This is a genomic window from Chitinophaga sp. 01L420 (assembly GCF_056399985.1).
The window spans coordinates 1-57,671 of sequence record NZ_JBFTSK010000023.1; the positions used below are offsets into that span (position 1 = coordinate 1).

The 57,671-nt window shown below is 45.5% G+C and carries 57 protein-coding genes (1 of these 57 running past the window's edge); 21 read left to right on the forward strand and 36 right to left on the reverse strand.

Annotated elements, in window-relative coordinates:
• From ribH to pdhA, 3 genes are all read right to left on the reverse strand, one after another.
• Positions 1 to 413, reverse strand: a 413-nt coding sequence (gene ribH, locus AC1DP6_RS20810) for a 6,7-dimethyl-8-ribityllumazine synthase (protein WP_477056533.1), incomplete at its 3' end; no start/stop codon positions are given.
• A 127-nt stretch (positions 414 to 540) separates the two neighbouring features.
• Positions 541 to 1,242: a tetratricopeptide repeat protein gene (locus tag AC1DP6_RS20815; protein ID WP_477056534.1), complete on the reverse strand. Its 702-nt coding sequence runs from the start codon at positions 1,240 to 1,242 to the stop codon at positions 541 to 543.
• 150 nt (positions 1,243 to 1,392) lie between these two features.
• The gene (pdhA, locus tag AC1DP6_RS20820; protein ID WP_477056535.1) at positions 1,393 to 2,403 is read right to left on the reverse strand and encodes a pyruvate dehydrogenase (acetyl-transferring) E1 component subunit alpha; all 1,011 of its coding nucleotides are present in this window, start codon (positions 2,401 to 2,403) and stop codon (positions 1,393 to 1,395) included.
• Positions 2,404 to 2,613: 210 nt separating this feature from the next.
• On the opposite strand from pdhA, the gene recF reads away from it, so the two are divergent.
• A complete protein-coding gene (gene recF / locus AC1DP6_RS20825) occupies positions 2,614 to 3,693 on the forward strand; it encodes a DNA replication/repair protein RecF (protein ID WP_477056536.1) in 1,080 nt (359 codons plus the stop codon).
• A gap of 19 nt (positions 3,694 to 3,712) precedes the next feature.
• Complete coding sequence (locus AC1DP6_RS20830; RefSeq protein WP_441575107.1) at positions 3,713 to 4,000, forward strand: DciA family protein; 288 nt, start codon at positions 3,713 to 3,715, stop codon at positions 3,998 to 4,000.
• A 7-nt stretch (positions 4,001 to 4,007) separates the two neighbouring features.
• Here AC1DP6_RS20830 and AC1DP6_RS20835 read toward each other — a convergent pair whose 3' ends face one another.
• The 6 genes from AC1DP6_RS20835 to AC1DP6_RS20860 all read right to left on the reverse strand — a co-directional run bounded on the left by AC1DP6_RS20835 (position 4,008) and on the right by AC1DP6_RS20860 (position 8,443).
• On the reverse strand, positions 4,008 to 4,517 hold the full coding sequence (locus AC1DP6_RS20835) for a DUF4252 domain-containing protein (protein WP_477056537.1): 510 nt from the start codon (positions 4,515 to 4,517) through the stop codon (positions 4,008 to 4,010).
• 16 nt (positions 4,518 to 4,533) lie between these two features.
• Positions 4,534 to 5,055: a DUF4252 domain-containing protein gene (locus AC1DP6_RS20840; protein WP_477024556.1), complete on the reverse strand. Its 522-nt coding sequence runs from the start codon at positions 5,053 to 5,055 to the stop codon at positions 4,534 to 4,536.
• A 35-nt stretch (positions 5,056 to 5,090) separates the two neighbouring features.
• The gene (locus AC1DP6_RS20845; protein WP_477056538.1) at positions 5,091 to 5,561 is read right to left on the reverse strand and encodes a hypothetical protein; all 471 of its coding nucleotides are present in this window, start codon (positions 5,559 to 5,561) and stop codon (positions 5,091 to 5,093) included.
• Entirely contained in the window at positions 5,551 to 6,066 is a 516-nt protein-coding gene (locus tag AC1DP6_RS20850; RefSeq protein WP_477024554.1) for an RNA polymerase sigma factor, read from the reverse strand. Before AC1DP6_RS20850 ends, AC1DP6_RS20845 begins: the two co-directional genes overlap by 11 nt.
• A 93-nt stretch (positions 6,067 to 6,159) precedes the next feature.
• Positions 6,160 to 7,215: an ABC transporter permease gene (locus AC1DP6_RS20855; RefSeq protein WP_477056539.1), complete on the reverse strand. Its 1,056-nt coding sequence runs from the start codon at positions 7,213 to 7,215 to the stop codon at positions 6,160 to 6,162.
• 148 nt (positions 7,216 to 7,363) lie between these two features.
• A complete protein-coding gene (locus AC1DP6_RS20860) occupies positions 7,364 to 8,443 on the reverse strand; it encodes a BT_3928 family protein (RefSeq protein ID WP_477056540.1) in 1,080 nt (359 codons plus the stop codon).
• Between the two features lie 259 nt (positions 8,444 to 8,702).
• Here AC1DP6_RS20860 and folP point away from each other — a divergent pair, with 259 nt between their 5' ends.
• Positions 8,703 to 9,563 (forward strand): dihydropteroate synthase, encoded by an 861-nt coding sequence (folP, locus tag AC1DP6_RS20865; RefSeq protein WP_477056541.1) that lies wholly within the window; start codon positions 8,703 to 8,705, stop codon positions 9,561 to 9,563.
• A gap of 24 nt (positions 9,564 to 9,587) precedes the next feature.
• Positions 9,588 to 10,400: a diadenylate cyclase gene (locus AC1DP6_RS20870; protein WP_133809738.1), complete on the forward strand. Its 813-nt coding sequence runs from the start codon at positions 9,588 to 9,590 to the stop codon at positions 10,398 to 10,400.
• A 176-nt stretch (positions 10,401 to 10,576) separates the two neighbouring features.
• Here AC1DP6_RS20870 and AC1DP6_RS20875 read toward each other — a convergent pair whose 3' ends face one another.
• Both AC1DP6_RS20875 and AC1DP6_RS20880 read right to left on the reverse strand, forming a co-directional pair.
• The gene (locus tag AC1DP6_RS20875; RefSeq protein WP_477056542.1) at positions 10,577 to 11,464 is read right to left on the reverse strand and encodes an FKBP-type peptidyl-prolyl cis-trans isomerase; all 888 of its coding nucleotides are present in this window, start codon (positions 11,462 to 11,464) and stop codon (positions 10,577 to 10,579) included.
• A 36-nt stretch (positions 11,465 to 11,500) separates the two neighbouring features.
• On the reverse strand, positions 11,501 to 12,505 hold the full coding sequence (locus AC1DP6_RS20880; RefSeq protein WP_477056543.1) for a DHH family phosphoesterase: 1,005 nt from the start codon (positions 12,503 to 12,505) through the stop codon (positions 11,501 to 11,503).
• Positions 12,506 to 12,670: 165 nt separating this feature from the next.
• On the opposite strand from AC1DP6_RS20880, the gene AC1DP6_RS20885 reads away from it, so the two are divergent.
• Both AC1DP6_RS20885 and xerD read left to right on the forward strand, forming a co-directional pair.
• Positions 12,671 to 13,087: a nucleoside-diphosphate kinase gene (locus tag AC1DP6_RS20885; protein WP_079471943.1), complete on the forward strand. Its 417-nt coding sequence runs from the start codon at positions 12,671 to 12,673 to the stop codon at positions 13,085 to 13,087.
• A gap of 402 nt (positions 13,088 to 13,489) precedes the next feature.
• Positions 13,490 to 14,389, forward strand: a complete 900-nt coding sequence (gene xerD / locus AC1DP6_RS20890) for a site-specific tyrosine recombinase XerD (RefSeq protein ID WP_441575117.1) — start codon at positions 13,490 to 13,492, stop codon at positions 14,387 to 14,389.
• A gap of 133 nt (positions 14,390 to 14,522) precedes the next feature.
• Here the strand turns inward: xerD and AC1DP6_RS20895 are convergent, their stop codons facing one another.
• Positions 14,523 to 15,419, reverse strand: a complete 897-nt coding sequence (locus tag AC1DP6_RS20895) for a hypothetical protein (protein ID WP_477056544.1) — start codon at positions 15,417 to 15,419, stop codon at positions 14,523 to 14,525.
• 421 nt (positions 15,420 to 15,840) lie between these two features.
• Between AC1DP6_RS20895 and AC1DP6_RS20900 the strand changes: the two genes are divergently transcribed.
• Entirely contained in the window at positions 15,841 to 18,282 is a 2,442-nt protein-coding gene (locus AC1DP6_RS20900; protein ID WP_477056545.1) for an ABC transporter permease, read from the forward strand.
• 289 nt (positions 18,283 to 18,571) lie between these two features.
• On the opposite strand, the gene AC1DP6_RS20905 is transcribed toward AC1DP6_RS20900, so the two are convergent.
• A complete protein-coding gene (locus AC1DP6_RS20905; protein ID WP_477056546.1) occupies positions 18,572 to 18,787 on the reverse strand; it encodes a helix-turn-helix transcriptional regulator in 216 nt (71 codons plus the stop codon).
• A 157-nt stretch (positions 18,788 to 18,944) separates the two neighbouring features.
• Between AC1DP6_RS20905 and AC1DP6_RS20910 the strand changes: the two genes are divergently transcribed.
• The 6 genes from AC1DP6_RS20910 (at position 18,945) to AC1DP6_RS20935 (ending at position 23,113) form a co-directional block, all read left to right on the forward strand.
• The gene (locus tag AC1DP6_RS20910; RefSeq protein ID WP_477056547.1) at positions 18,945 to 19,214 is read left to right on the forward strand and encodes a hypothetical protein; all 270 of its coding nucleotides are present in this window, start codon (positions 18,945 to 18,947) and stop codon (positions 19,212 to 19,214) included.
• 349 nt (positions 19,215 to 19,563) lie between these two features.
• Positions 19,564 to 19,971: a hypothetical protein gene (locus AC1DP6_RS20915; RefSeq protein WP_477056548.1), complete on the forward strand. Its 408-nt coding sequence runs from the start codon at positions 19,564 to 19,566 to the stop codon at positions 19,969 to 19,971.
• A 51-nt stretch (positions 19,972 to 20,022) separates the two neighbouring features.
• Entirely contained in the window at positions 20,023 to 20,679 is a 657-nt protein-coding gene (locus AC1DP6_RS20920; RefSeq protein WP_477056549.1) for a hypothetical protein, read from the forward strand.
• Positions 20,666 to 21,475 carry a sensor histidine kinase gene (locus tag AC1DP6_RS20925; protein WP_477056550.1) on the forward strand — a complete coding sequence of 270 codons (810 nt, stop codon included), beginning with the start codon at positions 20,666 to 20,668 and terminating at the stop codon, positions 21,473 to 21,475. Before AC1DP6_RS20920 ends, AC1DP6_RS20925 begins: the two co-directional genes overlap by 14 nt.
• A gap of 109 nt (positions 21,476 to 21,584) precedes the next feature.
• Positions 21,585 to 22,241, forward strand: a complete 657-nt coding sequence (locus AC1DP6_RS20930) for a response regulator (protein WP_477056551.1) — start codon at positions 21,585 to 21,587, stop codon at positions 22,239 to 22,241.
• A 20-nt stretch (positions 22,242 to 22,261) separates the two neighbouring features.
• Positions 22,262 to 23,113, forward strand: a complete 852-nt coding sequence (locus AC1DP6_RS20935) for a DUF2911 domain-containing protein (protein ID WP_477056552.1) — start codon at positions 22,262 to 22,264, stop codon at positions 23,111 to 23,113.
• Between the two features lie 218 nt (positions 23,114 to 23,331).
• Here the strand turns inward: AC1DP6_RS20935 and AC1DP6_RS20940 are convergent, their stop codons facing one another.
• Positions 23,332 to 24,111, reverse strand: coding sequence for an acyl-CoA desaturase (locus tag AC1DP6_RS20940; protein ID WP_477056553.1), 780 nt, complete (start codon positions 24,109 to 24,111; stop codon positions 23,332 to 23,334).
• Positions 24,112 to 24,222: 111 nt separating this feature from the next.
• Complete coding sequence (locus AC1DP6_RS20945; protein ID WP_477056554.1) at positions 24,223 to 25,866, reverse strand: ABC transporter substrate-binding protein; 1,644 nt, start codon at positions 25,864 to 25,866, stop codon at positions 24,223 to 24,225.
• Between the two features lie 45 nt (positions 25,867 to 25,911).
• On the opposite strand from AC1DP6_RS20945, the gene AC1DP6_RS20950 reads away from it, so the two are divergent.
• Positions 25,912 to 27,546 carry a M1 family metallopeptidase gene (locus tag AC1DP6_RS20950; RefSeq protein ID WP_477056555.1) on the forward strand — a complete coding sequence of 545 codons (1,635 nt, stop codon included), beginning with the start codon at positions 25,912 to 25,914 and terminating at the stop codon, positions 27,544 to 27,546.
• Between the two features lie 131 nt (positions 27,547 to 27,677).
• Here the strand turns inward: AC1DP6_RS20950 and AC1DP6_RS20955 are convergent, their stop codons facing one another.
• A complete protein-coding gene (locus AC1DP6_RS20955; RefSeq protein WP_477056556.1) occupies positions 27,678 to 28,337 on the reverse strand; it encodes an NADPH-dependent F420 reductase in 660 nt (219 codons plus the stop codon).
• Between the two features lie 169 nt (positions 28,338 to 28,506).
• The gene (locus AC1DP6_RS20960) at positions 28,507 to 29,259 is read right to left on the reverse strand and encodes a menaquinone biosynthetic enzyme MqnA/MqnD family protein (RefSeq protein WP_477056557.1); all 753 of its coding nucleotides are present in this window, start codon (positions 29,257 to 29,259) and stop codon (positions 28,507 to 28,509) included.
• A 142-nt stretch (positions 29,260 to 29,401) separates the two neighbouring features.
• On the opposite strand from AC1DP6_RS20960, the gene purB reads away from it, so the two are divergent.
• On the forward strand, positions 29,402 to 30,739 hold the full coding sequence (purB, locus tag AC1DP6_RS20965; RefSeq protein WP_477024534.1) for an adenylosuccinate lyase: 1,338 nt from the start codon (positions 29,402 to 29,404) through the stop codon (positions 30,737 to 30,739).
• Between the two features lie 482 nt (positions 30,740 to 31,221).
• On the opposite strand, the gene AC1DP6_RS20970 is transcribed toward purB, so the two are convergent.
• Positions 31,222 to 31,572, reverse strand: a complete 351-nt coding sequence (locus AC1DP6_RS20970; protein WP_477056558.1) for a YraN family protein — start codon at positions 31,570 to 31,572, stop codon at positions 31,222 to 31,224.
• Between the two features lie 156 nt (positions 31,573 to 31,728).
• Between AC1DP6_RS20970 and manA the strand changes: the two genes are divergently transcribed.
• Positions 31,729 to 32,937, forward strand: a complete 1,209-nt coding sequence (gene manA / locus AC1DP6_RS20975) for a mannose-6-phosphate isomerase, class I (RefSeq protein ID WP_477056559.1) — start codon at positions 31,729 to 31,731, stop codon at positions 32,935 to 32,937.
• Between the two features lie 82 nt (positions 32,938 to 33,019).
• On the opposite strand, the gene AC1DP6_RS20980 is transcribed toward manA, so the two are convergent.
• Complete coding sequence (locus AC1DP6_RS20980) at positions 33,020 to 33,970, reverse strand: NADP-dependent oxidoreductase (RefSeq protein ID WP_477056560.1); 951 nt, start codon at positions 33,968 to 33,970, stop codon at positions 33,020 to 33,022.
• Positions 33,971 to 34,420: 450 nt separating this feature from the next.
• Here AC1DP6_RS20980 and AC1DP6_RS20985 point away from each other — a divergent pair, with 450 nt between their 5' ends.
• Complete coding sequence (locus AC1DP6_RS20985) at positions 34,421 to 35,221, forward strand: hypothetical protein (RefSeq protein ID WP_477056561.1); 801 nt, start codon at positions 34,421 to 34,423, stop codon at positions 35,219 to 35,221.
• Positions 35,222 to 35,384: 163 nt separating this feature from the next.
• Here the strand turns inward: AC1DP6_RS20985 and AC1DP6_RS20990 are convergent, their stop codons facing one another.
• The 4 genes from AC1DP6_RS20990 to AC1DP6_RS21005 are packed head-to-tail and all read right to left on the reverse strand — an operon-like array spanning position 35,385 to position 41,170.
• Positions 35,385 to 37,988 (reverse strand): polynucleotide kinase-phosphatase, encoded by a 2,604-nt coding sequence (locus tag AC1DP6_RS20990; protein WP_477056562.1) that lies wholly within the window; start codon positions 37,986 to 37,988, stop codon positions 35,385 to 35,387.
• Positions 37,969 to 39,048 (reverse strand): DNA polymerase beta superfamily protein, encoded by a 1,080-nt coding sequence (locus tag AC1DP6_RS20995; RefSeq protein ID WP_477056563.1) that lies wholly within the window; start codon positions 39,046 to 39,048, stop codon positions 37,969 to 37,971. The genes AC1DP6_RS20990 and AC1DP6_RS20995 overlap by 20 nt, the downstream gene beginning before the upstream one ends.
• Positions 39,038 to 39,799, reverse strand: a complete 762-nt coding sequence (locus AC1DP6_RS21000; RefSeq protein ID WP_477056564.1) for a nucleotidyltransferase domain-containing protein — start codon at positions 39,797 to 39,799, stop codon at positions 39,038 to 39,040. The genes AC1DP6_RS20995 and AC1DP6_RS21000 overlap by 11 nt, the downstream gene beginning before the upstream one ends.
• Positions 39,800 to 39,802: 3 nt before the next feature.
• Entirely contained in the window at positions 39,803 to 41,170 is a 1,368-nt protein-coding gene (locus AC1DP6_RS21005) for a 3' terminal RNA ribose 2'-O-methyltransferase Hen1 (RefSeq protein WP_477056565.1), read from the reverse strand.
• A 261-nt stretch (positions 41,171 to 41,431) separates the two neighbouring features.
• Between AC1DP6_RS21005 and AC1DP6_RS21010 the strand changes: the two genes are divergently transcribed.
• On the forward strand, positions 41,432 to 42,742 hold the full coding sequence (locus AC1DP6_RS21010; RefSeq protein WP_477056566.1) for an O-acetylhomoserine aminocarboxypropyltransferase/cysteine synthase family protein: 1,311 nt from the start codon (positions 41,432 to 41,434) through the stop codon (positions 42,740 to 42,742).
• Between the two features lie 72 nt (positions 42,743 to 42,814).
• Here the strand turns inward: AC1DP6_RS21010 and AC1DP6_RS21015 are convergent, their stop codons facing one another.
• The 11 genes from AC1DP6_RS21015 to lepA all read right to left on the reverse strand — a co-directional run bounded on the left by AC1DP6_RS21015 (position 42,815) and on the right by lepA (position 53,834).
• Positions 42,815 to 45,286, reverse strand: a complete 2,472-nt coding sequence (locus AC1DP6_RS21015; protein WP_477056567.1) for an AsmA family protein — start codon at positions 45,284 to 45,286, stop codon at positions 42,815 to 42,817.
• 44 nt (positions 45,287 to 45,330) lie between these two features.
• Entirely contained in the window at positions 45,331 to 46,035 is a 705-nt protein-coding gene (locus AC1DP6_RS21020) for a hypothetical protein (RefSeq protein ID WP_477056568.1), read from the reverse strand.
• Positions 46,036 to 46,044: 9 nt separating this feature from the next.
• Complete coding sequence (locus tag AC1DP6_RS21025) at positions 46,045 to 46,824, reverse strand: urease accessory protein UreD (RefSeq protein WP_477056569.1); 780 nt, start codon at positions 46,822 to 46,824, stop codon at positions 46,045 to 46,047.
• Positions 46,821 to 47,456 carry an urease accessory protein UreG gene (ureG, locus tag AC1DP6_RS21030; protein ID WP_441578469.1) on the reverse strand — a complete coding sequence of 212 codons (636 nt, stop codon included), beginning with the start codon at positions 47,454 to 47,456 and terminating at the stop codon, positions 46,821 to 46,823. The genes AC1DP6_RS21025 and ureG overlap by 4 nt, the downstream gene beginning before the upstream one ends.
• A gap of 47 nt (positions 47,457 to 47,503) precedes the next feature.
• Positions 47,504 to 48,184, reverse strand: coding sequence for an urease accessory protein UreF (locus tag AC1DP6_RS21035; protein ID WP_477056570.1), 681 nt, complete (start codon positions 48,182 to 48,184; stop codon positions 47,504 to 47,506).
• Positions 48,185 to 48,222: 38 nt separating this feature from the next.
• Entirely contained in the window at positions 48,223 to 48,726 is a 504-nt protein-coding gene (ureE, locus tag AC1DP6_RS21040) for an urease accessory protein UreE (protein WP_477024515.1), read from the reverse strand.
• Positions 48,727 to 48,738: 12 nt separating this feature from the next.
• Positions 48,739 to 50,460 (reverse strand): urease subunit alpha, encoded by a 1,722-nt coding sequence (gene ureC / locus AC1DP6_RS21045; RefSeq protein WP_477056571.1) that lies wholly within the window; start codon positions 50,458 to 50,460, stop codon positions 48,739 to 48,741.
• Entirely contained in the window at positions 50,457 to 50,831 is a 375-nt protein-coding gene (gene ureB / locus AC1DP6_RS21050) for an urease subunit beta (RefSeq protein WP_477056572.1), read from the reverse strand. The genes ureC and ureB overlap by 4 nt, the downstream gene beginning before the upstream one ends.
• A gap of 18 nt (positions 50,832 to 50,849) precedes the next feature.
• Positions 50,850 to 51,152, reverse strand: a complete 303-nt coding sequence (gene ureA / locus AC1DP6_RS21055; protein WP_133809771.1) for an urease subunit gamma — start codon at positions 51,150 to 51,152, stop codon at positions 50,850 to 50,852.
• 225 nt (positions 51,153 to 51,377) lie between these two features.
• Positions 51,378 to 51,935 (reverse strand): thioredoxin family protein, encoded by a 558-nt coding sequence (locus AC1DP6_RS21060; protein WP_477056573.1) that lies wholly within the window; start codon positions 51,933 to 51,935, stop codon positions 51,378 to 51,380.
• Between the two features lie 105 nt (positions 51,936 to 52,040).
• Positions 52,041 to 53,834, reverse strand: coding sequence for a translation elongation factor 4 (lepA, locus tag AC1DP6_RS21065; protein WP_477056574.1), 1,794 nt, complete (start codon positions 53,832 to 53,834; stop codon positions 52,041 to 52,043).
• A gap of 250 nt (positions 53,835 to 54,084) precedes the next feature.
• Between lepA and AC1DP6_RS21070 the strand changes: the two genes are divergently transcribed.
• From AC1DP6_RS21070 to AC1DP6_RS21080, 3 genes are all read left to right on the forward strand, one after another.
• Positions 54,085 to 54,348: an acyl-CoA-binding protein gene (locus AC1DP6_RS21070; protein WP_477056575.1), complete on the forward strand. Its 264-nt coding sequence runs from the start codon at positions 54,085 to 54,087 to the stop codon at positions 54,346 to 54,348.
• A gap of 131 nt (positions 54,349 to 54,479) precedes the next feature.
• Positions 54,480 to 55,718, forward strand: coding sequence for an ornithine--oxo-acid transaminase (gene rocD / locus AC1DP6_RS21075; protein WP_477024509.1), 1,239 nt, complete (start codon positions 54,480 to 54,482; stop codon positions 55,716 to 55,718).
• A gap of 11 nt (positions 55,719 to 55,729) precedes the next feature.
• Positions 55,730 to 56,374 carry a VIT1/CCC1 transporter family protein gene (locus tag AC1DP6_RS21080; RefSeq protein WP_477056576.1) on the forward strand — a complete coding sequence of 215 codons (645 nt, stop codon included), beginning with the start codon at positions 55,730 to 55,732 and terminating at the stop codon, positions 56,372 to 56,374.
• Between the two features lie 57 nt (positions 56,375 to 56,431).
• On the opposite strand, the gene AC1DP6_RS21085 is transcribed toward AC1DP6_RS21080, so the two are convergent.
• Together AC1DP6_RS21085 and AC1DP6_RS21090 are read right to left on the reverse strand one after the other, a co-directional pair.
• Entirely contained in the window at positions 56,432 to 56,818 is a 387-nt protein-coding gene (locus AC1DP6_RS21085; protein WP_477056577.1) for a hypothetical protein, read from the reverse strand.
• Positions 56,819 to 56,959: 141 nt separating this feature from the next.
• Positions 56,960 to 57,671, reverse strand: partial view of a S9 family peptidase gene (locus tag AC1DP6_RS21090; protein ID WP_477056578.1) — the 3' end only. The gene runs 1,451 nt beyond the window's last position; 712 of the gene's 2,163 nt are visible here — the last part of the coding sequence; the start codon falls outside the window, past its right edge — the gene reads right to left on this strand; its stop codon occupies positions 56,960 to 56,962.

Sequence of the window (57,671 nt, forward strand, 5' to 3'; positions counted from 1 at the left end):
AGCCTGTCCAACGCCTGTTGCTCGTTATCTACCGTCAATATWCCAAATATAACAGGAACAGGTAACTGAAGGTTCAGTTGAAGAATACCTTCTGTTACAGCTTTACACACATAATCAAAATGGGGTGTTTCGCCACGGATCACGCAACCGAAAGCAATAATAGCGCCAGGCTGTTTGCCGGTGCCTTTGGTAGCTTCCCAGTATTGTTTACAGGCGTAAGGTAATTCGAAAGCACCAGGTACGAGTACTTTATCTGTTTTGGTGATTCGGTACTGGTTCAGGGCTTTATCGCAACCTGCTACCAGTTCATTCACAATGGCGTCATTCCATTCGGTATACACCATAACAACACTGGCATCCTCCAGGTTGAGAATGCCAGCGTCATTTAGTAAGCTCTTATTATGCTCGGACATACAATCAGTTTAGAATTACGAATTACGAATTACGAATTACGGATTGGTGGGCAGATAGTAAACGCGATCATTATCCGCTATTATTTACCCACCAATCCGTAATTCGTAATTCGTAATTCGTAATTGATTAGTTCTTTACATCACCCAGTCTAGCCAGGTACTTGTCCATTTCACGACCTTCGTTGGTCTGTGGAAACTTCTCTTTAATTTCTTTATAGATGGTGATTGCATCCTGGGATTTACCAGCTTTTTCCAGGGCCAGACCGGCACGGAACAGGTAAACAGGAGCCGTCAGTTCGTTATCGTTGTAATGACCAGCTTTTTTGTAAGATTCAATACCGTCATCTGTTTTGTTCAGTTCCATGTAAGCGTCACCGATCAAACCGTAAGCAGTAGGCTGGAGCAACAGGTCGTTGGAGCTAAAGGATTTCAGCATGTCGATACCTTTCTGGAAATCGCCCAGGCGGATATAGCAAACACCTGCACTGTATTTAGCCAGGTTACCGGCTTGTGTGCTACCGTATTTTTCAGCTACCTGTAAAAAACCATAATTATTACCATCACCATTCAGTGCCAGTTTGAATGAATCTACTGCGAAGTAGTTTTGCGCATGGAAAACCATTTCCTGTGCTTTGTTTTCATTCGGCTGTTTAACAAAACGGTTATAGGCGAAGAAACCGCCTACCACTACTACTACTGCGATTACTGCAATAGAAATAACGTTTTTGTTTTTATAGAAGAAGTCTTCTGCCTTGTGCATGGATTTCTCCAGGTCAAAATCATTTTTTGTAGGTTGAGGCACGGTGGCTTTATCTTTAGTTTCTGCCATTGTAAGGTGTAATTGTGATTGCTTGGTTATTTAATAGGTAACGAAAAAGCTTTTAGCAGCTAGCTTTTAGCTTTTAGGAAATGCAGCGAAGATTAATATATGATGGTCTTTGCTGTATTTCCTAAAAGCTAAAAGCTAATGGCTAACTACTTAATCAACGATGAAAGGATAATCTTCCTGAACGTAAACGTCTTTCAACAATTCATCATCGTTAGGCCATGGAGATTCTTCTGCGAAAGTTACGCACTCTTCAACTTCCACTTTCACGCGTTCGTTGATGACTTCGATTTCAGCTTCAGTTGCCCATTTATTTTTCTGAATTACTTTCAGTACTTCGTTGATTGGATCTTTCTCCTTGTACTCTTCCAGTTCTTCTTTAGTACGATATTTAGCCGGATCGCTCATGGAGTGACCACGGTAACGGTAAGTTTTGATTTCCAGCAAGGTTGGACCACCTTTTTCACGGCTGCGTTTTACGGCTCTTTCGATACCATCGTGCACCGCTTCGCAACTCATACCGTCGATAGAATCGGCAGGCATTTCGTAAGCGTCAGCCAACTTATAGATATCCAATACGTTGGAGGTACGTTCTACGGAAGTACCCATGGCGTACATGTTATTTTCACAAATGAAAATTACCGGGAGTTTCCAGGTCATCGCCATGTTAAAGGTTTCATGCAGGATACCCTGACGGGCAGCGCCATCACCAAAGAAACACAACACTACGTTGTCTGTTCCTTTGTATTGCTCTGCAAGCGCCAGTCCGGCACCTGTACCTATCTGAGCTCCAACAATACCATGGCCACCGAAGAACCCATGTTCTTTGGAGAAAAAGTGCATACTGCCTCCCTTTCCTTTCGAACAACCGGTTGCTTTACCATACAGTTCTGCCATACAAGCTTTAGCGGAAATTCCTTTCGCAATTGCCAGCGCATGATCACGATAAGCAGTGATGAATTTATCCTCCGGCTTGGTAGCAGTCATCGCACCAGCAGCAATTGCTTCCTGTCCTATGTACAAATGACAAAAGCCACGGATCTTCTGCATCCCGTACAATTGGCCTGTCTTTTCTTCAAAGCGGCGCAGCAAAAGCATCAATTCATACCAGTACAGATATGTCTCTTTGGTGAATTTCGTCTTCACGTCTGTTTTAGTTTGCACTCTTTCTAAATTTGTTCGCAAATATAACAGGAAAATCCTAAAATATAAATATCAATTCTAATTCCCATTAAATTATGCAAATTCATCAATTTCAAACAGTTTTGCATTTATTTGCACGGGAATCTCAGGGAACTTCCCATTAGTGCGGTTTTTTATCACTTATACAATTGAGAATTTTCGCATATTATTAATTACGAATAACTTTTTTCTTTGCTTTATATTAATAAAATATCACTCGTTCAGTTCAAAAATTACACGCAGGAGACCTTTTCCTTCCAGCACCGGATCGTAGGGATCACCGGCAGAAACGGCGCCGGCAAGACTAACCTGCTCGACGCCATCTACTATTTGTGCTTCACCCGCAGCTATTTTACCAGCAGCGAAAGCCAGAATACCCAATACCAAACCAACGGATTTCGCCTCGAAGGCTACCTTGAAAAGAATAAACAGCCCGAAAAGATCATTTGCACGGTCAAAGACGGCAGGAAAGAGATCAGTCTGAACGATGATAAGTACGACCGCTTCTCCCGGCATATCGGCCAGTTTCCGGCCGTAATGATTGCCCCAGACGATGCCGAGATCATCCTGGGCGGCAGCGAAGAAAGACGTAAATGGCTCGATAGCCTCTTGTCCCAACTGTACCCCGAGTACCTCGACCACCTCATCATCTACCAAAAAATACTCTTACAACGGAATACCCTCCTGAAAAATATGGCGGCCACCGGACAAAACCAGGATAGCCTGCTCGATGTATTCGATCTGCAACTGGTGATGCATGGTGTACCCGTATACGAAACCAGGAAAGCTTTCCTCCAAACCTTTATCCCCAAAGTCCAGGAACTGTATGATTATATTTCCGGTACCCATGAAGTGGTGAATATACAGTACCAGTGTACCCTGCAGGAGGAAGACTACGCTGCACAACTGAATACCGCCCGCTACCGTGATATGCAGCTGCAACGCACCACCACCGGCATTCACAGAGATGACCTGCTCTTTTTACTGGATGATCATCTCATGAAAACCAGCGCCTCCCAGGGACAACGTAAAAGCTTTTTATTCGCGCTCAAGCTGGCACAGTTTGAAGTGATCCGTCAAAATAAAAAGTTCCCTCCGCTCCTGCTGCTCGATGATGTATTTGAAAAGCTTGACCAGGAGCGCGTTACCCGTTTAATTGCGTTGGTGGCCAGCGATAGTTATGGTCAGGTGTTTATTACTGATACGCACGCAGACCGCCTGCAACAAGCCTTTGCGGGAACTACCGCTGAAATACAGCTGATAAAGATCTAAATTTTAGTACCTTCGCACCATGCGCCACGGAACTACCAGTATCGGAGATGCCCTTCGGGAATTTATGAACAAAAGCAGGATGAAACCCCGTCTCATGGAGGTGCGCATCCAGGATAACTGGGAGAAGCTAATGGGTAAAACCATTGCCCGCTACACACAGAGTATCCAGCTGATCGATAATAAATTGATCGTAACTACAACAGTGGCGCCACTAAAACAGGAATTGACTTATTCTAAAGACAAGATCATCAAGTTGGTGAATGAAATGCTCGGAGAGAACATTGTAAAAGAGGTGATGATCAGGTAAACAGGGATCAGTTGGAGGCAAACTGACGAATCAGGCTGTTAACTTCGGAGATTTTCATGGTGGTTTGCAGATTTACAATCACGAAATCTGACGCGTCCTGGATCAACATCACCACATTACCCAGCTCATCATCTTTCCCTTTGTTGAGTATATGCACCAGGCTACCCTTATCTCTTACTTCCATCAGCATATCAAAATGCTCATTGCGTTCCAGGTTACTTTTTAAATCCGCAATCTCGTCTCCGCTTACCGTACTACCGTTCACGTTAGAGATGGTATATATTTTTACACGACGTACATTATTCAAAGCATGCTTCACACTTTTGGCATCGGCGTCATCATCGGCAAATGAGAGGCACCAACCCGCCAGCTTCATGCTGAAACCGCCCACAGACACGGTATGGACTTCTGCATTCGCCCGGTGTTTGTTGCGGAATTCACGCAGGCATCTGTCTTGTGCAGTAACTGCTGAAGCAGACAATAAAAAACAACCGGCAGCAATAATGAATGATTTCATGGGAGTTTTTTTTGAATTATTTCTTCTTGATGTTTTTCAGCTTATCCATTCCCTGGATGTTGACAGATCCGGCAATGAGTGAAATTTCGTTGAGGTCAATATCGCCCACCAGGCTCATGGCCATGAACTCATTGGAGCTGCCTACCAGCATAATCAGTTCGCTGATAGCGCCTTTGGCGTTTTCTTTGACCATAAATTTCAGGTCACTGTCTTTATCCCGCAGTGTCATCAGCTCTTCGAAATCGCTGCTGAGAAAGGCGGCTGCTTCCTTGTACAGGCGTGGACCTTCGCGGGTATCTTCTTTGGCAAGGATCCGCAGTCCTTTCAATTTCTGAATTACTTTCATCATGTTTTTGGCATCTGCATCGCCCGTTTCTACTTTGGCGAACATGCTGAACATTTTGGGTGTAATGCTGACCAGCGTAAAGCTCCGGTCACTTTCGTACTTCTGGAAAAACCGGTCTATGACGCTCCCCTGCTGTGCGGAGAGGTGGAAACTGGCAAAGACCGCCATCAATAATAATAGGTATCGTTTCATCTTTCTATATTTAGTATCGGTTTTTGAATGGCTGATTAATCTTTTCCTTCTACAATGGCCGTAGCCTCATTGAAATAAGAGAGCTTCTGCATTTTGGACGTCCCTTTGTTCAGGTTTTTCGCCAGCAGCTGTAATGCTTTCTTGGTTTCGGCCAGTGCGCGCTGCGGATCATTCATTTCCTGCTGTTTCAGGGCAATGATCGCTTCCTGCTGCCGGTGGCCCTGTTGCTGAAGCGCATAGCCGATGCCAACGGCTACCAGTAATACTGCTGCATACTTCATCCAATGGCGGAACGGCGACAGTTTCACTACTTTTGCCGGGGGCGCTTCCCATACTTTTGTTGCCTCCACATGAAAGTACTGGAACATAGGAGCCGCCTCCTGCAACGCTTCCGGTAAATCAGGGTGAGGAATACTGAAAAATTCACGCAACCCTGCTTCTTCTTCCAGGGAAGTTTCCCCTTCCCAATACTTTTCCAGCAATGCACTGATCCTGTTATAATCCATATACCTGCAGATTTTGTAGTTTCTCCCGAACCGTTTTGCGGGCCCGGTGCAAATTCACTTTAACATCATTCATGTCTATATCCAGTATGTCGGCGATCTCCTGGTAGGAATGCCCGTCTATGTCCCGCAGTTGCAGGATGGTACGGTACTTTTCCGGCAGGGCATTGATCGCCACATGCACTTTTTGCATCACATCGTTCTGTTCCGCAGCTGCATGCGGACTTTGCTGTTGTACAGCAGGCAGCTCTCCTGCCCTGTCCAGGTCGTCAGACATACGGTACTTCCTGGACTTGATTTTGTCCAGCGCCAGGTTGCGGGTAATACGCATGCACCAGGCTTCCATATTCTGTAACTCCACCATCTTCTCCTGCATACCCCATACTTTCATAAGGGCATCCTGGGTGATATCCTGCGCGTCTTCCTCATTACCTAACAGGCGGAATGCAAAGCGGTAAAGCTTTTGCCTGACTGGGACCACCTGTGTAAGAAATCGTTCTAATGACATGCAGAATAGTGCGTTTGAAAAGAAGACGACTGTAAAAAGCGGATGTTACAAAAAGTTGAAAAAAATTTTCAGTGTCGGGAGATGTCCCTTGCGTTAATCCAGTTTAATTCTCGGATCTATGAGCGTGTAGAGCAGATCCGCCAGCAGGTTTACGAGCACGAAGATGCCTGCGGTGAGTAAGATAGCTCCCATTACTACGGGGAAGTCGAATTTGTCGAGGGCATCTACGGTGACTTTACCGATGCCTTTCCAGCCAAAAATGTATTCTACGAAGAAGGCGCCTGCCAGCAGTTCGGCAAACCAGCCTGTGATAGCGGTGATAACAGGATTGAGGGCATTGAGCAGTGCATGGCGCCAGATGACCCTGGATTTGGAGAGCCCTTTGGCGTAGGCCGTGCGGATATAGTCCTGGTGGAGTACATCCAGCATGGCACTGCGGGTGAGCTGCACAATGATGGCCAGCGGGCGGATGCCCAGGGTAATGGCTGGCAACACCAGGTTGCGCAGGTTTAGTACCCTGCCTTTGAAAGGGTCTACATCAAACAGACTGCCACTCATATGCAACCCGGTATAATCACTGAGTACAAAGCCAAAGAGATAAGCCAGTACGATACCTGCAAAAAAGGATGGAGCGGAAATACCGGCTACGCTGGCAAATACAGCGCCGGTATCCATCCAGGTATTTTGTTTTACGGCAGAAAGCACGCCCATGGCGATGCCGGTGATGGTAGCAAACAACATGGCGGCTACCGCCAGCAGCAATGTGCCGGGCAGGGCTTCCATTAAAATATCCCATACCTGCTTTTTACCCTGGTACGAGCGTCTGAGGTAGGGTGTTTTCAGCACCAGTATTTTCTCTTTTGATATATGCGCTACCGTTATATAGTGCAAATTCTCCTTTGCCTGTTCAGGGGTATGCACCCCTATCGGCAGCAGGTCATTCAGATAATATAGAAACTGCACCCCGACCGGCTGATCGAGATGCAGTTCTTTACGTACGTTTTCCAATGAGGCAACGTCTGCCCGCTGTCCAAGGGTAAGCCTGGCCGGATCGCCGGGCAATACATTGAACAGGAAGAACACCAGCACCACTACACCGAGTAGTACCAATATACCATAACCTGTTTTACGAAGCAGAAAACGAAGCATAGAGAGCTGTTAGCTTTTAGCTGTTAGCAGTTAGCCTTTAGCGGTTAGCCTTTAGCGGTTAGCTATTAGTAAATGTAATAAAAATCAACAGATGATCTTCGCTGCATTTACTAACAGCTAACAGCTAAAAGCTAATAGCTAAAAGCTGTTACGGAATATCATTATAGTGCCATTTGCCTTTGATGGTACCTTTATCCAGCAGTATCAGGCAGGGATTACTTCTGCCGGCTGTTTTAATGGCTACACCATCCATTTGTACAAACGGAAACTCCAGGCCATGTTGTTGCTTAAATGCAGCTATTTCTTCTTTGGTGGAAGCTGTCACTCCATATATTAATATACCCTGATTTTTCCACTTGTCCTGCAGCACTTTCATTTTCACGTCCCAACCGCTACCAGCCTTTTGTACATTTTGTACGAGGAAGAGGTATACGGGTTTGGTTTCTGCTAAAATGGCCTGGGTTTGATTTACGCCATCGGCATCGGTGAGGATGAAATCCTTGATGGCTGGTTCGGCATTGCCTTTCTTCACCAGTTTATCTTTACGGTCTACAAACTTCCAGGTGCTGTCTGACCATGGGTAGTTGTCTGCCGTAAATTCTTTCTTCTGACCATCCTTTTCATAAATAAACATCATTTCGTACACGTCAGGAGTAGCGCCTGGAGGCAGTTTCATCTTCTCCGGAATATTATTACCTATTTTATAAGGCAGGCAGTCAACAAAAGGCAGGTGTTTTAAAGTATACCATTGAATACCAAAAGACAAGATCGTTGCTATCACCAGGGCAATACCTGCTCCCTTGACAGGTTGTATTTGTTTGCGGTAGAAGAAAATCACGAGGATCATCACTAACAGGGCCACATCCTTCCAGAATGTTTCTACTGCGGTAAGTTTGATACAGTCGCCGAAACAGCCGCATTCACGGATGGTGCCGCTGAACAATGCGTAACCGGTAAGGAAGGTAAAGAAGATGATGAGCAGTAACAGCAGCACAGAAAAGATACGCATGCGGTATCCTACCAGCACGGCCACCCCTGCAATGATTTCGAAAGCATTCATCAATATGGAGTATGCCAGGGAATAGGGAGAAAGAAATGTCAGATGCAACACTTCGAAAAATTCCTCCATTTTATAGCTGAGCCCCAACGGGTCATTGGCTTTAATAAGACCGGAGAAAATGAATAACACCCCAACGATTATACGCAACAGGTTAAGGATAATCTTCATAAAATAGTTTAATGGTGATTGTGATCCGTGAAGATAAGGACAATCATGATGTACCTTTCTCTAAAATTGATGAGCGCAACATTTTGTTGACACCGCTGGTAAATCTGTTGCTGAATTAAAGCACTAAATCCCTAAATTCGGAAATGATTGATTTTCCTTCTTAGATTTGCAGGCAAAATAAAGAATTTCGGGTAAAAGGCCAGAACTATATGAAAATCAGGCAACAGGCGCCTGCATGCTAACTACTTAACGCATTCAAATGAAACCAGACCATATCCAAATATTATCCTCACCAACTATTAATTGCAGGGGACAATTATTGTCACTGTCTACGCCGGCGGTGATGGGTATTATTAATGTAACCACAGATTCTTTTTATGAAGGCAACCGTATGCATGAGTTGCACCAGGTGATGGAAAAGGCGAAGCAGCACCTCGAAGAAGGCGCTACCATCCTGGATCTGGGTGCACAAAGCACACGTCCCGGTGCAGATGTGATTGGTGCAGAAGAAGAACTACATCGTTTATTACCAGCCATTCACGCTATACTCAACCGTTATCCGACTGCTATTATTTCTATAGATACCTGGTATGCCGCTGTAGCTGAAAAAGCAGTGCATGCCGGTGCAGCTATTATTAATGATGTGAGTGCGGGCGATATGGATGCCAACATGATTCCGGTTGTTGGACAGTTGCAGGTACCTTATATTGCGATGCACATGCAGGGCAAGCCTGCTACCATGCAGCAGCGTCCTCAATATGAAAATGTAGTGACTGAGGTGCTGGACTACCTGAAACAAAAGCTGGCGGAGTGCCGTGCAGCCGGCATCAAAGACTTTATTGCGGATCCCGGCTTTGGCTTCGGGAAAACCATTGAACATAATTATGCCCTGCTGAAAGAGCTGCATCTGTTCAAGGATATCCTGGGTGTTCCGGTGCTGACAGGCATTTCCCGCAAATCGATGATCTATAAGCTACTGGATATTACGCCAGTGGAGGCATTGAATGGCACAACAGTATTGAATACCATTGCCCTTCAACAGGGCACGCATATATTAAGGGTACATGACGTTAAAGCCGCTGTAGAAGCGGTAAGGATTATGGAGAAAATGAAAGGCTAATTAAATCTTGCTATTTTTACAACTATGAAGGAAGTAATACAATTTTATGGAGTTGAGTTTCGCTGGCTGAATGTTTTGGACCTGCTGATTGTTGTTTTTTTAATCATTCAATTATATCGTTTATTAAAAGGTAGTCTTGCTTTCAATATTTTCGTTGGGCTGTTGATGGTATATGCAGCGTATTTCCTGGTCAGGGCTTTACAGATGCCTATTCTGACCATTATCCTGCAGAACTTTATTAATGTGGGTATCATCGCCATCATTATTATTTTTCAGCCGGAGATCCGGAAGTTTTTGCTGGTATTGGGAAAGAAGACACCGCTGAGCAAGGATAGTTTTTTGACCAAGTTATTCCTGCCTGATAAGTTTAAGAGTTATAAGGAAGAAGAAAATATTATCAATGAACTCATTGTTGCGGTAAGCAGAATGCAGAGTACTTCTACCGGTGCGTTGATGGTAATTGCCACTACCTATCGTTTAAAATTCGATTCGGCGTCCAGCATTCCTATTGATGGTAACGTAAGTGCTAAGCTGATAGAAAGCATTTTTGAAAAGCACAGTCCCCTGCACGATGGTGCGCTGATTATAGTAGGTAATAAGATCCTGGCGGCTAAAGTGATATTGCCGGTGTCTGAAAATCCGAATCTGCCTACACGTATCGGCTTACGTCACCGTTCTGCAGTAGGTATCACCGAGCATAGTGATAATCTGGCTATTATCGTATCCGAGGAAAGGGGTACCGTTTCCTACGCCATGGACGGCGTGCTGACACAGGATGTATCGCTGGAAGATCTGAAAGTAAAGTTATATGAAGTGCTGATAGACGGATATGCGTAGAACAGCTGTTAGCTTTTAGCTGTTAGCTGTTAGCTGTTAGCAAATGCAGCGGAGATGATCAGTTATTATAAAGAGAAAGGAGATCAGGTACAATACCTGATCTCCTTTCTCTTTATACTTAAATATCTCCGCTGCATTTGCTAACAGCTAAAAGCTAATAGCTAACAGCTATTTCACTATTTACCTGGAGCTGGCGTCGGCATTACTGGAGCTGCTGTTTCAGGACCACCTGCTTTAATGTCTACCAGTTGTACGTCAAATACCAGGATAGAGTTACCAGGAATTACTGGAGGACTGCCCTGTAAGCCGTAAGCTAAACCAGAAGGAATCACCAGGGTTGCTTTGGAACCTTTTTTCAGGCCGCTTAAGCCAGCATCCCAACCTCTGATCACGAAACCACGACCGATAGGGAATTTAATTGGTTCTAAAGGCATACCTGGGCGCATAGTTGAATCCTGGCTGGAATCAAATACTTTACCGGTGGTCAGTTTACCAGTGTAGTGTACATAAACGGTATCACCTGGGTTAGGTGTAGCGCCGGTACCTTCCTGGTTAACGGCTACATATACGCCTGCAGCGTTTTTAGTAGCTTTGATTTTGTTTTTGTCGAGGTACTCAGAGATGAGTTTCTCGTCTTTTTCTCTCTGGGCAGCAGCAGAGTATATACCTTCTACAGCGAAAGTGATTTTCAGCTTGTCACCTTTTTTACCGAATGGAGGACGCTCCTGAGCTGGTAATGAATCCCAGGGAATGATAAAAGTAGCGCTATCGCCTGCGTGCAGGAGAGCAATACCTTCCATCAGGTCAAACTTGTTTGAAGGCTTCTGTAACACTACCGGAACGGCAGCTCCAACCATTTTACGGGACTCGCCCAACAGGGAATCATTGATGCGTTGGGTTACATTCAGAAGGGCAGTATCACCCAATTTCAGTTGTGCTCCGCTGCCAGATTTGTGAACGATATACTCAATACCGCTCGGTGTTTTTTTAACACCCGTTCCGCAACTGGCTATCAGAAAGCCTAAAGCTGCAGTTGCAACTAATAACTGATTGTTTTTTTTCATTTGTTTGTATTAGTAGGTTGAAATACTTTATTTAATTTATTGCAGCAGGTCCTCATTTTCCTCGACAGCCTTAATGAAACGGTCAACGGTTTTTTCTAAAGGATCTATGCTGCGGCCGCCGGAAGCGTTAAAGTGTCCACCACCATCGAAGTATTTGCGGGCGAAAGTATTCACGTCGAAATCTCCTTTGGAGCGGAATGACAATTTAACTTCTGAGTTTCTGTCAATGATCAGTGCGGCCATTTTAATACCCTGTATGGATAACAGGAAATTTACCAGGCCTTCCGTATCCCCTGTTTGCAGGTCAAACCTTTTCAGGTCGGAATAAGGAATGGCCAGCATGGCGGTATTGTATTCATAGAATACTTCCATACGGTTCAGCAGACTATGTCCGAGGAAGCGCAGTCGGTTTTCCAGGAAATTGTCGTAGATCGCCTGATGTATTACCTCGTGGCGCAGGCCTCTGTCCATCAGATCGGCCACCATGCGGTGCACGGCAGCAGAAGTAGATGCAAAGCGGAAAGAACCTGTATCGGTAACAGTACCGGCATAGATGCACTGTGCAATTTCGAGGTTAATATACTGCTCATCTCCCAATTTATATATAGTTTCATAAACTAATTGGGCAGTTGAGCTGGCTTTGGTATCACTAATGCCGTATTCAAAATTGGGCTGAGGCTCCAGGTGATGGTCTACAAGGATTTTGATACAATCCAGTTTTTCCAGGTGGGGCGCCAGATTTTTGGTGCGGTACAAGGCGTTGAAGTCCAGGCAAAACAGGAGTTCTATGCCTTTCAGTGCCTCGATAGCCCGGTCCATGGAAGATTCGTAGTCAATAACCAAATCAGCTCCAGGCATCCATTTCAGGAAATCCGGAAAGTTAGTGGGTGATATTACAGTTACCTGGTGTCCTTTCTGCACTAAGTAGTGGTACATTGCTAAGGAAGATCCCATGGCATCCGCATCTGGCTTCTGATGCATCGTGATGACCACTTTCTTAGGGCTTTCCAGCAAAGGTTTAATTTCCTCGATCGGCTTCATTAAAAAACTGTAATGTTAAGAGTTGATTTCCAATCACAACAAGTGGTTGAAACAGAAAACGAAGTGCGAAGATCTTTATTTGAGCCAGAATTTCAAAATTTTTTACCACTAAAGAAAATGTAATTACTTTTGCGGCCTAATCTGTAATTCGGAATTAAACATTATATGAGCAACAGAACATTTACTATGATCAAGCCTGATGCAGTAGCAAACGGGCACATTGGCGGCATTTTAAACATGATCAACGCTGCAGGTTTCCGCATCGTAGCCATGAAAATGACGCAGTTATCTACTGCTAAAGCAGGTGAGTTTTATGCAGTACATGCGGAAAGACCTTTTTACGGTGAACTGGTAGAATTCATGAGCAGCGGCCATATCGTAGCGGCTATCCTGGAGAAAGACAACGCCGTAGAAGATTTTCGTAAACTGATTGGTGCTACCAATCCTGCTAATGCAGAAGAAGGTACCATCCGTAAAAAATACGCAGAGTCTATCGGCCGTAACGCAGTTCACGGTTCCGACTCTGATGAGAACGCTGCAATTGAAGGCAACTTCTTCTTCAGCGGTCTGGAAAAATTCTAGTGCTACAACGCAAATTCATTGCAAAAAGGGCTGGCGCTTCAAAACGCCGGCCCTTTTTATTTTTACGTTATCTAATTTATTCATTTTAAATTATTTACATCCATTTACCTAAAGTAATCTACTCAACAAATACCCTTGCCTGCCAAATAGGCGTAAACACATGATTTTTAATGAAAATGTGATGCTTAAACAGGCCCCGAAAACAGGCTTTTTTCAGGCAAAATCATCAAGATTTTTATCTCTTTAGAAAATTCATTATCAGATATTTATAGCTATCCAACGAAAGCCGGACTTTAAACAAATACCCCTCTCCTCTTTTGGACCCAAAAAAACTGGTATAATATTACCATTTCGGGTAGCCGTTCACGTTGTTTCCCCTAAAACTTTTTAACTTGCCCTTCTATGTGGCAATCATTCCGGAAACTGTTTAAAGGGTATTTAAGATTAGAGCGGTCCATGTCCGACCACTCCGTTGAAGCATATGTGCGTGATGTAGAAAAGCTGGAGCAATACCTGATGTCGGTCGGCAAAGATAAACTCCGCCCCCAGGATGTGACCCTGGAAGACCTGCAAGGTTGCGTACAATGGATTGCCAAACTGGGAATGACCGCTACCTCCCAGGCCAGAACGATTTCGGGATTGAAAGCATTTTATAAATTCCTGTTGCTGGAAGACATGGCCCAGGAAGATCCTACCCAACTACTGGAAGCACCCAAAGTGTTACGTAAACTACCGGACGTACTCACCTTTGAAGAAATAGAACAAATCATTGCCCAGATATCCCTGGACACCGCCGAAGGACATCGCAACAAAGCGATCCTGGAAACAATGTACAGCTGCGGACTGCGTGTGAGTGAAGTCATCAACTTACAGATTACCCAGCTGCATATGGACGTAGGATTTATCCGCGTGATAGGTAAAGGCAATAAAGAAAGGATGGTACCCATTGGCAAAGACGCCATGCGGCAGATAGATATTTACCGGAGAAATGTTCGTATACAGTTGCCCGTTAAATATGGAGAAGAAGACACCCTCTTTCTGAACCGCCGGGGCGGCGCCCTGAGCCGGGTCATGATTTTCCTGGTGATTAAGGAGCTGACGAAGAAAGCGGGTATCCATAAAAACGTGTCGCCACATACCTTCCGGCACTCTTTTGCTACCCACCTGGTGGAAGGCGGTGCCGACCTGCGCGCCGTACAGGAAATGCTGGGGCACGAAAGCATTACCACAACAGAAATTTACACGCACCTGGACCGGGAGTATCTAAGGGATACGCTCCTGCGTTTTCATCCAAGGTTCTAAGGGCTATAAAAAGAAACAGCTACCTGGGGAAAGGTAGCTGCTCTTTTGCCATTAAGATGGGTCAACATTCGGGGAACGTCGTATTGATGACGGAGTTGACTAACAGATGGAAGACTTCGAACTTTCTTTTCTTTTACAATAAGCTGTAGTGGGTTAGCAAACGATCTTTATCACTCTTATTTTTTCGTGGGGCCGTTAGCGTAATCATATCGCTTAACCAGCTACCAATCTGACTGGACGCCCTTTTGACTCTCGAACGCTTATAAATTATATTCAGGTTGCTGCAGGGGGCTATGTCCCGGCGGTCTCTGGATTGAGACACTCTCTCATCTTCTGCCCACAGCAGTTGTTCATTTTTGTAAATTTTAAAATATACATCTGGTCCCAGGTTTTTCCGGTCTGGTATAATCGACTTCATCAACCCTGACCGTACATGTTGCCGGGAGAAATGAAGGAAGTAGCGGCCCACCTCATCTGTCTTCGCGTGTCCGATTACCTGACCGGTTTGCGCGTTATATGCTTCTACTTTCAAATGAGGCTGTCCTGCCGCGCCCAGATGCGGCTTTACCACCCCCGTAATTACCCAGGCCCCTGCATTAGCATAAATGTTATGCCAGATGGTGGCAGGTATTACGTAAGCATAGGCGCCTACATAACCATTGCTATTCCGTTTCCAGTGCAACACAATACTGCTCAGATGAAAGTTGCGCGACTGCTGGCTACCATTTTTACCGGGTAACTGATCCAGACAAAGGTCCAGTTCCAGTGGTTCGGTAAAAAGATGTACTTCGTCCCAGCTAAGACTAAAGTTTCCTTTTTCATCCAGCGTAGCGTGCGCCAGTAACCTGTCGGCCTTCATCAGCACTTCTTTGGCAGACAAAGGCTTCATGTCATTAAAAATACCTGATGCCTGATTCTCCGTCCGGTTCTTTATATCCGGCAGATAAATACGAATGCGTGCATTTGCCAGCGGCTCAATACAATCATTACAAATAAGTGCAGAGATGTTTCCGATTAATAGGTAACTCATAATTTTATTTTTTTAACGAAAAAAAAAGGGGTTAACGAGCATCACCTGATGAATTGTTTTCTGCATATACTAAATCAAAGACAAACAAGGTAGAAAGGCCAATTACTATTAAACTTTTCTGTTGACAGTAGATTACTAAGCCAGTTGACAATACAAAGATTAGGAAGTTTAGAAGAGGAGTCAAGCGTTTAACAACTGAAAAAAATGAATACGTATAAGTACGCATATCAAGATGAGAGATACCTGGTTAGATTGATTGGCAAGATGTTATGCGGGAAAATGGGGAATGCAATCGCCCGGATACGGACTGTTTGTGTTCGGATACGAACAACAAAGCAACTTTGCTCATTTGATTATCAGGTGGATATGAAAAGGCATGTTTTTGGGCAATGTAGTTACCTGCAAAAAGCCAATTGAAAGCATGCTTAGAAACTACCTGAAAATCGCCTGGAGAAACCTGCTGAGAAACAGGACTTTCTCCATTATCAACATCACCGGTCTGGCAGTGGGGCTCGGCTGCTTTCTGCTGATTGCACTGTTTGTGCTGGACGAACTGAGCTTCGACCGTTACTACAATAAAACAGAAAATATCTATCGTATTAACGGGGATGCCCGTTGGGGTGGTCAGGAGCTTCACGTGGCCGAAACTTCGGATATGATGGGACCTATCCTTAAAGAGGATTATCCACAGGTGCAGGAATACACGAGAATTTATTCGCACAGCGGTGACGTAAAACTGATCAGGAAAGACAATGAGTATATCACAGAAACGCGTACCGCTTATGTCGATTCAACCTTCTTCAATGTCTTTGCATTCCCGGCCCTGGAAGGCAATACCCTGACTGCATTGAATGTTCCCCATACCGTGGTGATGACGGCATCGGCTGCGGCCCGCTATTTCGGATCAGCCAGCAGCGCCATCGGCAAAATGCTCGAAGTGCAGGAAGGCGGCAAGGACATACCCTATAAAGTGAGTGCTGTGATAGCCGATATTCCCGGCAATACCCATTTCCATTTTGACCTGCTGTTCTCAATGAAAAGCCTGGATTACAGATGGGGACAACTGGGCAATGCCAATTTCCACACCTACCTCGTTCTCAGGCCTGGCACCGATTACAAGGCTTTTGAAAAAAAGTTCCCTGACTATATTAATAAACATCTAATCCCCATCATGAAGGATTTCCAGATCTACAGCATGGCAGACCTGGAAAAATCGGGGAACCGGTTTAGCTTTTCGCTCATTCCTGTAACACAAATACACCTGTATTCCGACAGGCCGGGTGGAGAAGAACTCAGCCCGCCCGGCAGTGTGCAATATGTTGCCATTTTTTCTGCCGTGGCCATGTTCATCCTGCTCATTGCCTGTGTCAACTTCATGAACCTGACAACGGCCCGATCTATCGGCAGGGCGCGGGAAGTAGGCGTGCGCAAAGTATTGGGTACCGATCGCAGAGAACTGGTGATGCAGTTCCTCATTGAATCTATCCTGATGGTATTATTGTCTTTATTGATTGGCATTGGTATCACCTTTCTGGCACTGCCACTTTTCAATTCACTGTCCGGCAAAACAATGACCCTGGCAAGTCTTTTTTCTCCGGTGATTCTGCCGCTGATGATTGCATTGCCTTTTGCAGTAGGACTGCTGGCAGGAAGCTATCCGGCTTTCTTCCTCTCCGGCTTTAAACCTATCGAAGTATTGAAAGGCCGGCTGAAGGCAGGAACAAAAAGTGGAGGGCTTCGGAGCGCCCTGGTCGTAGCCCAGTTTACCATTTCAATTATGCTGATCATTGGGACGATTGTTGTATTCCGGCAACTGCATTATATTCAGACACGCGACCTTGGATTTAACAAGGAGCAGGTATTGATTGTGGATGGTGCTGATGCGCTGGGCAGTAATGCGGATGCATTTAAGAAGGACGTGACACAATTGTCTGGTGTAAAAGCCGGAACACTAAGTGCATTTCTGCCGGTATCCAAATCGTCCCGTAATGTATATAACATCTTCAAAGATCCTGTCCAAACTGCATCCAACAGTTTCAATATAGCCACCTGGGCGATTGACGACGGGTACTTTTCTACCATAGGTATCAAAGTGCTAAAGGGAAGGAATTTTTCTCCCGGTTTCAGAACGGATTCCTCTTCTGTGATCATTAACGAGGTGGCTGCCCGGATTTTAGGGTATGCCGATCCGATAGGAAAGAATGTATATACCTTCAATGATGCCGGAAAGCCAACCGCCTATCCGATCCTGGGCGTGGTGAAGAATTTTAATTTTGAAACCCTGCACCATGAGGTAGGTCCTCTCATGTTCACATTGCAGAGAAGCACAGGACTTGCCTCTTTTAAAGTGAATACTTCTGTCATCACCCCGCTGATCGCACAGGTCAGGAACAAATGGACGGCGCTGGCGCCTGGTGCGCCTTTCAGCTTCCGGTTCCTTGATGATTCTTTTAACGAGATGTATCAATCCGAGCAACAGGTTGGAAAGATTGCCACTATCTTTTCGGTTTTGGCCATATTGATCTCCTGCCTGGGTATGTTCGGACTGGCAACATTTGTTGCGGAACAAAGAACAAAGGAGATGGGAATCCGCAAGGTACTGGGAGCAAGTGTACAAGGGATCGTTGCTTTGCTTTCGGCGGATTTTATAAAGCTGGTGGTCATCGCCTTCTTCATCGCCACCCCTTTGGCCTGGTGGATCATGAATAAATGGTTGCAGGACTTTGTCTACCGGGTAAATTTCAGTTGGTGGATCATCCCCGCATCGGGCCTGGTTGCCCTGCTGATTGCGCTGGTCACAGTAAGCTTTCAGGCGGTTCGCGCAGCGGTGGCCAATCCTGTCCGGAGCCTCAGAATGGAATAAATTTTATCGAATGATTTGTTTTCAACAAATGAAAGACATTATTAATCAACTCAATAATGCTATTCCAGGACGAACCTGGCGCGTATCGGAAGGGGCATAGTGCGGTGAAAGAGTAGTAAGAGTGCAGTAAGAGAGTAGTAAAAGAGTAATGCAACAGTAGTAAGAGTGCAGTGGAACAGTAATAGAAATATAGTGGGAATGCAATAGATAGACGAGTCCTAAGTACCGGAGAAGTATACGAGAAGTATGCGAGAAGTAATAACAGTATGATCTGAGGCGGTAATTGCCTCTACCCATTTTTCTTCGTACTAATCAGCAATTCCCTCACATCTACATCCAATGCCTCCGCAATGGCAAACAGAGATTCTATTCCTGGCTGCACGCTGTTTGTACACCACTTGGAAACCGTTCCTATAGTTACCTCCAGCCTCTCGGCCAGCCAGTTATTTGTCCGTCCTTTTTCTACAATAACTATCTTAATCCTATTATATATCTTCTTAGCCATATAATATATGCTTCCAGAATTATTTCTAGTAAAATAAGAATTATTTATGAATTGAATAGCTGCAATATAGATATTATTACAATTTTTATTAGTAATATTACAACTAATTTTAGTTAAATTATAACCAATTTAGTATCTTTATTCAAACATCATCCATATGCAACCCCACGCAATATACGCTTTCACACAAAACCCTTTACGCTTAACTGATGAAGAATTCCTGCATCCGGAAGCTGTTTTGAAAAACTTCTTCGAGCTATTCGGTCCGGGTGAAACCAGCTACATTCTTTCTTCGGTACAAACCGAAGCGCTGACTAACCCTGATAGCCCTTACCATTCTGTAAAAGAGCGAATGAAAGTACTCTCCTGTTTTACAGAATTACATCGGGTTATAGAAGCGGCGTTTGTTATCTCCCAAAAAATATAAATTTTCAAATTCCATACTACCGTCAATCAACGTTGTTGTCTGCAACGAGGAACACAAACACCTTCATATGCTTATTATTAATGGCGTTAAATAATGATGAACTCCATTAACCAAAAAACCATTTGATGGTTCATTGATAAGATAAAAGAATGCGTACTTCTACGCATTCTGCGGCTAGGTCTACGTAATTACATCACCTTTAACCATTAGCTAAAATCGACAAAACACAATAGCACGCTGAATCAGCGCCGATGATAATATATCTACGTTTTTTAATTTACATCTTAACGCCTGCTTGTATATGTGATAATTTATAATAATTTTACCCCCAAACTAAAACTTACCCACAATGAGCGATTCTTACAAGAGGCCTATTCCATCGGATGCAGGCGGTTTCATTTCGCTTGACGAAATGAACGAACTCACCAAAAATCATGATGATGATCATGTAAACCAAAAATCTTTTGGTACGCATGTTAAGGCTATGTGCTATGGCAAAGACAAGGTATTGGAATTGTTAGATCAACCGGGCGCAGTAGCCTTAAGGATATACTACGGAATAAAAATAGATACTGATGGAGATGGAATAAAAGAAAAGAAAATGATTCTCGTAGCAGTAAACGAAGAAGGTGATGATATTCTGCCAACACCTATTACTGAAACAGATAAGACTGTCGCTGTTGCCAAAACTTTGCAGGCGAAAATATTAGATTCTGGCGTTCCATGCCCTGAATATTGTTCCGGGAAAAGACCGTAATTATAAAGCAATCAAGTGAATATAACATTCTTCTGGATTATCTACTATTGCATGATGGGGGTCGAATTTTTGGTTCTGATCCCCTTCATTCTGCAATATAAATTACTTGATAAGGCATCAAAGTGCATGTTTTATTACATATTGAGTTGTACCGTTTTTGCCGGAGGATCTTATATTCTTCAAAAGTTTTATGGCAATAACATGTGGTTTTTCAACTTAATGTACTTTATCCAATTTGTTATCCTATCCGTATTTTATTACATCTCCATTAAAAACCCCACCGTACGCACCATTGTTCGATATATGCCGCTTTTAATCCTGGCAATATTTGTTTTTGATTTATTCTTTATTGAAGGGGTGCGGGCTTTCAACTCTATTTCATCAGGAGTAAAGAACCTGGTTTTACTTGTTTATGGTATTTACTACTTCCTCCAGTTGATTAAGGATAAGGAGCTTATTGAAAAAGCCATTTATATTGATTCTTTGCCCGTCTTCTGGTATAGTGCCGCGATATTCATTTTCTCCTGTACTGAATTTCTCTTCTGTATCAGTTACAATCATCTACAGGCATTGCAAACTTCAGGAGTTGCCAGAATGGGAATGACGATAACAATATTTACCATCAACTATATTGTTGGCATAATATCCATGATTCTTCTTTATATTGGTCTCTCAAAGAATAAAAAACTGAGATATGCAGACAGTTGATATTATTGTAATTGGCACTACAGTAATGTTAATGCTTGGAGTAATTGTGATCATATTAGTGATGTTGCAACAGAAACAGGTAATCCAACATAAGCTTGTCATTCGTGATAAAGACCTCCAACTCCAACGTGAACGCCTCATCGCCGTACTCCAGGGCCAGGAACAGGAACGTAAACGTATTGCAGAAGACCTGCATGATGAGGTAGGTGCCCAACTCTCTGTACTAAAACTTAATCTCGGCGGGCTTCAACCCCTGTTGAAAACCGGCAATGGCGAAACCGAACGCCTGAAAGAAACCAAAGACTTTGCGGACATCATTATCCAGCAACTGCGGTTTATTTCCCAGAGCCTCCACCCCCAGGCACTGGAAAACCTTGGCCTGGCGCATGCATTGGACTCGTTCTGCAACCTGATGAACAAAAACAAACAGGTAAAAATAACGTTCAAAACCGCCGGCAACGGGCAAACGGTAGACAGGGAAAAAGCATTAAACGTATACCGCGTGGTACAGGAACTGCTGAATAATATCCTGAAACATGCCGAAGCGACGGAAGTACTGATCACTTACCAAACCACTCCTTCCCTGTTAACCATTAACGTGGAAGACAATGGTAATGGAGCATTACTCCCGTCCCTGGCCGATTCCCGCAAGAAGACCGGCAGCCTGGGACTTAAAAATATTGAAAGCCGTCTTAATATTATCGGTGGAAATATTACCTTCACTTCCGGAACACCACAAGGAACTATTGCTTCGATCAGTGTAGAGAATTATCAGGCGCCCACACAGAATAGTTGATACTTATGTTGTTTTATTACTAAATTGCCGTCCGGTTGTGTTTGTAACGGCATGACTTATAGTAATTTATTATCAATAAAATAATAGCAAATCTTCTAACTGTCCATTTATGGCACACATAAAAGTGGCCATTGCGGATGATCATAAGATCTTCCGTAGTGGAGTGATAAACACGCTGATTCCATACGAAAATATCCGCTTCATATTTGAAGCTGACGACGGGCTGCATCTTTTACAGATGATGGAATCACAACAACCGGATGTGATCCTTATGGATCTCAAAATGCCTAACATGGATGGYATTGAAGCCACCGTCAAAGTAAAAGAAAAGTTTCCCGATGTAAAGATCATCATACTCACCATGTATGAAGATGACAACTTCATTGTCCATCTCGTGGAAAACGGCGCTAACGCCTATTTACTCAAAAATGCAGAACCGGAAGAAATCTATGAAGCTATCTGTACTACTTACGAAAAAGGATTTTATTTCAATGAAAATGTAAACCTGGCACTGCTTAAAAAGGTATTACATAAAAACAAACAACAGTTTAAGCCTACACTCAAAAACGAAATACAACTGAACGACCGGGAACAGGAAGTACTGAAGCTGATCTGTAATGAACTCACCACCCAGGAGATTTCTGAACAGATTTTTCTGAGTCCCCGTACTGTAGAAGGCATCCGTCAAAAATTATTAGAAAAAATCAACGTTAAAAACAGCGTTGGACTGGTACTGTACGCATTCCGAAACGGATTAATAGAATAGATTTAAATACCCACCTAATCATGAGAACTTTCAGAACCTTTGCTGCTACAGCTGGCGCTATGCTATTGCTGTATGCCGGCACTACCCTTGCACAGGGAATTAAAATGCCTGCACCAAGCCCTACTCAAACGATCAAACAGGACTTTGCTTTATCCAACATAGAGCTGAGCTACTCCCGTCCGCTGAAAAACGGCAGGGTGATCATGGGCGACCTGGTACCTTATGGCAAAGTATGGAGAACCGGCGCTAACAGTGCTACTACCATTACTTTCGGAGAAGATGTAAAATTTGGCGGCGTACCTGTGAAAGCAGGTAAATACGGTTTGCTCACTATCCCCGGCGCTCAGTCCTGGACCGTGATCCTGACCAGCAGCCTGGATGTAACCAGCCCGTCTGCTTACAAACAAGAAAACGATATCGCCCGCGTACAGGTAAAACCTGTAGCCGCTCCTTTCAGCCAGGAAAGCTTTACCATCGGCTTTGAGAACGTACGTTCCAACTCCGTAGTACTGACCCTCAGCTGGGATAAAACAAAAGTACCTGTAGTTATCGGTGCTGATATCGATGATAAAATCACTGCGCAAATCAATGATGCGATGCAGTCTGCCGACAAAAAACCTTACTACCAGGCAGCGGTATATTACTATGAAAGTGGTAAAGACCTCACCAAAGCAGTAGAGTGGATCAACGAAGCAGCTACACAAAGCCCGGACGCATTTTGGGTTTGGTATCAGAAAGCACGCATCAACGCGAAAGCGAAGAATGTAAAAGTAGCAAAAGAAGCTGCACAGAAATCCATCGAACTGGCTACCACCGCTAAGAACGATGACTATGTAACGCTGAATAAAAAGTTACTGGCTACTTTAAAATAAGCTGATCACCATCYGCCCGAAACAGGTGGATGTCTAAAGTATATGTCCCGGTTATCGAATGATGGCCGGGACTTTTTATTAAGGCGGCTGTTTAGCATAAAAGAGGTACTCGCTTCAATAGCTTTAAGCTTTTCCTTTTATGCTTACCATAAAAAATGCCTCACCATTACGGCAAGGCACTTTCTATTATTGTAACAGATTGATTGTACGGTGTATTATTACGCAGCTTTCGCTTTCTTTAGCTGTGCAGGTGTAATCATGGCTGGTTTCAGCTTGATGATACCTACAAAGTTCAGCAGCTTCATTACCTGGTAGCTCGGATCAAATTCATACCACTTCTTAGCGAAGTTAGGACTGTCTTTAAATTTGTGGTGGTTGTTCTGGAACAGCTCTCCCATCAGTATAATACCCCATGGAGAAGTATTTCTGGAATGGTCACTGTTGTCAAAATTCTGGTAACCATATTTATGACCACACCAGTTAACGATAGCACCTTGTACAGGTCCCATCAGGAAGTGGATAGGCAACAGTAAATAAAGATACCACATGCCAGCCGGAACAAATACTACGTAGAAAGCTACATAGATAGCCATCCAGGTGAAACGGGTAATGTTGCTGTCGCCGAATTTATCCATAGCATCCCATTCTGGTAATGGCTCTGCGGTGAATTTAGGATCAACACTGCTGGTACGGGTGGCAAAACCATTATAGAGTTTGCGGGTTTGTACCATCATACCCCATACATCTTTAAAGAAGTGTGGAGAATGCGGATCGTGTTCGGTATCGCTGAATTCATGGTGCATGCGGTGCATAACGCCATAAGCTCTTGGAATCAGGTATGATGAACCCTGGAAAAACCAGGTACTGAAATAAAAGAAACGTTCCCAGAACTTGCTGGTAGTATACATCTGGTGAGATGCATACCTGTGTAAATAGAATGTGTGAAAGAACAATGAAAAGAACCAATGCACACAAAAGAATATCAGGATCGCCGTCATTTCTATAAAATGTAAAGTGACAAATAAGGGGCAAAGGTAAGATAAATAGCCGGGAAAAATGCCAAAGAAGACAGCCCTATGGTCACCAAAATGTTAAAATAATTTTAAATTTTATTTTTTCTTCACCCAACGTAACTCCAACAGGTTCATACCGTTACCGGGGAATCCCGATACATTTGGCTGCACCAGCCGCACCACTTCGTCATAGAACAAAGGCACTACGGCCGCGTCCGAAATAATCATGTTATCCATGGCCTGGTACTGGGTGTAGCGGATGCTGTCGTTGTTTTCCTCCAGCGACTTTTCATACAATACATCAAAGGCCGGGTTCTGATAACGGGTATAATTGGGCGGGGCCGGATTCTTACTGTAAAACATAGCCAGGTAACTTTCTGCATCCGGGTAATCAGCGATCCAGCTACCCCGGAAAAACAATGCCTGCGATTTGGCCGTTTGCTCCATCAGCAATCCTTTCTGTATCACTTCCACCTGTATACGAATGCCGGTCTCCTGCAACTGGTTGGCCACATAGTTGGCCAGGTCCGCATAAATAGGAATAGACAGTAACTTAATCACCGGCAGCCCCTGTCCATCAGGATAACCGGCTTCCTGTAGTAGTTGTCTGCTCATAGCCGGATTATAAGGATAGCCCTTTACTTTTGCGCTATCAAAAGATGGCAGGCCTGCAGGCACAAAACCCGCCATGGCAGCGGTACCGATGCCATTACGCAGATAGGTCATCATTTTCGTACGGTCGATACCGTAGTTAATGGCCTGTCGTATTTTCTTTAAGCGGGTGGGCGATGTTTTCACCAGCGCATTTTCCGGATCTGTCAGGAAGCCCAGGTATTCTGTATTCAGATAAGGATGCTTGTTCAATACCATCTTTCCCTCCCACTCCTTCCGGAGCTTACCTTGCTTGGTCAGCACTTCATCTTTAAACGAGGCATCAATATCATTCATGAAATCCAGTTGCCCCTGCCGGAACAGCAGGAACTCGGAGGCCTTGCTGTCCAGGAAGCCTACCTGCACGGCTTCCATATAAGGCAGCCGATGCCCGGTGCTGTCTTTTTCAAAATAGTTGGGATTGCGGTGCAACACCAGCGCCTGGCCTTCGTCCCAGAGGAAAAAGCGGAATGGCCCGGTGCCACAGGGATGATTGCGGAAGTCCTTGCCGTATTTTTCGATGGCTTCATGTGGCACTATAGAGCAGTATTGCATACTCAGGATGCCCAGCACCGGGTGAAAAGGACGATATAATGTCAATTCAAAAGTAGAGTCGTTGAGTGCCCGGAAGCCGCTGTCGGCGCTGAGTTTACCATTAAAGATCCAGGCGCCCGGCGAGGCGGTTACCGGGTCCATAATACGATTCAGGCTGTACACCACGTCCTGCGCGGTCATGCGCCGCCCTTTGCCCCCGGGAAAAATATCATTGTCGTGGAAGTATACGTCTGTTCTCAGGTCAAAGGTATAGGTACGGTGATCCGCTGATACGCGCCATTGCTTCGCCAGCGAAGGCCGTATCACCAGGTTGCTGTCTGGTTCCACGAGGGTATTGTATAACTGTTTTACCGCCCATATCACCTCCTGGCTTTTGGCAAAAGMCGGATCAAGGGAAGCAATGGCGTTGGTACTATTATACCGGAACACGGACAAACGCTGTTTCTCCGGGCTACCGCACGCCCCTAACAACAGGCTACAGAGCCCAATAAAGCACCATCTGATGATAACCGCCTGACAATAACAACTTTTCATTTGGCAGTAAATTAATATCTTTCAGTCTAAAATATACGAATAAATATGCGCGGCATACCAATGCTTTGTATAGCCCTGATGGCAACCCTTACCACAGCGGCACAGCAACAATTCAGCAGGGCGGACACGCTGAGAGGCAGCATTACTCCTCCACGCGCCTGGTGGGATGTGATCAACTACGACCTGCATGTACAGGTAAATACCGATGACAGCACCTTCCAGGGCTTTAACACCATTACTTACAAGGTGCTGAAACCAGATTCCCTCATGCAGATAGATCTGCAGTTCCCCATGGTGATAGACAGCGTGATACAGGATAAAAAATCCCTGTCGTTTACCCGTGACAGTAATGCCTGGTTCATAAAAATAAAAACGCCACAAGCAAAAGATAAAAAGAAACAGATCACCATTTTTTACAGCGGGAAACCACACCGGGCAAAGAATGCGCCCTGGGATGGCGGCATCGTATGGTCTAAAGATGAAAAGGGCCGTCCGTGGATAGCCACGGCAGTACAGGGTTTGGGCGCCAGCGTATGGTGGCCCAATAAAGATACCCAAAGTGATGAGCCGGAAAACATGACCATTAACGTGACCGTACCTTCAGAACTGGTAGATGTTTCCAACGGACGCCTGAAGAAAACCATCGACAACCCCGATGGCACCCACACCTTCATATGGTACGTGAGCAACCCGATTAACAACTATGATGTAGCACTGAACATAGGTAATTATATAGAGATAAAAGACAGCTACTCCGGCGAAGGCGGCAAGCTGGATCTGGGCTACTGGGTACTGGATTATAATGAAGAAAAAGCAAGGGAACATTTCAAAGTAGTAAAGCCTATGCTGAAATGTTTTGAGTACTGGTTTGGGAAATATCCTTTTTATAAAGACAGCTACAAGCTGGTGGAGACGCCGTTCCTGGGCATGGAGCATCAGAGCGCGGTAGCCTATGGCAACAAATTCCAGATGGGCTATAAAGGCACTGACCTTTCCGGCACCGGCTGGGGATTAAAATGGGATTTCCTGGTTATACATGAAAGCGGTCATGAATGGTTTGGTAACAGTATCACCAGCAAAGACCTGGCGGATATGTGGATTCACGAATCCTTTACCAACTACTCCGAAACCTTATTTACTGAATGTGCGTATGGACCTAAAGCCGCACAGGAATATGTACAGGGCATCCGTAAAAATGTCAGGAATGATGAGCCCATCATAGCGCCCTATGGCGTAAATGCAGAAGGCAGCAGTGACATGTATTATAAGGGCGCCAACATGATCCACAATATCCGTCAGATCATGGAAAACGATGAAGCTTTCCGGCAGATGCTGAGAGGGCTGAATAAAACGTTCTACCATCAAACCGTTACCACGCAACAGGTAGAAGAGTATATGAGCCAGGCAGTGGGTATGAATCTGAATAAAATATTTGATCAATACCTGCGTCACACGACTATTCCAACACTGGAATACCGTTTCGCAGGGCAACAGCTCCAATACCGCTGGGTGACGGATGTAAAGGACTTTAATATGCCGGTAAGGGTGAAGTTGAGTGATAATGGTTATAAGCTGATCTATCCCGGCACATTATGGCATAGCTCCAATATCACGCTGAGTGATCATAAGAATTTTGAGGTAGACAAGAACTTCTTCATAAAAATAAGAGAAGCGAAGTAAGCTTTTAGCCGATAAGCTTTTAGCCATTAGCTTTTAGCTTTTAGCAAAATGCAGCGAAGACGAAAGCAGTATATGCCGGTCTTCGCTGCATTTTGCTAAAAGCTAAAAGCTAATGGCTAAAAGCTTACTCGCTATTTTTTCAGCAGCTTAAATGCGTGCGCGGTGCTATCATTTAAAAAGCCGTAGGCGGCCCATAAAATAGAGAGTGGTTCTATGCTCCGGCTCATTTCTATGTTGCCCATATCTGCTACATCATTCCATCCTATCTGGTGCAGGAGGTTAATGACTTGTCTTTTTGCATCTGCGTTATTACCGGCGATAAACATGGTAGGTGAGCCTTCCTGGAATTCGGGGAGGAGCATTCTTTCATGACCAATACAACTGAGCGCCTTTACTACATTGGCATCTGGTGGTAACCAGGCCTGTATTTGTTCTCCTGCAGAATTATTGTGGCCGATGGTAAAAGTGAGTCGTCCGCTTTCATCGGGTCCTTTGCCATCAAGTGGATTGGTGACATCTACCACTGTTTTGGTTTTGAAATTCCAGATGCCTGCTGCTTCAATGGCTTTTTTGGTACCTATCCAGCTGGTGCAGATCAGGAGTAATTCCCCAAATTCTGCTGCCTGCCTGAAAGTGCCTGCCGTCGCTTGTTTACCTTGTTTCTTTATCCATTGCTGCAATGATTCTTTGGAAGGATTACGGGTGCCGATAGTAACATGATGCCCTGTTTGAATAAGACCTTTGCCAAGGGTTAGCCCTACCGGACCGCTTCCCAGGATACCGATTTTCATGAGCGTAGATTAATATTAAGCAGATGATGGTGCGAAACATGAAGATACTTAAAAAAGCAGAAAGGATAAAGCTTAAAGCAAAAAGCCACTACCCCACAGATAAAAGCGATCAATGGTGTTTTCCGCTTATATCTGTGGAGTAGTAGCCTGATATCTTATCTATTCCGTATTATGCCTGCTGCTCTTCCTGCAAATATCCAAGGAACTTCTGCATCCCCTGCCGTTTGGCCGGCGTGAAAGGATAGCTGATGTTATGGATATAGTAGGTAGTCAGATCGTAGATGTCGTAAGGGTTTTCGGCTACCACGGCAGGAATATTTTTAATGCCGATGCTGGTGGCCTCATTAAATTCTCTTGTAAACTCAGCTGGCAGCGGTTTATTGCTGATCCAGGCGGCAAATACAAATGGCAAACTGGTAAATCGTACCCAGTTTTCAGCGAGATCATATATATATGGTGATACCTTGCGTTGTGCCAAAGCACGGTCGCCGATCACCAGCCCTGCGTCTGTTCCTTTGATTTTATCCTGGTAATCGCCGTTGGTGTTGACGAATTCCACGTCCAGCTTCCAGTATTCGCGTACCAATACCTTGAGCAAGGCTACAGAAGTCCTGCTCTGGTAGTCCAGGTAAATGCGTTTAATCTCATTTAAGGGTACATCGCTATACAAACAAACAGATGCCACAGGTCCTTCGGCACCAATACAATAATCTGCTATAATATGATACTCCTTTAATTTAGGGATAATTGCAACTGGCACCAATGCCACGTCTACATCTCCATCTATCAGCTGCTGGGCTATTTTAGCCGGATAATCCATCGATAATTCCATCATCTCCATCACCGGATGATTCCTGAATCCATACAATAAAGGCTTCGTATTCAAATAACTTACAGCCGCAACTTTTACTTTCCGTTCCAATTTCAGTAATTTTGAAGCTGCAAAAGTAACTAAATCCCGGTTAACAAGTTCCAAATGAATAATTGTCATCCTGTAAATCAGGGTTCAGAGAGAACTTGTAGCCCACTAAACATGTTAATTGTAATACTGGAATACATACATTATGCAACTACAACCATTAACTGCCATTTCTCCGCTGGACGGGCGCTATCGCAAGCAACTGGACGAGCTGGCCAATTATTTTTCTGAATTTGCGTTGATCCGTTACCGTGTGATGGTAGAGGTGGAATATTTTATTGCGCTCTCTGAGCAGAAGCTGTTTACACTGCCCAAAGCCAAGTTCCCTGCCCTGCGTAAAATTTACCAGGAATTCACCATCGAGAACGCGCAACTGATCAAAGACACAGAAAAAATTACCAACCACGATGTGAAGGCAGTGGAATATTTTCTGAAGAATGAAATGAAAAACCTCGGTTTGGAAGACAAACTGGAATGGGTGCATTTCGGTCTTACTTCACAGGATGTCAACAATACCGCTACCCCCCTCCTTTGGAAAGATGCAGTAGAACATGTGTACATGCCCGCGTTGGCCAATATGATCCTGGAACTGAAAAAACTCGGTCTCGGCTGGATGAAAGTGCCTATGCTGGCCCGTACCCACGGACAGCCCGCTTCTCCCACCATTCTTGGTAAAGAAATACTGGTGTTTGTAGAGCGCCTGGAAGGACAGGTAAACCTGCTGGGACAAATTCCTTTTGCCGCAAAATTTGGCGGTGCTACCGGTAACTTCAATGCGCACCACGTAGCTTTCCCTAAAATCAACTGGGAAAAATTCGGCGAAAAATTCGTGAATACCACGCTGGGCCTGCAACGTATGAAATATACCACGCAGATTGAACACTACGATAACATCTCCGCTCAATTTGATGCACTGAAACGTATCAATACCATCCTGCTGGACTTCTGCCGCGATATCTGGACGTACATCTCCATGGATTACTTCAAACAGAAAATTAAAAAGAATGAAGTAGGATCTTCTGCGATGCCGCATAAAGTAAATCCTATTGACTTTGAAAATGCAGAAGGTAACCTGGGCCTGGCTAATGCACTGTTTGAACACCTCAGTGCCAAACTGCCCGTATCCCGCCTGCAGCGCGATCTGACCGATTCTACCGTATTACGTAACCTGGGTGTACCATTTGGCCATACCCTGCTGGCAACTAAGTCTATCCAGAAAGGATTAGGTAAACTGATCCTGAACGAAGCCAAGTTACATGCCGACCTTGAAAACAACTGGGCCGTAGTAGCAGAAGCCATTCAGACCGTTTTACGCCGTGAAAACTATCCACAGCCATATGAAGCCCTGAAAGAGCTGACCCGTGGCGGTGAACAGATCACCCAGAAGAGTATGCACAAATTTGTGGATGGCCTGAAAATCAGTGCTGCCCTCAAAAAAGAACTGAAAGCTATCACACCACACAACTATACTGGTTTGTGGTAATCGTATAAAAACTTAAAAGCTCCGTCCTGTTGGACGGAGCTTTTTTAATTCTTTGACTCCCGAAAGCAATTCTCTGCGATCAATGCGTTAGTAGCCGTGAGGCCCTGGTTTAACAAACGCTATACTGTGTATTAATTTTTATTCCCGCTGCACTTCATTTGTTACTGGTATCGCCGGCATTTCATCTTCTGTTCCTGAAATAATAAACCCGCTACATTGGTGATCAGCACCAGTGCATTAGTTCCTTCAGAGAAAAATGATTTGCTTGAATGCTACCGGAATACCGGGGGTATATAACAACTCAGGGGGTAGTTTCTAAAAGCTGTGCAAAGATATAAAAGTATGATAGTATTACAGAATAAATACAAGCATTTTTTTGTTAATAACTGGTTAACGTTAAAACGGGTAAAAGTAGATGCATTTTGCCTTTGCACGCATTTATCCGCGCAGTGAAAAATCGAAAATCTATCAGAAAACGATTTTCAGAACACATCCCTGAAATGCATCAGTTCATATTCATCTCCCAAAAAAGTAATAGCAATAATATCAAACCGAATAGCCACCGGATGTAAATGGTAACACAACAGATAATCATCGGCTACACTCCGGATATGCTCTTCCTTACGAAAATTAACGGCTTCTTCCGGCCAGCCAAAGCGCGCGCTGCTTCTTGTTTTTACTTCTATAAAATAAATGGTGTGTTCCTTAGTCGCGATGATATCAATTTCCCGGCGTCCGGATTTCCAGTTGAGATGCAGCAACGTGCAGTGGCGGCAAACATATGCCTGTGCAATGGCCTCGCCCCGCTGCCCCAGGGTTAAATGGTTCAGCATATGATATGGTTTAGGTTAAACAAACAATCTGTGAAATTAATCACCGGAAATATTTACTTTTCCGAGGGAAGATAAATATTCCACTTAACACCTATTTTTGCAGGCATATAAAATTATCAATTCTCTGCTATTTAACAAGTAAACAGATAACCATATATGAACTTATTCAGACTGGAAGGAAAAGTACAGCATTATGCATGGGGCGGATTTAAATACATTCCTGAACTGTTAGGCATTGCGCCAACGGATCAACCCAGTGCGGAATACTGGATGGGTGCGCATCCGAGTGCCCCTTCCCTCATTACTACTGCTAACGGAACATTGCCACTGAATCAGTTGATACAGCAGGATCCGGCCAATATCACCGGCCCGGCAGTATGGGAAAAATTCAAAGAGCTGCCTTTTCTTTTTAAGATACTGGATGTAAAAGATATGTTGTCCATTCAGGTACATCCTACCAAAAGTGAAGCAGAGAAAGGCTTTGCGAGAGAGAATGCAGAAGGCATTCCTTTAAATGCACCTAACCGTAACTATAAAGATGATAACCATAAGCCGGAGATTATGGTGGCATTGAGTGAGTTTTATCTCCTGCACGGTTTCTTACCACATGCACAACTGCAGCAGGTATTAACCTCCACACCTGAGTTTACCTCACTGGTAAGCATATACGAAAAAGAAGGTTATTATGGTCTGTATAAAAATGTAATGGAAATGCCGCAGTCGCTGGTGAACATCATTCTCCGCCCGCTGACAGACCGCATGATTCCTGACTATAAAGCGAATCGCTTATCTAAAACAAATCCGGGCTTCTGGGCAGCACGCGCCGTATTAAATGATCCGGGCAGCATCGACAAAATCGATCGTGGTATCTTCTCTATCTACTTCTTTAACATCATGCAGGTACAAGCCGGTGATGCAGTGTTCCAGGATGCAGGCATTCCACACGCGTACCTGGAAGGCCAGAACGTAGAGCTGATGGCTAACTCAGACAATGTGCTGCGTGGCGGTCTTACCCCTAAACATGTGGATGTACCGGAGCTGCTGAAGCATACCCGCTTTGAAGGTGTAGAGCCTAACATCATTAAAGGGAATGTGAGTGCAGATGGACTGGAAAGAATTTATCCTTCTCCGGCGCCTGATTTTGAAGTAAGCAAGATAGATATTCCCGCAGGAAAGGTATACCAACATACCGCCAAAGCGGCTGAAATATTGATTGTAATTAGCGGTACCGCCACCGTAAAAGGAGATGATACCCTGGCCTTACAAAAAGGCCAATGCATATTTACCGCATATGGTGCATCTTATGAAATCAGCACCGACAGCAGCGTTGAGCTGTTTAAAGCTACGGTAGCTATTAGCTTTTAGCTTTTAGAAAATGCAGCGGATAACATTATATGTTAATCTCCGCTGCATTTTCTAAAAGCTAAAAGCTAACGGCTAAAAGCTGTTATAGTACTATAACTGTTTTGCCTTTTCCTTTTGCCTGACGGCTTAATGCTACTGCGGCAGGTGCATCTTCCAGCTTAATTTTATTTTCTACCGGAATCGTTAATGCGCCTCGGTCTATTACCAGCGAGAGGGTATCCAGAGAGGCGGCACTGCCTTGTGTTTCAAAATTGCCTCCGTGAATCTTTCTTGACTTCAACGCTTCTTCATCTGCCACAAATATGGTGGTTAGTGCGCCCGCGCCTGATTTCAACAGGTCCAGATTGGCGGTAAAGCCGGCGCCATCGCTTACCAGGTCGATCAGGCCATCTATCCCATCGGGATATTTAGCTTTCACCTGGGTGGTTAATGGTGCTTCGTGGTAATTAACCGTATCTGCTGCCCCCAGCTTTTTCATGCGTGCTTCGGCTTCAGCATCGGGTACCGTGGCGATCACTACAATCCCTTGTGCCGCTGCAAGTTGGGTGGCAAAAGAGCCTACGCCGCCGGTAGCGCCATTAATGAGCAGGGTATCTCCCTCCTGCAGGTCCAGTTTGTCCAGGAGTTGCTGGGCAGTCATGCCTGCTGTGGGCACTGCTGCTGCTTCTATGGCAGAAATACTGGCAGGTGCATGGGTTATCCCTGATTTCTCCGGCACAATTGCATATTCAGCATAGGAGCCTTCACCGATAGGCGCATGAATAAACTGTCCGTATACTTTATCGCCCTTCTTAAACCGGGTAACGCCCTCTCCCACTTCTTCCACAGTACCGGCGCCATCAACGCCCATGATCAGTGGGAACTGATGTGGCATTTTCCCGTCGTCCATAATACCATCAATCATTTTCCAGTCGAAGGGGTTCATGCCGGCAGCGGCTACCTTGATCAGGACAGTGCCTGGTCTCACAGCGGGTTTCGGCAGATCCATTACAACAGGAATGTCTTTGAATTTTGATACGGCTACGGCTTTCATAATTATGTTTTYAAATCAGTATTTTCCGATTAAAATAAATCAATAAGGCATAAAAAAGGGAGCTAAGCCCCGATAGTTTCTATGTTTGGGTTATCACACCTTAAACGTAGATGCCTGAATAAAGATAGAAAATTTCCGGGACAGCCGGTTCTTGTCTCAAATATTATCAGTGAACCGGTTACCGCCATAATTCCCCGCCGGCTCACCCATTTCCACCATTTGCTAAACAGCATTTCCTCCATTCCCGTTTGTATTGGAATTTTAATCCGGCATATCAAATAAACCAGAAATAGGTGCTTCGGGAATAGTCAGCGGCTTTGGACGTTTATCCCTGCAGATGGCAGATAACATCATTTCTCCAACTGTTCACAAAGATGGAAAACTGGTTGGCTGCATAATATTATCATCTCAAAAAAAAGAACAATTATTACCCATCCAAAATATAATATCATGAAGATTAAATTCCTTCTTCCGTGTATCCTGCTCCTATCGGCCTTTATCATGGCAGGCTGCAGTAAGGACAAAAACAGTCCGGCGCCTCCCGATACTAACTGCCGCATTGCGACCATTGCAACAAAGTCCGGCAATGTAACTATCACCTATATGCTGAGCTATGATAACGATGGCAGGGTAAGTAAAATCAGTGTAAATGACTTTTCCGAGACCCATATCCATTTCAACTATGCGCCAGGTTTACTTACACGCGATGAATACTCCGACCACTGGAACGGGCAATTAACGAGCGAGATGCGGGCAGAACTAAACAATATGGGACTACCTGTTAATGTGATCCAAAAGCGATACGACTATACCCCAACCGGCCAACCGCTCAAGCTTTCGTCTACCATTACCAATACTTATGAATATAATGGACAGGGTGAGCTGCAACTGGCTATCACGAAAACTGAATACGTGACTATGCCGGCTAATAATTCCACGCTGACCACTACCTACACCTGGTCCAATGGTAATATCATCAAGGAGGAAGCAGCAGGTGGCCTGATGACAAATTATGAATATTATACTGATAAGCCTGTTCAAAAAGGAGATGCTGTAGGTATTAACAGCATAATAAACACTGGTATCAATCCGGTTAAAAATAAGAACCTGGTCAAATCAGCCTCTAATGCCTCACTAGTCCTTAATATAAACTATGAATATGATGAAACGGGAAAGATCAAAACGGCAGCGATTTCGGGTAACACGGTAGCGAATAGCCGCGAGCTGCGATACCAGTATTCTTGTAATTGATCTTACTACGTATTAATTGCTCAGTTATTGATGGTGGTGATCAGAAAGAAATTTAAAAATCGGGGGTAAGCCATATCTGGTATGGATCACACCCGAACAAATATATTTCTAACCGGACAACAATATTTTTAAATGTAGAAAGATGTTTAACAGTGATTGTTTTTTACAACCGGGGATCTACCGGTTCACTCTCTAACGCTAAAATACCAAATACGCACTGATGCACCAACTGTAAAGGATCTTTATTTACAAATCTTTCGAGTCCTTCCAGTCCCAGCGCGAATTCGCGCAATGCCAGCGAACGTTTGCCGGTCAGCTTGCGGCTGCGCAGGCGTTCCAGGTTTTCGGCGGCATCGTATTCTGGGCCATAGATAATGCGCAGGTATTCCGCTCCACGGATCTTGATAGCTGGCTGTATAAGGCCTTTATCCCCTTTGCTGAGGAAGGTATATGGCTTTATGACCATTCCTTCACCACCGGCAGCAGTTAGCTCTTTCCACCAGTTGATGGCCGCCTGCTCACTTGCTGCATTTCCTATTTCCACCAGGAGATAAGGAGTAGCCAGGAGTATTTGTTCATCGCCTGCACAAATATTTTTTATGGCAGACATATGCCATTCATGGTCTTTATCAAACCACGTTTTCCCTTCCGTAGCCATGATATGAAACGGCGCCAGCTTATAGTCGTCCAGTGAGTTCACGGACCAGCAATACTGTCTGTAGGCTTTCACATAATTGGTGGTTTGCTCCAGGCGCTGCGTATACTTCTCCAGCAATACCTCTGCAGGTGCACCATTACTGATGGCCTGCTGTAAAGCCGTTACTACCGCCGGCAATGCTTTGCCAGCAGCGGTACCGACTGCTGCATATTGCGTTTGCAACAGGGCCTGTGCTTTGGCGCTCCAGGGCATCAGCTCCGCATCCAGGCACACCCAGTCCGTATCAAAGGTTTCATAGAAACCCGTGCTGATCAGGGCGGCATTAATACGTGCAATGAAATCCTGTTCCGTTTGTTTGTCGGTAAAGAAAGAACGGCCCGTCCTGGTATAGATCACGCCATTACCTTCCCCGGTAACGCCGAAACGGCGTTCTGCTACTTCTTCATCTTTGCAAACAATTACCACGGCGCGGGAGCCCATATGTTTCTCTTCACAGATTACCTTCTCCACACCTGCTTCTTTGTAGTACTGTAATCCTTCCGCAGGATGTTCCAAAAAGCCTTGTGCCTGGCTGGTTTCAGCCGGCGACATGGTAGGTGGCAAATAGATCAGCCACTTGGGATTAATCGTAAAACGACTCATCACTTCCAGCGCAGCAATATTGTTTTCTTCGCGGATGGTGATATTATTGCTATAGCGGGTTTGCAGGATTTGCTTGCCCGTAAAGTCTTCTATGTTCAAAACACTGTCATACTGCTGCTGTACGCTCAGCACACTGTCGGCACTGTAGCCGATAGGCCTTGCCGGTACGGCGTATTGTTCCAGCGCTGGTACGGATACCAATTCTCTTTCCGGATAACGCAAGGCGGTGAGCGAAGCACCAAATACGCAACCGGTATCAATGTCGATGGTGTTATTCAACCACTGTGCGGTAGGTACCGGCGTATGTCCGTATACCACCATGGCCCGGCCTTTATACTCCAGGGCCCAGTTATAACGTACCGGCAGTCCGAATTCATCTGTTTCGCCGGTGGTTTCACCGTATAAACAAAATTCTCTTACCGCACCGGAGCCACGCCCCTGCATGCTTTCCTTTAAGCCGGCGTGCGCAACTACCAGTTTACCGTCATCAAGTACATAGTGACTGATGAGGCCATCAATAAATGATTTTACGGATTCCAGGAACTCGGGAGTTTCACTGGTCAACTGTGCTACCGTTTGTTCCAGGCCATGTCTGAGCTGCACATTTTTTCCGTTCAGGTAACGCAGCAACTTGGCATCATGGTTACCCGGCACACATAACGCCAGGCCATTGCTGACCATGTTCATTACCAAACGCAGTACCTGCGGGGACTTGGGACCACGGTCTACCAGGTCGCCCACAAAAACGGGTTTGCGGAAACGCGTGTATCCTTCGGCGTTAGTAGTCATGGGAGCGCTGATCAGCGATGCATTTTCTCTGTCTACCTGGTAACCGAGTACTTCCAATAAGTTACACAGTTCATCGTAGCAGCCGTGTACATCGCCGATGATATCGAATGGTCCGTGTTCGTCTTTCTTATTATTATAGAGCGGGCTACGGGTAATCGTTTCCAGCATCGCCACATCTTCCGGTGAGCGCATTTCAAAAATCTGCCGGAAGCCTTCTTCCCGCAGATCACGAAGCCCACGCTTCAACTGGCTGATCTGCTGTGGAATCACGTGTGTGCCAAAATTGCGATCGCTGCGCAACGTATTGCGCTCCTGGCATACCTGCTCCGGCATATTCAGCACGATAGCCACCGGCAGCACATGATATTCTCTGGCCAGCCGCACCCATTCCCTGCGGGATTCGGGCTGTACGTTGGTGGCATCAATCACCGTAAGCAAACCTAACTTTAAACGTTTGGCTGCAATGAACCGCACCAGCTCAAAAGCATCTGCCGACACAGTCTGGTTGTTTTCATCATCGCTGATTAAGCCGCGGCAAACATCAGATGAAATAATTTCTGTCGGTTTAAAAAACTGACGGGCAAACGTAGACTTACCGGCACCGGAAGGGCCGATTAATAATACCAGTGATAATTCTGGTATAGAGATATGTGATAATTTAGTATTTCTTCGGGACATAAAATTCGTCTCTTATTCTTCTTAACAGCGCTTCTGCCAGCTCCGGGTCCGGGTGTTCCGGCAGGTCTGACGCAGCATACAGCTGTTGCATGTGATGTAATTTTTGGGTAGCCATTTCCACCAGGGTATCGTAACTGAATTCGCCGTTACGGATACGCAGAAGGAAATCGCGGTCGTGCCTATGCACACGTACTTCTTTATATAAGGCAATTTCTTCCGCCATGGTTAACAAACGGAAAGTATGCATCATGTGCTTACTATCGTAGTCRGCGCCCAGCTCTTTGTTATGGTTATAACGCGCGTCATTGCGGAGTGCTACCCATTCGTGATAGGCGGCGAAGTCCTTGCAATACACCGTATAGCCATCTTTGTTAAACTGCATAATTGCCAGAGGACCTTGTCCTTTAGGGACAGCGGTCAACTGCACATCGTTGGCATCTGCTCCGGAGAAAATACCCTTGAAGGTGGTCTCCTTATCAAACTGTCCGGTATGGTATAAAGCATATATATCCCGGAAATGATCGATGCGTGATAGCCCACAGTCTTCCTGCTGCAGTTGCTTTTCGTTTAGCCAATCGCGTAACGGCACACTCTGTCCGCCAACAATAACGTAGCAAAATTCAAAAACGGATTTCCTTTCTGCGGGGTACGACTGGTTGATCTTTTTGTTTAATCCCTTCGCCTTCTTCATCTGCGTGTTCGCGAAACCGGCAAAGGTTTCCATACATAGGCGGGATAGAAAGTCAGCCGGCTTTATCAGGTCCATCAACGGGTGGCGGAACAGCTGATTGCCGGCAGTGGTACTTAACAGTTCCAGTATGTTGGGATTATTTTTCTCCAGCAATTCCAGGAAACGCTTTATCTCAAAGTATACTTCATCGTTGCTCTGGTTGGCTACCTGCGGGGTATACGTCAGGCCGTATAACTCCTGTTGCGGCAATATGAATACACCTTTGATGTCGGTATCTGAAGTAGGCACCTGCAGGTTATACGCTCTGCTGCCGCTGATGCATTCCAGCAGGATATACTGCCTGTTTTGTTGCAGTGCTTCAAAAGTCATAGGCAATATATTTCCGGAATAGTACATCCAGTTCGGCTGTGTCATTCCTTACGGCAGGTAACTCAGCTGATAATTGTTTGCATTGTTCCAGGGTGCCGGCGATCCATTGATGCAGTGCCAATACAGGCGCAATAGTAGTATGCTCGTCGGCATTCACTTTTACTTCCAGCAAATGATCAATTTCCTTTTGAATCGCTTCATCGGTGATTAACGTACGCAGGATGGCAAACTCCATGGGTGGCACGCCTTTACCGGCCAGTATCCACTGACACGCCAGCATAGGCCGCAACACATAAAAGTACTTTTTCACTTTCACCATGTCTCCTTCCAGTTCGTTGGTGAACGTGTTATATGCCATAGACAGGTAGTGATGACAACCCGATCTCGGTGAAAAATATTTTTCCATCAAACCTGTGAGGGTTTGTTTGAAGTCGGTTTCTTCCTGGTAAACAATGGGCGACTGCAACCATTCGTACAGGGGCGCATTGGATTTCAGGAACAGCTGTAATCCTTTACGGATATCCCATCCGCTTACATCCAGCACTTCGTCTACCGGAGGTTCAATCACGTCCCGTTGCTCGATGATACTCAGATAGGTATCTTTATGCCGCGTGTAAATAAAGCGGATATCAAAGTCGCTGTCGGGCGATGGAAAGCCCCAGGCACGGCTGCCGGACTCACATGCGTAAAGTATTTTAACCTGGTGTGATTTTTCCAGTTCTTTTATTTTCTGCAGTATTACCTCTTCCATAAATTATCTTTTAAACAGGGCCAGTTGGCTGGGACCACCTAATACTTCATCTGTTTCTCCCAAAGGCCTATAAGTTACAATATAACCAAATTGTGCGGCTACCCGGTTACCCCATGCTTCAAATTCGGCTCTTGTCCACTCAAAACGGTGGTCATTATGCCGGAAATTCCCGCTGCTAAGGGTTTCATACAGGATGTTATATTCTGCGTTTACCGTGGTAATAATCACATATTGTGGCCGCGCGTATTCAAAAACCACTTTTTCCAGGGCATTCAGGCGGGGCAGGTCCAGGTGTTCAATTACCTCTACCAGTACGCCGGCATCAAAACCTGATAAGCGTTTATCCCTATACGTTAGAGAGCCCTGTATCAGCTGTATACGTTTTTTTTGCATTTCAGGCAGTCGGTCGAGCTTCAGTTTTGACTGAGCTATCTCCAGCGAATGATAGCTGACATCCATGCCCAGTATGTTTTTGAAGGCAGATTTTTCCATGAGCAAACGTAACAGTTTGCCTTCACCACAACCCATATCTGCCACCGAGGAAACATTCAGTTCCAGGAGCAGGTCTCTTACTGTTTGGAGCCTGACATCATGCAGGCGTACTTTCTCTTTGGGCTGTTTTACTTCCTCTGGAAGAACTTCGTCCTTCATGATCATGCCCAGCGCTTCTTTTGCCAGTGGCCCTATATTCCGGAGATAGCGGCGGGTAATCAGTTCCTTGGCCGGATGGGTATCCAGCCAGCCCTGCCCCTTTTCCATGAGCTTTTCAATTTCATGTCCGCCTACGAAATAGTGCTTATCGTTATCGCAAACCGGGATCAGGATGTATAACTGACTCAGGATTGTTTTCAGTGGCAGCGTATGCTGCAGCGTTACATTGTAGTAGCGGCTCTGCCCCCATTCCGGGAACTGTTCATCCAGCACATAGGATTCCAGCGATATTTTATAACCCAGGGGTTCAAAAAATTGTCGCAATAAATGTTCTCCACCTTTTACGGGCAACACCGACAAGGTAATTTCAAAAGGAATCGCTTCATCTGTCAGGTGCGGCTTGTCTTTGCAACGGCCATTCATCGCAGAGGAATAAGCTTGCGCAATAGCAGCGCTCATGAAAGACGAGGCCACGTAAGGGCGGTCATTCACATACTGTTCCAGGGCGAAATCATTGCGGGACCCGTTGCGGCGAACCAGTCTTACCGGATCAATGTCGAGCAGTAAAGCGGCCGTGCAGGAATCATCGGTGGCTTCGGGATAAAAAATGTGCGCACTACCGGCGGTCAGTTCAACAGTTTGTACTTTAGCGGGATGTTTGTGCAGCAGATAGCCAAGGTCTGTGGCGGGGTAACGTTTAGTTGTAATAGTTAATAACATCGGTCAACTGTGCATCTTCACGGAAGCACTCTTTTTATAAATTATGAATCGAAGATATTATTTTTTAGTATATGCCACAAATTTCCGGCGTATAAAATCGTTGAAATCCATCTTATCTACCTGCAGCAATTCCTTTATTTAAACAACAAATTATCATTTAATCTCTATACCTTCTCCCCTTATCACATAAAAATATTTTGTTTTTACAATTAGTCTACTATATTTGTAGACTTTTATTCTCCACCTTTAAATCTTCCGGTTATGCCCGATAAGCCATTACATTTTGACACTCTCCAGGTACACGCAGGCTACCAGCCAGAGGGCACTACACATGCAGCAGCAGTGCCTATTTACCAAACCTCCTCTTTTACCTTCGACAGTGCAGAACATGCCGCAGATCTTTTCCAGCTGAAACAGTTTGGTAACATCTACACCCGTATCATGAATCCGACTACGGACGTATTTGAAAAAAGAGTGGCAGCCCTGGAAGGTGGCGTAGCTGCACTGGCAGTGGGTTCCGGACAGGCCGCACAGTTCATTGCCCTGCATAATATATTGTTACCGGGAGATAACTTCGTGACTTCTTCTTACCTGTATGGTGGCACCTTTAACCAGTTTAAGGTAAGCTTCAAACGCATTGGTGTGGAGGCCCGTTTTGCGGATCTTGATAACCCTGAAAGCTTTGAAGCGCTGATAGATGAAAATACCAAAGCCATTTATGTGGAAACGATCGGTAATCCCGGATTTTCCATTCCTGACTTTGAAAAAATAAGCGCCATTGCGCGTAAACATGATCTGCCTTTGGTGGTAGATAATACCTTTGGTGCTGCCGGCTACTTAGCCCGTCCGCTGGAGCATGGCGCCAACGTGGTAGTAGAATCAGCTACCAAATGGATCGGTGGACATGGCACCAGCATTGGCGGTATCATTGTAGACGGTGGTAACTATAACTGGGGGAATGGCAAGTTCAAACAGTTCAGCGAACCGGATGAAGCATACCATGGCATGAAGTTCTGGGAAGTATTTGGTGACCAGAGTCCATTTGGCAACATTGCCTACATCATCCGTGCACGGGTGGCAGGTTTACGTAGCTGGGGTCCTGCCCTCGCGCCGCAGAACTCCTTCCTGTTCCTACAGGGACTGGAAACGCTGTCGCTCCGCGTACAACGCACCGTAGACAATGCGCTGGCACTGGCACAGTGGTTACAGCAACATCCACAGGTAGAATCAGTCAACTATCCTGGTTTACCAGATAATAAATACCATGCACTGGCGCAAAAATACCTGCAAAATGGCTTTGGTGGCGTATTAAGCTTCAAGATCAAAGGCGGTAAAGAAACAGCGGATAAATTCGTACAGTCGTTGAAGTTAATTTATCACCTGGCGAATGTGGGAGATTCAAAAACCCTCATCATTCACCCGGCTACAACTACACACCAGCAGTTGAGTGRGGAAGAACAAAAGAAAGCGGGTGTAGCACCAGGCGTATTGCGCATTTCACTGGGAATAGAACATATCGGAGATATCCAGAGTGACATCGCACAAGCATTTGAAACAGCTTTTAGCAGTTAGCTTTTAGCTTTTAGGAAATGCAGCGGAGAACATAATATGCTGATCTTTGCTGCATTTCCTAAAAGCTAATGGCTAAAAGCTCGTATCGATATCCGCAGCATCGCCGCTTACGTCCTTGTCTTTATCTCCTTTCCCCAGTTTGATCTTTACCTTCCCATCCTTTTCCGATACCGCACGCAGATGAATGACGATTCCTTTTTTGCTGCGCCTGCGTTTTTCTTCTTTATCAGTAATAGCAGAATCTTTAGCCGGATTACGTAAGGGAATATCCAGGTTAATATTAGTCGGCGCATCTATACCGTATACGCCCTGTACGTCTATATTAATAGCACTGGAGGCGATCCGCATGGGAGGAATAATGATTTTATTTCCCTGCACCTGGAAAGTATTATTCAGGTTTTCAAATGTAATGCTGTCGAGATGCCTTTTGCGGAAAGCAAAGTTGCCGATATCGGCCAATGGTCCAAAGTTGACGAGTGCACCGTTCTTCAGGCTAAAGTTAATGGTGCCATACAAAGAGTTCTTTCCCAGCGAGCCATTATCCAGTACATTCCCTTTCAGGGTCACTTTCGCTGATACATTCCCTTTCAGGTTGTCAGAGGTAAGAGAAGTAAGCCCGAAGTTATTAAACGCATAAAACAGCTGGCCGATATGTACATTATTTACGGTAGCATTCATATTGAAGTTATTGTTAACTCCCTGCTGCGCCATCGTTCCGGTTAGTTGCATATTTCCTCCTGCATGGTCCAGTGCAATCTGTTTTAACAGGATGCCCGAAGTCGTTAGTTCGAGGGCGGCCTTTACATTTTGTGCAGTAAAGCGCTGATAAGTTACCTTATCCAGTTGAACGTTCATGGTTACATCGCTGGAGGCCAATACTACGTCCAGTTGCCGCGATACACGCCCCATTTTGGCCTTCTGCTGACTCTTGGAAGGCTTGGCCTTCTGTCGCGGTGCAAGGAAGCTTTTGAACTCGTTGAGGTCTACCAGCTGACTGCGTATATTCCAGGTCAGTGCTATTTTATCCGGCGTAGTGAAATACAGGTTCAACAGGTTTTTTACCACACCATCCATTTGCAGGTTGCTCTTATCTGTTTGTACGTGTATGTTTTCCAGCAACAGATCCTGCCCGGTGAAACGCAGGGTGGCGTTGGCATCATGAAAGGATAAATTACGGGGCGTATAAGTGAACGCTCCTTGTTTCACTGCTACCACACCCTGCAGCGAGGAAGGGGTGTTATCATCCGCCAGCACCGGCCCTGTATAATACAGGTCAGCATTGGCCTCCCCTGACTTAAATACAATCGGTGCATCTGTTGAAGCCTCATTCAGATTAGCCAATGGAAACTCCGAACGGAAATGTCCGTGTAACAATGGCTGTTTCAGATTCACTATCCGAATAGTATCCGCTTTAAGGGGAATACCAGACAGTGAGGCACTCAGTTGGAAAATATTAACAGCAGAATTTTCATCGGTATGTCCCTGTCCCGGTAATACTTCGTTATTAAATCTGCCGGTGAAATTACAATTACTCCACTCCCCCATGGTGCTCACCAATACGTTGTTGGTGGTTTTCCAGGTAATCACCACTTTGGGAGTATCCCGGAATTTCATATGTCCGTCCAGGTTAGCCTCTGCATCCAGTGGTTTTGTCAAGGTAATGCTACTCAGTTTTGTATTGATGTTGGGAGGCAGCCAGCTGGCGGCATCTTTCAACAGTACCTGGTTAGCATTGATCTTTAGCTGAAAGGGCGGCGGCTTTTCCCCGAAACCAAACTGCCCTGCAATCAGTACCGGATGGTCATCTATCCGGATCTCCTGTTGCGGTATGGTGAGTATTTTTGTACGCTTATTGAAGATGACTGAAAGATTCAATTGCATTTTTTTATCCTTCAGATAACTTCCTTTGTTGGTATTAAAGGCGAAGCTTTTCGACATAATATCCGATAGCATGGTAAACTGTATACTGCTGTCTGTCGCCTTCATCTTCCCGTTCAACTGACGAATGTCCAGGTCGAATAACTTAAACTTCTGCTGGTTGTCTATCACGAAGTTGATATTCCTGAGTGTCAGCTGCTCCACATTGGCATCTTTGGAGCCACTGCTTTTCTTTTTCTCTGAAGATGGTCGTTGTAAAACGTAAGTATTGGAATACCCGGTGGTATCGGTATACAGGTAAATTTTACCGTCCTGCAAGGTGACTTCATTCACATCTACGTGCTTGCGTAGCAGTGATAACGTATTTACCCGTACGAAGATATAGTTCACATCCAGCAAGGCATGGTGATGTTGCTGCCAGAGGCTGTCCTGCAGCACTACTTTTTTCAGGCCGATGGATACGTTGGGAAAGCTCTTCCACAGGGAGGGCTCCATGTCCTCAATGGTGATAGTGCCGTTCAGGCGGTCATTCAACTGCCCTGTAATCTGTTTGAGGAAAGTGGCTTTATTGGCACGTACGTACCACGTCATACCCAGGAATAACAACAACAGTAGGGCTATCAATACACCGCCGGTAATAAGGATGATCCTGAGCCATTTTCGCATGTGGTAAAGGTTTATTTGCTATAACAGATGATCTGTTAAACAGTTCACCAACCCATAAAAACCATGCCTGCTCCGCAAACGGTAACTGCGGCCCCGCTGATCGCCGCCATATACCGCTCTGTGGCTACCGGTTTCATCAAAGAAAAACCATAATAGCCTAATAAAACCATGAGGATCATGGTAAGAATGGTGAACGTTGTAAAGGTAACTATCAACATAATAATGCCAGGTACTGATTGTTGTGCAGCAGGATAAAACAACAAGGGCAACAATGGCTCTGATGGCCCCATTACAAATATGACAAACAAGATCCACGGCGTAACCCGGATCCTTTTCTGTGGCGCCACATATGCCTCGTTGTGACGATGTTGATACACATACATGTCGCCATCGTCGTACACATCAAAATGTTTATGCGGCCGGTTCGCAACAGCTTTATAGATTCCCCATATGAGGTAAAAAAGCCCCAATATCAGCAACGCCCATCCCGCAATGCCGCCCCGCACTTCCGTTATCGCAGTGAAGCGCGACAACTGCCAACCCAATACCACACCAATCATCCCTATAACCAGGGAACTCATAACATGTCCCAGCCCGCAGAGGGCCGTCCAGCCGATGGTTTTAGCGATGGACCATTTCCGGGTACGGGAAAAAACGATGAAGGGCACATAATGATCCGGCCCCGATGCGGTATGCAGACAACTGATGGTAACTGCGGTTAATAATAAACTGTTATCGATAAATGTCATGCGATTTTTTTATGCAGATAAAAGCCTGGCCAGCTGCTGCTGGCATTCATACAGTTGTTCCCCGCTGTGACCGAGGAGTCTTACCATTACACCGCTACCCTGCGTGCGTGTTACGCCTGCGAGCATCCGGGGCTGTTCTTCCAGGTAACGGTGAAGGCTGTTCGCAGTTTCATTCATGGCCGTATTTTCATGGGTATCAAAAAACAGGAAAGTAGCCTGGTGGGTATATCCTTCCATCCAGCCCATAGCGGTAAAGTCAGTAACACCAGGCTGCATCAGCAGGTTATCCCGCAATAGCAGCCGCTCGCCGGCATATACCTGGGTGATGCTGTGTAGTTTGGTAAACATAAATACTTCCCCGTTCAGTTTACGGCCACAGGTAATAATCTCACCCCATATCAACCGGCAATTCCCAGCCAGGTGAATATTCGTGTAGCCGGTATAGGTAGCCTTTTCATGAGGCACCAGTGGATGTGGCAAAAAGGTAAAGGTACTGCCGGTTTGCAGCCGTACCGTCATCTCCTGTCTGGCACCGGTTTCCATATTAAACAGCCGCTGGTAAGCCTGGGTTTGGAGGTGCAGGGCTGTTTCGGCGGCCACGGTAATATCCAGCTGGTAATGATCCTTGTCCAGCATACCAGGGGAAGAACTCATCATCATGAGGCGCAGTACCGGGTCGCTGCGCTCTTCCCGCACGTTGGCAATTTTAAAAGGCCGCGTACAATAGCACTCTTTCAGGTAAGTACCTGCGTCTCTTTTACCCGTCAATATCTTCAGTTCACTTATCATGTCAGGAGGTTCGGTGCCGCTACGTCTTCGAGTAACGCAAATCGTTTAATCCAATTGATCACGTCTTCCAGTCCTTTGCCACTCATCAGGTCTGTGAACACGAAAGGTTGTCCCTGCCTCATTTTGCGGGCATCGCGTTCCATAACGCCGAGGTCTGCATGCACATAAGGCGCCAGGTCAATTTTATTGATGACCAGCAAATTAGAGCGGGTAATACCGGGGCCTCCTTTGCGGGGAATCTTATCTCCTTCTGCCACATCAATCACAAAGATGGTGACATCTGCCAGGTCAGGACTGAAGGTGGCAGAGAGGTTATCGCCACCACTTTCTATAAAAATGATTTCAATGTCCGGAAAACGGCGCACCATTTCCTCCACGGCTTCCAGGTTCATGCTGGCATCTTCCCGGATGGCCGTATGCGGGCAGCCACCGGTTTCTACACCGATGATCTTTTCCGGTGGCAACAGACTGTTCTGCGTCAGAAATTCGGCGTCTTCCTTTGTATAAATATCGTTGGTGATCACCGCCACGTTATAATCTTTGGCCATCTGCCTGGTGAGTCGTTCTATGAGCGCTGTTTTGCCGGAACCTACCGGGCCAGCCACTCCTATCTTGATGTATTCTCTGGTCATTGATGTAGAATTAAAAATTACGACATATACAAACACTTCTTTCCTGTCTACGACATATACAAACGGCTATACAACCGTTCGTGCTGCATACTGCGGATATCGAATCCGGCGTTGCAAAGGCCCAGCAAGGTTTTGTCGGGATGCATGGTAGCAGTGGTCAGCTCCTGCAATAGTGGTAGCAAATCAAAGATGATATCCTGTCCATCCATTTGCCCCAGCGGTACCAGCTTAACGCAATTCGTTACCATGGCTGCTGCTGCATTGTAATAAAAAGCGTACAAGGCAGCGGAAAGCGGGATGCCTAACAGGCAGGCATATACGCCAAATACCAGGCAGTAATGCGGACCAGTTCCTGCTGCTGCCTCATACTGTGTCATCAACGGATCCGTATACCTGCGGCTGAAAATGCGGGTGAGCCGGGCGCCCAACTTGTGGCTGGCTTCCCGGAGCTCCCGTGGCGCCTTCACGGCAGAGCACAGCTCCTGAAGCTCCAGCAATGCAGTGATGTTTTGTGCCGCCGCCGCCGTGTAAGCAAGACTCATAAAAGCAGCATCGTTATACTGCAAATTGTTCTGCAGCATATTGCGGACAAAAGCTGCTGCAGTCGTACGGCTGTTGACCAAACCCTGTTGCACAAATGTTTCCAGACCGGCAGAATGCGTATAGCTGCCAATAGGTAGCGTACTGTCTGCCAGGTGCAATAAGCTGCCTAGATAATGCTGTTCCATATATTTCAATTGCACGTTTTGCTGCTGATGAGGAATCGTTATTTCGATGCCAGTTCCAGGATCTTTTCAAAAAACGAAGGGCCGCCGTTACCATGGGCATGCGGCTGCACATTGGTACGCAGTATATGCAGCAGCTGCCGCTTTTCCTTTACCACCGGGTATCCTGCGGTATGCAGCCAGCGAAATAAAGGTTCGTCTGCCGGAATCAGTAACTGCTCGCCTTCCAGGAAAAGCGGTAAATGTTTATTCCCGATTTCGTAACAAACCCTGGCCATTTCTGCCATGTTGCGCGGACTGATTACGATGGCATCGCAGGGAAGAATATTCACTACAATCATCAGGTCATCGTCCTGATAAAGAATATCGTGCTGCTGGAGCTGCTGCCCTTCCTTTGTAAACTTCAGCGCTACTTCACGGCCGCCGGCAGTGTGTTTGCGTTGAATGCGCCGGGTAGTTTCAAACCACTCCAGCGGCAGCAGATCTGTTTCTTTGCTGCTACGTGTATGCGTAGCCGTATTTCCTATGATTTCTCTTACCAACATATCGTCCCCTTCTTAAAATAAAAAATAACGCTGTGCCATAGCCAGTTCTTTCAGTGGCTCACAGGTAATCTTTTCGCCGTCTACCCGCACTTCGTAAGTTTCAGGGTTCACGGTGATATCCGGTGTTTTGTCGTTATGGATCAGGTCTTTCTTGGAAATGTTGCGGCAATTCCGCACCGGCAACAGTTGTTTCTGTAAACCATATTCTTCCTTGATACCCTTCTCTAACGACAACGCAGATACGAAAAGCACGCAGGTATTCAACAGGGCTTTTCCGTGGGCGCCAAACATATGGCGGTATACCACCGGCTGCGGCGTAGGAATGGAAGCATTGGGATCCCCCATCCTGCTGGCATTGATCATCCCACCTTTAATGATCATCTCTGGTTTTACGCCAAAGAAAGCGGGCTTCCATAATACCAGGTCGGCCATCTTGCCCGGTTCCAGGGAACCTACATGTTCTGAAATGCCGTGGGCAATAGCCGGGTTAATGGTGTATTTGGCGATGTATCTTTTCACCCGGAAATTGTCGTTGTCATGATTTTTATCTTCCTCGAGGAAGCTCCGTTGCTTCTTCATTTTGTCGGCCGTTTGCCAGGTGCGTATCACTACTTCGCCTATACGTCCCATAGCCTGTGAGTCGGAGCTCATGATGCTGAATACGCCCATATCGTGCAGGATATCCTCTGCAGCAATGGTTTCCGGGCGAATACGGGAATCTGCAAAGGCCACATCTTCCGGTACTTTCTTATCCAGGTGATGACATACCATCAGCATATCCAGGTGTTCATCAATCGTATTGATGGTATAAGGACGGGTAGGATTGGTAGACGCAGGCAATACGTTGGGGAAAGATGCGGCGCGGATAATATCCGGTGCATGGCCTCCCCCGGCGCCTTCTGTGTGGAAGGTATGAATCACCCGGCCGTTGATGGCGTTGAGCGTATCTTCCAGGAACCCTGCTTCATTGAGGGTGTCGGTATGTATGGCAATCTGCACATCCAGTTCATCGGCCACTTTGAGGGCAGCGTCAATTACGGCTGGTGTAGAGCCCCAGTCTTCATGTATTTTCAATCCTAAGGCACCGGCAGCAATTTGTTCTACCATAGGCGCTGTGGTGGCGCAGTTGCCTTTACCAAAAAATCCCAGGTTCACCGGGTAGGCTTCCGCTGCCTGCAGCATGCGCTGTATGTTCCATTTACCGGGTGTTACGGTGGTTGCGCTGGTGCCGTCTGCCGGTCCGGTGCCACCGCCTATCAGGGTGGTTACACCGCTGAAAAGGGCATGATCTATCTGCTGTGGACAGATAAAGTGAATATGTGTATCAATGCCGCCGGCGGTGGCAATCAGGTTGGCGCCGTTGTGAATTTCTGTAGATGCCCCAATGATTAGCTCCGGATGCACCCCATCCATGGTGTCCGGATTGCCGGCCTGTCCAATGGCGACTATTTTACCGTCTTTAATGCCGATGTCGCCCTTTACAATGCCCCAGTGATCAATAACGATCACATTGGTAATCACAAAATCCAACACCCCTTCGCTACGCAGTGCAGTGGCAGATTGCGCCATGCCATCTCTTACACTTTTCCCTCCACCAAATTTGCTTTCATCCCCGTATACGTTGTAGTCCTTTTCTATTTCAATGATCAGGTCTGTATCTGCCAGTCGTACGCGATCGCCGGTGGTAGGACCATACATGTTTACATATTTTGTTTTGCTGATATGCAGACTCATAATTGTTCGGATTTAAAGTTCAGCAATGCGGCCTTTGCAATGGCAGCGGCTTTTACGGTGGGATCAGTGGTATCGCCGTTCACGAGGTTGTTTATACCTATCACCCGTTTATGGCCACCCAGTTCCACCAGCTCGACTTCTTTGGCTTCTCCCGGCTCAAACCTCACAGCGTTGCCGGAAGGAATGTTCAGGCGCATACCAAATGCCGCTTCACGGGGAAATGACATCATGCGGTTGACTTCAAAAAAATGGCAATGGGAGCCGATCTGTACGGGCCTGTCGCCGGTATTAACCACGCTTACCTTTACCGTTTTCCGGCCAGCGTTGGCGATGATATCTTCTTTCTTTAAAAAATATTCTCCTGGGATCATTGCGGAAAGATTTAATGGTTAGCGGATAGGATCATGTACGGTGACTAGTTTGGTACCATCCGGGAAAGTGGCTTCGATCTGTACTTCGTGGATCATTTCCGGAATGCCTTCCATCACGTCTTCACGGGTAAGAATAGTAGCGCCGTAGTGCATCAGCTCTGCTACGGTTTTCCCATCGCGGGCAGCCTCCATCAGGTGACTGCTGATCAGTGCAATCGCTTCCGGATAGTTGAGGCGCAGTCCTCTTGCTTTTCTTTTTTCGGCCAGCTCACCAGCCAGGTGCAGTAATAATTTCTCGGTTTCCCGTGCAGTCAGATGCATATGAATAGATTGTTGTAAAAAATGGTTGACCGGAGATTGGTTGGTGTACGAAAGGAATGGTAAAGTACGAATTTTCCGGATTACCCGAAAATTACCGTGCAGGGAGGCTAACGTGGAAGATTTATAATGGCAAGAGGGTGATGGGGAGTAGGTTTCCGGCAGCAGACAGGTAATAACAGTAACACATCCTGCTATAGTATTACCTGCCTGCTGTGGAAAATATATTTAGTGTGCAGCCTGTGGCGCTATTTTAGCGAACCGGGTACGTACCGCTTCGAGTTCTCCACGTCTCATTTTAGATGTTTTTTCCAGCAGGCCTACAAAGTAGTCTACTTCTTCTTTCTGCGCAGGGCAACCTACATTCTGCAGTTTGCCGGTAGCATCTTTCATCCGGCTATCCGCTATCAGTGTACCATCGGCATTTAATATCAGCCAAAAAGGGATGCCTTCCTGATCGCCGTGATATTTAGCCAGCAACTCCGCACCTCCGGGGTTTTCCTGTGCTTTGTTGGCGCCATTTTCCAATACGGTAATGTGGCGGATTTCATAGTTATCCACGAATGCCTTTTTAATACTGGCATCATTCATAGCCGTGTCCATTTTATGGCACCAGCCGCACCAGGACGCATGAAACAATACAAATACTTTCTTGTGGTTTTTGGTGGCCTGTGTGCAGGCTTCTTTTACTATCTCGTCTGCAGCAGCAGGAGGCGTTTGCTGTGCCTTTGCAGAGAAAGATAATACAGTGCATACCATTGTTAATGTAAGAACTAAAGAACGCATGGGTGATTGGTTTTGATCAAAAATATGTCTTAAAAAAAATTAGCGAAGACAAAAGCAAATATATATGCTTTCATCTTCGCTAATAAAATATAATTAAGAACGGTATTAATCATCCAGTTTCAACACCGCCAGGAATGCTTCCTGCGGTATTTCTACGTTACCGATCTGGCGCATACGTTTTTTACCTTCTTTCTGTTTCTCGAGCAATTTACGTTTACGGGAGATATCACCACCATAACATTTTGCGGTCACATCTTTACGCATAGCGCTGATATTTTCACGGGCTACGATTTTAGCACCGATAGCCGCCTGAATAGCGATGAGGAATTGCTGGCGTGGCAACAGTTCTTTCAGCTTTTCGGTCAGCTTACGGCCAAATTCCTGTGCACGGCTTCTATGGATCAGGGCACTCAGCGCATCCACCTTTTCATTATTAAGGAGGATATCCATTTTCACGATATCACTGTCACGGAAACCGATCGGTGAATAATCGAAGGAAGCGTAACCACGGGTCTGGCTTTTCAGCTTATCGTAAAAGTCGAATACGATTTCTGTCAGCGGTATTTCAAACATCAGCTCTACACGGGTGGTGGTGAGGTAACTCTGGTTAAGGAGGTTACCACGTTTACCCAGGCAGAGAGTCATGATGTTACCGATATATTCGGGTTTGGTAATGATCTGTGCACGGATGAAAGGCTCCTCAATCCTGTCCAGCATGGTAGGATCGGGCATTTCACTCGGGTTATTCACGATAATGATACCATCCCGGGTGGTATGAGCAATGAAGCTTACGTTGGGAACGGTGGTAATTACGGTTTGATTAAACTCTCTTTCCAATCGTTCCTGGATAATTTCCATGTGCAGCATGCCCAGGAATCCGCAACGGAAGCCGAAGCCCAGTGCCTGTGAGGTTTCCAGCTCATAGGTCAGGGAGGCGTCATTCAGCTGCAGTTTATCCATGCACTCACGCAGTTCCTCGAAATCTTCGGTGTTTACGGGGTAAATACCGGCAAATACCATTGGTTTTACTTCCTGGAAACCGTTGATACCGGCTTCACAAGGGTTATTGGACAGGGTGATGGTATCACCCACTTTCACTTCTTTGGCACTTTTGRTACCGGTAATAATATATCCCACATCGCCGGTAAAGACTTCCTTTCTCGGTGCCAGTCCCAGTTTCAGGATACCTACTTCATCAGCAAAGTATTCTTCTCCACTGTTGAAGAAGCGGATTTTGTCGCCTTTCTTAATGGTACCGTTGAAAATGCGGAAATAAGCGATAATACCGCGGAAAGAGTTGAATACGCTGTCGAAGATCAGTGCCTGCAGTGGTGCATCGTTGCTGCCTTTCGGAGCAGGAATGCGGGTTACGATGGCTTCAAGAATTTCTTCGATACCAATACCTGTTTTGCCGGAGGCCAGCAGGATATCTTCTCCTTTTACGCCGATCAGTTCAATAATCTGGTCTTTTACTTCTTCGATCATGGCGCCCTGCATATCAATTTTATTGATAACGGGGATGATTTCCAGGTCGTTTTCCAGTGCCAGGTAGAGATTAGAGATTGTCTGCGCCTGAATACCCTGTGCGGCATCTACCAGCAACAGTGCGCCTTCGCAGGCGGCCAGTGCACGGGATACCTCATAGGAAAAATCCACGTGACCAGGTGTGTCGATCAGGTTAAAAATATATTGTTCACCGTTTTTAGCGGTGTAGTCCATCTGAATCGCGTGACTCTTAATGGTGATACCTTTTTCACGTTCAAGATCCATGTCATCCAGCACCTGCGCCTGCATATCACGGTCGGAAATAGTATGTGTAAACTCCAGTAAACGGTCTGCCAGGGTACTCTTACCATGGTCAATATGGGCAATGATACAAAAATTGCGAATATTCTTCATATGATGTTTTGCTGTTCCGTAGGCCTATYGCAAAGTACTACATTAAACCTTATTCAGCCGGCAAAGGTATTGAAATTAGTTCATTAGTTAATGCGTATAGTGATTATGTTTTGTTGTTTGGTTTTTAAAGAGATAGGAATGATAGCGATGGCTTTTTTTGATATATTAACTTTTAATGCTCAACTTTATAGACATAAGGGAAAAATGAGGGTTCAAACCCGTATTGTTAAATCTTAAAATTCACCGGAACATGGAACTTACCAATCAATTCGAACAGGCAGTAGCGGACAGTAAAACGCTGACGGAAAAACCCTCCAATGAAATTTTGTTGCAGTTATATGGTTTGTACAAACAAGGTACTACCGGCGATGCGGATGCTGAAGGACCTTCCAATCCGTTTGATTTTGTAGCAAAAGCCAAACATAGTGCATGGGAAGAGTTAAAGGGCAAAACAAAAGAAGCCGCCATGCAGGAATATGTGGACCTTGTAAAAAAACTGAAAAATAGCTTTTAGCTGTTAGCTTTTAGCTATTAGGAAATGCAGCGAATGACGAACATAAATTAATCATTCGCTGCATTTCCTAATAGCTAAAAGCTAACAGCTAAAAGCTTCTTTTCACCTTTTTCCCTTACTTTTGGGTTATTATGATTCCATCCTACACGATAAGCGAAAAGTCTCAACATTACCTGGCGCTGGAAGAACAGTATGGTGCCCACAACTATCATCCATTACCGGTTGTACTGGATCGGGGCGAAGGTGTTTTTTTATGGGATGTGGACGGCAAACGTTACTATGATTTTTTATCAGGATATTCCGCAGTAAACCAGGGACATTGTCACCCGAAGATTATTGCCACACTTATAGAACAGGCCCAAAAGCTCACGCTCACCTCCCGCGCATTTCACAATGATTTGCTGGGAGAATATGCACAATACATCACCTCTTATTTCGGATATGATAAGGTATTGCCTATGAACACGGGTGTGGAAGCGGTGGAAACAGCGCTGAAGCTATGCCGCCACTGGGCATATATCGTAAAAGGTATTCCTGAAAACAAGGCGAAAATTATTGTTTGTAATAATAACTTCCACGGACGTACGCTGAATGTGATCTCTTTTAGTACTGACCCTTCTGCACGCAACAACTTTGGTCCYTTTATGCCAGGGTATGAAGTGATTCCTTACAACAGCTTAACTGCACTGGAACAGGCGTTACAGGATAAAAATGTAGCGGGCTTCCTGGTAGAACCTATTCAGGGTGAAGCGGGCGTCATGGTACCGGATGAAGGGTATCTGGCTAAAGCGCGGCAGTATTGCCAGGATGCGAACGTATTATTTATTGCAGATGAAATTCAGACAGGACTGGCCCGTACCGGTAAGATGCTGGCCTGCGATCATGAAAATGTTCGTCCCGACATCTTAATTCTTGGCAAAGCCTTGTCTGGCGGCACATTGCCAGTGAGCGCCGTGCTGGCGGACGATGAAATTATGCTGACTATAAAACCAGGCGAACATGGTTCCACTTATGGTGGTAACCCGTTGGCATGTAAGGTGGCCATCACCTCCCTGCAAATATTAAAAGACGAAAAAATGGCTGAAAATGCAGCCGCTATGGGTCAGTTACTACGTAACGGACTGCAGGAACTGCATTCTTCCTATATTACTACTATACGCGGAAAAGGACTACTGAATGCGATCATTATTCAGCATAAAGATCCGGAAGCTGCATGGGACCTGTGTTTAACGTTAAAAGAAAATGGCCTGCTGGCTAAGCCAACGCATGGAGATAAAATACGGTTTGCACCTCCGTTGACCATTAACGCCGGTCAGATCTCGGATTGTGTGCAAATCATCAAAAGAAGTCTTGAACAGGCTTTCAGTTAGTTAATTGTAGTATGACGTCATCCCATAAAGCCATCCGGAGTTCCGGATGGAAAACAGACTTTTTAATCGGTTTTCCCGACGGGCTTTTCCTGTTGTTCTTTGCTACGCAGGTAATACAGGTATTCCCGATTGAAGTACAGCGCTTTTATACCCTGCATATCTGCATCTGGCTGATAGGCGGACTCCTCGTGATGTTCAGCGCCTTTCAGGCTAATAAAGGTGATGCAGAACACGACAGCGCACTGCTGTCTGATAAAGAAAGAACCAAGCTGCAACATCTCGATATCAACGCAAGAACCATTGCACATATTGAAGAGGAGATGGAAAAAGATGCCCACACCTGGGAGCAGATCCTGGAACACGAAAAAGTAACCGAAACTACGTTCAGCCGTTCACGTGCTATACAACATGCCTTGCTTACCGGCTTCTTTTTCTTATTGGGAGGATCTATGTCGCTGGGACCTTATCTTTCTAATGAAAATTTTCCTGCCGCCTCACAAACCAGTATCATGCTGGTTTTCCTGGGATTAACGGTCTTCAGTTTTATCAAAGCAAGAATAACGGCACAACGTCCGCTGCCCGTTATTTTACGTTATTGGTTAATGGGAGCTGGTATATTGGCGGGGGTATGGATACTCCATAAAACGATCTTCTAAAAAATGCGGATGCGGTTAGTGTGTACTAACCGCATCCGCAAATATATTTTTTCTTTTTTACTGTCCTTTAGGCGAGCGGGTAAATAATACACAACCAAATGCTACCAAAGCAGCACCCATCGATACATACAATGCTACACCCGGATGAGGGCACTCTCCTATCTCACAACGTGAATACAGGATCATATTCCTGAAAGTCCACGCCACCAGGAACCCTACAATAAACAGGTTAATCCTCGATACCCACTTATTTTTAATAGCAAATATAACAATCGCCAATACAGACAGGATAATGCTCAATTTACCAGGTTCTCCATAACTGGAGCCGGTACCATCCATGCCCGTGAAGGTCAGATGCCGGCTTTCTATAAAAGACCATGGCAAAAAAGCGCATACAATTACCAGCAATACTGCCAGTATACCAATAATACCCGTCCTGGACATACTTTTCTATTTAGGGATGCAAAGGTAAGTGAGAAATGGGAAGAATTACGAATTAGGAATTACGAATTACGGATTTGCAGGTAGATCTTTCGCTGTTGTCTCCCCACAAATCCGTAATTCGTAATTCCTAATTCGTAATTCCTACTTCCCTCCTGGCAGACAATGTGTCCGCAAATAATTTGTATATAAAGTAGACAGGTGCTCGAAAGTACCTTGTCCCTCAGAGATGCTGTGGGTACGGTTTGGATAAGCCATGAACTGGAACTGCTTATTATATTTGATCAGTTCATTCAGCAGCATTTCCGCATTCTGATAATGCACATTGTCGTCACCGGTACCATGAATATACAACAGGTTGCCTTTCAGATTGCGCGCATAAGTAATAGGGGAACCCTTGACAAAATCTTCGCGGTTTTCTTCCGGCAGGCCCATATAGCGTTCCTGGTATATGTTATCATAGGTCAGCTGATTACCTACTGCGGCAATAGCGATACCGGTTTTATAAATTTCAGGATACTGGAACATCAGGTTCAGTGTCATAGAGCCGCCACCGCTCCAGCCCCATACAGCTGTACGTTCCGGATCAATAAACGGATATTTCTGCATCAGCGCTTTTGCACCCATCGCCTGATCACGGGCATTGATTAAACCCACTTTACGGTACACACATTTACGCCAGGTACGGCCTTTAGGTAAAGGTGTGCCGCGGTTATCGAGGGTAACATAAAGGTATCCATCTGCCGCCATATCGCCATCATAGAGGAAGTTGCGACCCGCTCCAATTGCGTCCAGCGAGGTAGCACCGGCAGGTTCTCCATATACATAAAATACAACCGGGTACTTTTTAGCCGGA

Bases quoted from the DNA above. Each gene is read 5' to 3' on its own strand.
- AC1DP6_RS20815 (WP_477056534.1), bottom strand. From the start codon at position 1,242: ATGGCAGAAACTAAAGATAAAGCCACCGTGCCTCAACCTACAAAAAAT.
- AC1DP6_RS20830 (WP_441575107.1), top strand. From the start codon at position 3,713: ATGCGCCACGGAACTACCAGTATCGGAGATGCCCTTCGGGAATTTATG.
- AC1DP6_RS20835 (WP_477056537.1), bottom strand. From the start codon at position 4,517: ATGAAATCATTCATTATTGCTGCCGGTTGTTTTTTATTGTCTGCTTCA.
- AC1DP6_RS20840 (WP_477024556.1), bottom strand. From the start codon at position 5,055: ATGAAACGATACCTATTATTATTGATGGCGGTCTTTGCCAGTTTCCAC.
- AC1DP6_RS20845 (WP_477056538.1), bottom strand. From the start codon at position 5,561: ATGGATTATAACAGGATCAGTGCATTGCTGGAAAAGTATTGGGAAGGG.
- AC1DP6_RS20850 (WP_477024554.1), bottom strand. From the start codon at position 6,066: ATGTCATTAGAACGATTTCTTACACAGGTGGTCCCAGTCAGGCAAAAG.
- AC1DP6_RS20855 (WP_477056539.1), bottom strand. From the start codon at position 7,215: ATGCTTCGTTTTCTGCTTCGTAAAACAGGTTATGGTATATTGGTACTA.
- AC1DP6_RS20860 (WP_477056540.1), bottom strand. From the start codon at position 8,443: ATGAAGATTATCCTTAACCTGTTGCGTATAATCGTTGGGGTGTTATTC.
- folP (WP_477056541.1), top strand. From the start codon at position 8,703: ATGAAACCAGACCATATCCAAATATTATCCTCACCAACTATTAATTGC.
- AC1DP6_RS20870 (WP_133809738.1), top strand. From the start codon at position 9,588: ATGAAGGAAGTAATACAATTTTATGGAGTTGAGTTTCGCTGGCTGAAT.
- AC1DP6_RS20875 (WP_477056542.1), bottom strand. From the start codon at position 11,464: ATGAAAAAAAACAATCAGTTATTAGTTGCAACTGCAGCTTTAGGCTTT.
- AC1DP6_RS20880 (WP_477056543.1), bottom strand. From the start codon at position 12,505: ATGAAGCCGATCGAGGAAATTAAACCTTTGCTGGAAAGCCCTAAGAAA.
- AC1DP6_RS20885 (WP_079471943.1), top strand. From the start codon at position 12,671: ATGAGCAACAGAACATTTACTATGATCAAGCCTGATGCAGTAGCAAAC.
- xerD (WP_441575117.1), top strand. From the start codon at position 13,490: ATGTGGCAATCATTCCGGAAACTGTTTAAAGGGTATTTAAGATTAGAG.
- AC1DP6_RS20895 (WP_477056544.1), bottom strand. From the start codon at position 15,419: ATGAGTTACCTATTAATCGGAAACATCTCTGCACTTATTTGTAATGAT.
- AC1DP6_RS20900 (WP_477056545.1), top strand. From the start codon at position 15,841: ATGCTTAGAAACTACCTGAAAATCGCCTGGAGAAACCTGCTGAGAAAC.
- AC1DP6_RS20905 (WP_477056546.1), bottom strand. From the start codon at position 18,787: ATGGCTAAGAAGATATATAATAGGATTAAGATAGTTATTGTAGAAAAA.
- AC1DP6_RS20910 (WP_477056547.1), top strand. From the start codon at position 18,945: ATGCAACCCCACGCAATATACGCTTTCACACAAAACCCTTTACGCTTA.
- AC1DP6_RS20915 (WP_477056548.1), top strand. From the start codon at position 19,564: ATGAGCGATTCTTACAAGAGGCCTATTCCATCGGATGCAGGCGGTTTC.
- AC1DP6_RS20920 (WP_477056549.1), top strand. From the start codon at position 20,023: ATGATGGGGGTCGAATTTTTGGTTCTGATCCCCTTCATTCTGCAATAT.
- AC1DP6_RS20925 (WP_477056550.1), top strand. From the start codon at position 20,666: ATGCAGACAGTTGATATTATTGTAATTGGCACTACAGTAATGTTAATG.
- AC1DP6_RS20935 (WP_477056552.1), top strand. From the start codon at position 22,262: ATGAGAACTTTCAGAACCTTTGCTGCTACAGCTGGCGCTATGCTATTG.
- AC1DP6_RS20940 (WP_477056553.1), bottom strand. From the start codon at position 24,111: ATGACGGCGATCCTGATATTCTTTTGTGTGCATTGGTTCTTTTCATTG.
- AC1DP6_RS20950 (WP_477056555.1), top strand. From the start codon at position 25,912: ATGCGCGGCATACCAATGCTTTGTATAGCCCTGATGGCAACCCTTACC.
- AC1DP6_RS20955 (WP_477056556.1), bottom strand. From the start codon at position 28,337: ATGAAAATCGGTATCCTGGGAAGCGGTCCGGTAGGGCTAACCCTTGGC.
- purB (WP_477024534.1), top strand. From the start codon at position 29,402: ATGCAACTACAACCATTAACTGCCATTTCTCCGCTGGACGGGCGCTAT.
- AC1DP6_RS20970 (WP_477056558.1), bottom strand. From the start codon at position 31,572: ATGCTGAACCATTTAACCCTGGGGCAGCGGGGCGAGGCCATTGCACAG.
- manA (WP_477056559.1), top strand. From the start codon at position 31,729: ATGAACTTATTCAGACTGGAAGGAAAAGTACAGCATTATGCATGGGGC.
- AC1DP6_RS20980 (WP_477056560.1), bottom strand. From the start codon at position 33,970: ATGAAAGCCGTAGCCGTATCAAAATTCAAAGACATTCCTGTTGTAATG.
- AC1DP6_RS20985 (WP_477056561.1), top strand. From the start codon at position 34,421: ATGAAGATTAAATTCCTTCTTCCGTGTATCCTGCTCCTATCGGCCTTT.
- AC1DP6_RS20990 (WP_477056562.1), bottom strand. From the start codon at position 37,988: ATGTCCCGAAGAAATACTAAATTATCACATATCTCTATACCAGAATTA.
- AC1DP6_RS21000 (WP_477056564.1), bottom strand. From the start codon at position 39,799: ATGGAAGAGGTAATACTGCAGAAAATAAAAGAACTGGAAAAATCACAC.
- AC1DP6_RS21005 (WP_477056565.1), bottom strand. From the start codon at position 41,170: ATGTTATTAACTATTACAACTAAACGTTACCCCGCCACAGACCTTGGC.
- AC1DP6_RS21015 (WP_477056567.1), bottom strand. From the start codon at position 45,286: ATGCGAAAATGGCTCAGGATCATCCTTATTACCGGCGGTGTATTGATA.
- AC1DP6_RS21020 (WP_477056568.1), bottom strand. From the start codon at position 46,035: ATGACATTTATCGATAACAGTTTATTATTAACCGCAGTTACCATCAGT.
- AC1DP6_RS21025 (WP_477056569.1), bottom strand. From the start codon at position 46,824: ATGATAAGTGAACTGAAGATATTGACGGGTAAAAGAGACGCAGGTACT.
- ureG (WP_441578469.1), bottom strand. From the start codon at position 47,456: ATGACCAGAGAATACATCAAGATAGGAGTGGCTGGCCCGGTAGGTTCC.
- AC1DP6_RS21035 (WP_477056570.1), bottom strand. From the start codon at position 48,184: ATGGAACAGCATTATCTAGGCAGCTTATTGCACCTGGCAGACAGTACG.
- ureE (WP_477024515.1), bottom strand. From the start codon at position 48,726: ATGTTGGTAAGAGAAATCATAGGAAATACGGCTACGCATACACGTAGC.
- ureC (WP_477056571.1), bottom strand. From the start codon at position 50,460: ATGAGTCTGCATATCAGCAAAACAAAATATGTAAACATGTATGGTCCT.
- ureB (WP_477056572.1), bottom strand. From the start codon at position 50,831: ATGATCCCAGGAGAATATTTTTTAAAGAAAGAAGATATCATCGCCAAC.
- ureA (WP_133809771.1), bottom strand. From the start codon at position 51,152: ATGCATCTGACTGCACGGGAAACCGAGAAATTATTACTGCACCTGGCT.
- AC1DP6_RS21060 (WP_477056573.1), bottom strand. From the start codon at position 51,935: ATGCGTTCTTTAGTTCTTACATTAACAATGGTATGCACTGTATTATCT.
- AC1DP6_RS21070 (WP_477056575.1), top strand. From the start codon at position 54,085: ATGGAACTTACCAATCAATTCGAACAGGCAGTAGCGGACAGTAAAACG.
- AC1DP6_RS21080 (WP_477056576.1), top strand. From the start codon at position 55,730: ATGACGTCATCCCATAAAGCCATCCGGAGTTCCGGATGGAAAACAGAC.
- AC1DP6_RS21085 (WP_477056577.1), bottom strand. From the start codon at position 56,818: ATGTCCAGGACGGGTATTATTGGTATACTGGCAGTATTGCTGGTAATT.